The organism is Pusillimonas sp. T2 (assembly GCF_002236805.1).
In the GTDB taxonomy this organism is placed as follows: Bacteria; Pseudomonadota; Gammaproteobacteria; order Burkholderiales; family Burkholderiaceae_B; genus Neopusillimonas.
On the sequence record NZ_NIQA01000006.1, the window covers coordinates 1 to 56238 of the forward strand.

Annotated in this window: 60 protein-coding genes; 12 read left to right on the forward strand and 48 right to left on the reverse strand. The window is 55.6% G+C overall.

The genetic code is table 11. The annotated features are described in order from the left end of the window. Positions 1-5: 5 nt before the first annotated feature. The 12 genes from PuT2_RS10560 to PuT2_RS10615 all read right to left on the reverse strand — a co-directional run bounded on the left by PuT2_RS10560 (position 6) and on the right by PuT2_RS10615 (position 11918). Positions 6-773: an AglZ/HisF2 family acetamidino modification protein gene (locus PuT2_RS10560; protein ID WP_093971022.1), complete on the reverse strand. Its 768-nt coding sequence runs from the start codon at positions 771-773 to the stop codon at positions 6-8. Then, a complete protein-coding gene (gene hisH, locus PuT2_RS10565) occupies positions 760-1395 on the reverse strand; it encodes an imidazole glycerol phosphate synthase subunit HisH (RefSeq protein ID WP_216820814.1) in 636 nt (211 codons plus the stop codon). The genes PuT2_RS10560 and hisH overlap by 14 nt, the downstream gene beginning before the upstream one ends. Before the next feature lie 16 nt (positions 1396-1411). Next, positions 1412-2674: an oligosaccharide flippase family protein gene (locus PuT2_RS10570; protein ID WP_093971023.1), complete on the reverse strand. Its 1263-nt coding sequence runs from the start codon at positions 2672-2674 to the stop codon at positions 1412-1414. Then, entirely contained in the window at positions 2664-4526 is a 1863-nt protein-coding gene (locus PuT2_RS10575) for an acyltransferase family protein (protein ID WP_093971024.1), read from the reverse strand. Before PuT2_RS10575 ends, PuT2_RS10570 begins: the two co-directional genes overlap by 11 nt. Positions 4527-4535: 9 nt before the next feature. After that, positions 4536-5120 (reverse strand): acyltransferase, encoded by a 585-nt coding sequence (locus PuT2_RS10580; RefSeq protein WP_093971025.1) that lies wholly within the window; start codon positions 5118-5120, stop codon positions 4536-4538. Further along, complete coding sequence (locus tag PuT2_RS10585; RefSeq protein WP_093971158.1) at positions 5117-6061, reverse strand: Gfo/Idh/MocA family protein; 945 nt, start codon at positions 6059-6061, stop codon at positions 5117-5119. The genes PuT2_RS10580 and PuT2_RS10585 overlap by 4 nt, the downstream gene beginning before the upstream one ends. Before the next feature lie 35 nt (positions 6062-6096). Further along, positions 6097-6444: a MarR family EPS-associated transcriptional regulator gene (locus PuT2_RS10590; RefSeq protein ID WP_093971026.1), complete on the reverse strand. Its 348-nt coding sequence runs from the start codon at positions 6442-6444 to the stop codon at positions 6097-6099. A 243-nt stretch (positions 6445-6687) separates the two neighbouring features. Beyond that, positions 6688-7953: an O-antigen ligase gene (locus tag PuT2_RS10595; RefSeq protein WP_093971027.1), complete on the reverse strand. Its 1266-nt coding sequence runs from the start codon at positions 7951-7953 to the stop codon at positions 6688-6690. Between the two features lie 140 nt (positions 7954-8093). After that, positions 8094-9134: a TRAP transporter substrate-binding protein gene (locus PuT2_RS10600; RefSeq protein ID WP_093971028.1), complete on the reverse strand. Its 1041-nt coding sequence runs from the start codon at positions 9132-9134 to the stop codon at positions 8094-8096. Between the two features lie 39 nt (positions 9135-9173). Beyond that, positions 9174-10454, reverse strand: coding sequence for a TRAP transporter large permease (locus tag PuT2_RS10605; protein WP_093971029.1), 1281 nt, complete (start codon positions 10452-10454; stop codon positions 9174-9176). Beyond that, positions 10451-10975 (reverse strand): TRAP transporter small permease, encoded by a 525-nt coding sequence (locus PuT2_RS10610; protein WP_093971030.1) that lies wholly within the window; start codon positions 10973-10975, stop codon positions 10451-10453. Before PuT2_RS10610 ends, PuT2_RS10605 begins: the two co-directional genes overlap by 4 nt. Continuing rightward, on the reverse strand, positions 10968-11918 hold the full coding sequence (locus PuT2_RS10615; RefSeq protein WP_254046993.1) for a carbon-nitrogen hydrolase family protein: 951 nt from the start codon (positions 11916-11918) through the stop codon (positions 10968-10970). Before PuT2_RS10615 ends, PuT2_RS10610 begins: the two co-directional genes overlap by 8 nt. A gap of 142 nt (positions 11919-12060) precedes the next feature. Here PuT2_RS10615 and PuT2_RS10620 point away from each other — a divergent pair, with 142 nt between their 5' ends. Next, positions 12061-12870: a TrmB family transcriptional regulator gene (locus PuT2_RS10620; protein ID WP_254046994.1), complete on the forward strand. Its 810-nt coding sequence runs from the start codon at positions 12061-12063 to the stop codon at positions 12868-12870. A gap of 4 nt (positions 12871-12874) precedes the next feature. Here the strand turns inward: PuT2_RS10620 and PuT2_RS10625 are convergent, their stop codons facing one another. Genes PuT2_RS10625 through PuT2_RS10635 form a run of 3 tightly spaced genes read right to left on the reverse strand, consistent with a single transcriptional unit; the run spans position 12875 to position 14810 of the window. Continuing rightward, positions 12875-13630 carry a glycosyltransferase family 25 protein gene (locus PuT2_RS10625; RefSeq protein WP_093971033.1) on the reverse strand — a complete coding sequence of 252 codons (756 nt, stop codon included), beginning with the start codon at positions 13628-13630 and terminating at the stop codon, positions 12875-12877. 54 nt (positions 13631-13684) lie between these two features. Then, positions 13685-14530 carry a HipA domain-containing protein gene (locus tag PuT2_RS10630; protein WP_093971034.1) on the reverse strand — a complete coding sequence of 282 codons (846 nt, stop codon included), beginning with the start codon at positions 14528-14530 and terminating at the stop codon, positions 13685-13687. A 37-nt stretch (positions 14531-14567) separates the two neighbouring features. Beyond that, on the reverse strand, positions 14568-14810 hold the full coding sequence (locus tag PuT2_RS10635) for a helix-turn-helix domain-containing protein (protein ID WP_093971035.1): 243 nt from the start codon (positions 14808-14810) through the stop codon (positions 14568-14570). A gap of 409 nt (positions 14811-15219) precedes the next feature. Here PuT2_RS10635 and PuT2_RS10640 point away from each other — a divergent pair, with 409 nt between their 5' ends. Then, positions 15220-15684 (forward strand): DUF2442 domain-containing protein, encoded by a 465-nt coding sequence (locus PuT2_RS10640; RefSeq protein WP_093971036.1) that lies wholly within the window; start codon positions 15220-15222, stop codon positions 15682-15684. Positions 15685-15717: 33 nt separating this feature from the next. Here PuT2_RS10640 and PuT2_RS10645 read toward each other — a convergent pair whose 3' ends face one another. Genes PuT2_RS10645 through PuT2_RS10675 form a run of 7 tightly spaced genes read right to left on the reverse strand, consistent with a single transcriptional unit; the run spans position 15718 to position 21588 of the window. After that, positions 15718-16173, reverse strand: a complete 456-nt coding sequence (locus tag PuT2_RS10645; RefSeq protein ID WP_093971037.1) for a MarR family winged helix-turn-helix transcriptional regulator — start codon at positions 16171-16173, stop codon at positions 15718-15720. Positions 16174-16188: 15 nt separating this feature from the next. Then, positions 16189-16941, reverse strand: coding sequence for an ABC transporter permease (locus tag PuT2_RS10650; RefSeq protein ID WP_233575022.1), 753 nt, complete (start codon positions 16939-16941; stop codon positions 16189-16191). Next, positions 16938-17729: an ABC transporter permease gene (locus tag PuT2_RS10655; protein WP_093971038.1), complete on the reverse strand. Its 792-nt coding sequence runs from the start codon at positions 17727-17729 to the stop codon at positions 16938-16940. Before PuT2_RS10655 ends, PuT2_RS10650 begins: the two co-directional genes overlap by 4 nt. Then, positions 17726-18487: an ABC transporter ATP-binding protein gene (locus tag PuT2_RS10660; protein WP_093971039.1), complete on the reverse strand. Its 762-nt coding sequence runs from the start codon at positions 18485-18487 to the stop codon at positions 17726-17728. The genes PuT2_RS10655 and PuT2_RS10660 overlap by 4 nt, the downstream gene beginning before the upstream one ends. Beyond that, on the reverse strand, positions 18488-19483 hold the full coding sequence (locus PuT2_RS10665; protein WP_093971040.1) for an ABC transporter substrate-binding protein: 996 nt from the start codon (positions 19481-19483) through the stop codon (positions 18488-18490). After that, positions 19473-20495, reverse strand: a complete 1023-nt coding sequence (locus PuT2_RS10670) for a 3-hydroxybutyryl-CoA dehydrogenase (RefSeq protein WP_093971160.1) — start codon at positions 20493-20495, stop codon at positions 19473-19475. Before PuT2_RS10670 ends, PuT2_RS10665 begins: the two co-directional genes overlap by 11 nt. Before the next feature lie 16 nt (positions 20496-20511). Next, the gene (locus tag PuT2_RS10675; protein WP_093971041.1) at positions 20512-21588 is read right to left on the reverse strand and encodes an NAD/NADP-dependent octopine/nopaline dehydrogenase family protein; all 1077 of its coding nucleotides are present in this window, start codon (positions 21586-21588) and stop codon (positions 20512-20514) included. A gap of 280 nt (positions 21589-21868) precedes the next feature. On the opposite strand from PuT2_RS10675, the gene PuT2_RS10680 reads away from it, so the two are divergent. Then, complete coding sequence (locus tag PuT2_RS10680; RefSeq protein ID WP_093971042.1) at positions 21869-22147, forward strand: type II toxin-antitoxin system RelE/ParE family toxin; 279 nt, start codon at positions 21869-21871, stop codon at positions 22145-22147. Positions 22148-22157: 10 nt separating this feature from the next. After that, positions 22158-22490: a HigA family addiction module antitoxin gene (locus tag PuT2_RS10685; RefSeq protein WP_093971043.1), complete on the forward strand. Its 333-nt coding sequence runs from the start codon at positions 22158-22160 to the stop codon at positions 22488-22490. Here the strand turns inward: PuT2_RS10685 and PuT2_RS10690 are convergent. Together PuT2_RS10690 and PuT2_RS10695 are read right to left on the reverse strand one after the other, a co-directional pair. Further along, a complete protein-coding gene (locus tag PuT2_RS10690; RefSeq protein WP_093971044.1) occupies positions 22444-23496 on the reverse strand; it encodes a TIM barrel protein in 1053 nt (350 codons plus the stop codon). The two genes, PuT2_RS10685 and PuT2_RS10690, sit on opposite strands and share 47 nt — an antisense overlap. 137 nt (positions 23497-23633) lie before the next feature. Then, positions 23634-24680 (reverse strand): aromatic ring-hydroxylating dioxygenase subunit alpha, encoded by a 1047-nt coding sequence (locus tag PuT2_RS10695; RefSeq protein ID WP_093971045.1) that lies wholly within the window; start codon positions 24678-24680, stop codon positions 23634-23636. Positions 24681-24840: 160 nt separating this feature from the next. On the opposite strand from PuT2_RS10695, the gene PuT2_RS10700 reads away from it, so the two are divergent. The 3 genes from PuT2_RS10700 (at position 24841) to PuT2_RS10710 (ending at position 26279) form a co-directional block, all read left to right on the forward strand. After that, positions 24841-25548: a TetR/AcrR family transcriptional regulator gene (locus PuT2_RS10700; RefSeq protein ID WP_093971046.1), complete on the forward strand. Its 708-nt coding sequence runs from the start codon at positions 24841-24843 to the stop codon at positions 25546-25548. Between the two features lie 105 nt (positions 25549-25653). Beyond that, entirely contained in the window at positions 25654-26001 is a 348-nt protein-coding gene (locus PuT2_RS10705) for a type II toxin-antitoxin system RelE/ParE family toxin (protein WP_093971047.1), read from the forward strand. Further along, complete coding sequence (locus PuT2_RS10710) at positions 25998-26279, forward strand: XRE family transcriptional regulator (protein WP_093971048.1); 282 nt, start codon at positions 25998-26000, stop codon at positions 26277-26279. The genes PuT2_RS10705 and PuT2_RS10710 overlap by 4 nt, the downstream gene beginning before the upstream one ends. 23 nt (positions 26280-26302) lie before the next feature. Here the strand turns inward: PuT2_RS10710 and PuT2_RS10715 are convergent, their stop codons facing one another. From PuT2_RS10715 to PuT2_RS10740, 6 genes are read right to left on the reverse strand one after another with little or no spacing between them, the layout of a single operon-like run. Next, on the reverse strand, positions 26303-27013 hold the full coding sequence (locus tag PuT2_RS10715) for an ABC transporter ATP-binding protein (RefSeq protein WP_093971049.1): 711 nt from the start codon (positions 27011-27013) through the stop codon (positions 26303-26305). After that, the gene (locus PuT2_RS10720; RefSeq protein WP_093971050.1) at positions 27006-27791 is read right to left on the reverse strand and encodes an ABC transporter ATP-binding protein; all 786 of its coding nucleotides are present in this window, start codon (positions 27789-27791) and stop codon (positions 27006-27008) included. The genes PuT2_RS10715 and PuT2_RS10720 overlap by 8 nt, the downstream gene beginning before the upstream one ends. Next, entirely contained in the window at positions 27788-29047 is a 1260-nt protein-coding gene (locus PuT2_RS10725) for an ABC transporter substrate-binding protein (RefSeq protein WP_093971051.1), read from the reverse strand. Before PuT2_RS10725 ends, PuT2_RS10720 begins: the two co-directional genes overlap by 4 nt. Positions 29048-29093: 46 nt before the next feature. Beyond that, positions 29094-30041, reverse strand: coding sequence for a branched-chain amino acid ABC transporter permease (locus PuT2_RS10730; RefSeq protein ID WP_093971052.1), 948 nt, complete (start codon positions 30039-30041; stop codon positions 29094-29096). Positions 30042-30043: 2 nt separating this feature from the next. Then, positions 30044-30898 carry a branched-chain amino acid ABC transporter permease gene (locus PuT2_RS10735; RefSeq protein ID WP_093971053.1) on the reverse strand — a complete coding sequence of 285 codons (855 nt, stop codon included), beginning with the start codon at positions 30896-30898 and terminating at the stop codon, positions 30044-30046. Further along, positions 30895-31791, reverse strand: a complete 897-nt coding sequence (locus PuT2_RS10740) for a polysaccharide deacetylase family protein (protein WP_093971054.1) — start codon at positions 31789-31791, stop codon at positions 30895-30897. Before PuT2_RS10740 ends, PuT2_RS10735 begins: the two co-directional genes overlap by 4 nt. Positions 31792-31914: 123 nt before the next feature. Here PuT2_RS10740 and PuT2_RS10745 point away from each other — a divergent pair, with 123 nt between their 5' ends. Continuing rightward, positions 31915-32682 (forward strand): IclR family transcriptional regulator, encoded by a 768-nt coding sequence (locus tag PuT2_RS10745; RefSeq protein ID WP_093971055.1) that lies wholly within the window; start codon positions 31915-31917, stop codon positions 32680-32682. A gap of 17 nt (positions 32683-32699) precedes the next feature. Here the strand turns inward: PuT2_RS10745 and PuT2_RS10750 are convergent, their stop codons facing one another. The 14 genes from PuT2_RS10750 to PuT2_RS10815 all read right to left on the reverse strand — a co-directional run bounded on the left by PuT2_RS10750 (position 32700) and on the right by PuT2_RS10815 (position 46044). Further along, positions 32700-33917, reverse strand: coding sequence for a CaiB/BaiF CoA-transferase family protein (locus tag PuT2_RS10750; RefSeq protein ID WP_093971056.1), 1218 nt, complete (start codon positions 33915-33917; stop codon positions 32700-32702). Positions 33918-33926: 9 nt separating this feature from the next. Then, complete coding sequence (locus tag PuT2_RS10755; protein WP_093971057.1) at positions 33927-35117, reverse strand: amidohydrolase family protein; 1191 nt, start codon at positions 35115-35117, stop codon at positions 33927-33929. Positions 35118-35226: 109 nt separating this feature from the next. After that, entirely contained in the window at positions 35227-35811 is a 585-nt protein-coding gene (locus tag PuT2_RS10760) for an amino acid synthesis family protein (RefSeq protein WP_093971058.1), read from the reverse strand. A gap of 81 nt (positions 35812-35892) precedes the next feature. Further along, the gene (locus PuT2_RS10765; RefSeq protein ID WP_370318069.1) at positions 35893-36546 is read right to left on the reverse strand and encodes an amino acid synthesis family protein; all 654 of its coding nucleotides are present in this window, start codon (positions 36544-36546) and stop codon (positions 35893-35895) included. Positions 36547-36598: 52 nt separating this feature from the next. Further along, a complete protein-coding gene (locus PuT2_RS10770; protein WP_093971059.1) occupies positions 36599-37501 on the reverse strand; it encodes a UPF0280 family protein in 903 nt (300 codons plus the stop codon). A gap of 12 nt (positions 37502-37513) precedes the next feature. After that, positions 37514-39118, reverse strand: coding sequence for a 6-hydroxynicotinate reductase (locus PuT2_RS10775; protein WP_093971060.1), 1605 nt, complete (start codon positions 39116-39118; stop codon positions 37514-37516). A 183-nt stretch (positions 39119-39301) separates the two neighbouring features. Next, positions 39302-39982 (reverse strand): cysteine hydrolase family protein, encoded by a 681-nt coding sequence (locus PuT2_RS10780; RefSeq protein ID WP_093971061.1) that lies wholly within the window; start codon positions 39980-39982, stop codon positions 39302-39304. Next, a complete protein-coding gene (locus PuT2_RS10785) occupies positions 39975-41045 on the reverse strand; it encodes a branched-chain amino acid ABC transporter permease (RefSeq protein ID WP_093971062.1) in 1071 nt (356 codons plus the stop codon). The genes PuT2_RS10780 and PuT2_RS10785 overlap by 8 nt, the downstream gene beginning before the upstream one ends. Position 41046: 1 nt before the next feature. Further along, positions 41047-41901 carry a branched-chain amino acid ABC transporter permease gene (locus tag PuT2_RS10790; protein WP_093971063.1) on the reverse strand — a complete coding sequence of 285 codons (855 nt, stop codon included), beginning with the start codon at positions 41899-41901 and terminating at the stop codon, positions 41047-41049. A gap of 18 nt (positions 41902-41919) precedes the next feature. Continuing rightward, positions 41920-42627 (reverse strand): ABC transporter ATP-binding protein, encoded by a 708-nt coding sequence (locus PuT2_RS10795; RefSeq protein WP_093971064.1) that lies wholly within the window; start codon positions 42625-42627, stop codon positions 41920-41922. Next, positions 42627-43379, reverse strand: a complete 753-nt coding sequence (locus tag PuT2_RS10800; RefSeq protein ID WP_093971065.1) for an ATP-binding cassette domain-containing protein — start codon at positions 43377-43379, stop codon at positions 42627-42629. Before PuT2_RS10800 ends, PuT2_RS10795 begins: the two co-directional genes overlap by 1 nt. Before the next feature lie 30 nt (positions 43380-43409). Then, entirely contained in the window at positions 43410-44606 is a 1197-nt protein-coding gene (locus PuT2_RS10805) for a substrate-binding protein (protein ID WP_093971066.1), read from the reverse strand. 32 nt (positions 44607-44638) lie between these two features. Continuing rightward, positions 44639-45280, reverse strand: a complete 642-nt coding sequence (locus PuT2_RS10810) for a cysteine hydrolase family protein (protein ID WP_093971067.1) — start codon at positions 45278-45280, stop codon at positions 44639-44641. Positions 45281-45324: 44 nt separating this feature from the next. Continuing rightward, positions 45325-46044: a TetR family transcriptional regulator gene (locus PuT2_RS10815; protein WP_093971068.1), complete on the reverse strand. Its 720-nt coding sequence runs from the start codon at positions 46042-46044 to the stop codon at positions 45325-45327. Positions 46045-46190: 146 nt separating this feature from the next. Between PuT2_RS10815 and fdxA the strand changes: the two genes are divergently transcribed. Next, the gene (gene fdxA / locus PuT2_RS10820) at positions 46191-46514 is read left to right on the forward strand and encodes a ferredoxin FdxA (protein WP_093971069.1); all 324 of its coding nucleotides are present in this window, start codon (positions 46191-46193) and stop codon (positions 46512-46514) included. A 71-nt stretch (positions 46515-46585) separates the two neighbouring features. Then, positions 46586-48016 (forward strand): aldehyde dehydrogenase family protein, encoded by a 1431-nt coding sequence (locus tag PuT2_RS10825; RefSeq protein WP_093971070.1) that lies wholly within the window; start codon positions 46586-46588, stop codon positions 48014-48016. Between the two features lie 68 nt (positions 48017-48084). On the opposite strand, the gene PuT2_RS10830 is transcribed toward PuT2_RS10825, so the two are convergent. The 4 genes from PuT2_RS10830 to PuT2_RS10845 form a co-directional block, all read right to left on the reverse strand. After that, positions 48085-49158, reverse strand: coding sequence for a nucleotidyl transferase AbiEii/AbiGii toxin family protein (locus tag PuT2_RS10830; protein ID WP_093971071.1), 1074 nt, complete (start codon positions 49156-49158; stop codon positions 48085-48087). Further along, entirely contained in the window at positions 49155-49874 is a 720-nt protein-coding gene (locus PuT2_RS10835; protein ID WP_233575021.1) for a DUF6088 family protein, read from the reverse strand. The genes PuT2_RS10830 and PuT2_RS10835 overlap by 4 nt, the downstream gene beginning before the upstream one ends. Positions 49875-50003: 129 nt before the next feature. Next, on the reverse strand, positions 50004-50942 hold the full coding sequence (locus PuT2_RS10840) for a YgcG family protein (protein ID WP_254046995.1): 939 nt from the start codon (positions 50940-50942) through the stop codon (positions 50004-50006). A gap of 8 nt (positions 50943-50950) precedes the next feature. After that, positions 50951-51571 (reverse strand): LemA family protein, encoded by a 621-nt coding sequence (locus tag PuT2_RS10845; protein ID WP_093971072.1) that lies wholly within the window; start codon positions 51569-51571, stop codon positions 50951-50953. Between the two features lie 271 nt (positions 51572-51842). Here PuT2_RS10845 and PuT2_RS10850 point away from each other — a divergent pair, with 271 nt between their 5' ends. Both PuT2_RS10850 and PuT2_RS10855 read left to right on the forward strand, forming a co-directional pair. Continuing rightward, positions 51843-53201 (forward strand): DEAD/DEAH box helicase, encoded by a 1359-nt coding sequence (locus PuT2_RS10850; RefSeq protein ID WP_371596777.1) that lies wholly within the window; start codon positions 51843-51845, stop codon positions 53199-53201. A 235-nt stretch (positions 53202-53436) separates the two neighbouring features. Then, complete coding sequence (locus tag PuT2_RS10855) at positions 53437-56172, forward strand: PAS domain S-box protein (protein WP_093971074.1); 2736 nt, start codon at positions 53437-53439, stop codon at positions 56170-56172. Positions 56173-56238: the final 66 nt, after the last annotated feature.

Sequence of the window (56238 nt, forward strand, 5' to 3'; positions counted from 1 at the left end):
GCCACTCATTTTGAAATGTCCAGCATACGCTCCATGTCCTGATAGCGTGGGTAGGTAATCAATACGGCCCGATGCGGGCCATGAAACACGAACATTGACCCAGCAGCAACGGCTGAAGCCCCCGCTACGACAGCCTCGCGCATGTGGTCCAAATTACCCGCGCCGCCTAAGGCAATTATTGGCACTTGTACAGAGCCCGCCAAACTTCGGACCAACTCGACATCATAGCCCGACATCATACCGTCCCGATCCACTACGTTCAGCAATATCTCCCCGGCTCCTGCTTGCGTCATCTTGTTCGCATGGCCCAACCAGTCTAGTGTGAGAAGCTTTTTTGAATAACTTCCGTACAGCCACGGTCGCTTACGCCAATCGCGTTTGATGTCGATAGAGACGATTACGCTTTGGCTGCCATAACGCTCAGCAATACGCGTGACCAACGAGACATCTGATAATGCAGCCGTCTGCAGGCAAATCTTCTCCACACCCAAATCAAAAATCCGGGCAGCCTGATCCAGAGTCTGAATGCCACCGCCATAGGCCAAGGGCATAAAGCACTCTCCGGCGAACAGTTCAATGGCACCAAAGTCAGGCCCCGCTCCAGATCGCGTTGCCTCGATGTCTAACACCATCAGTTCATCAACTTCCTTGTCATTGAAAATCCGTATGGCATTGGTTGGATCGCCCACATACACCGGATCTTTAAAGCGACGGGTTTTTACCAGTCCACCCTTGCGTAGCAGCAGTGCCGGTATGACTCTATGCCTGAGCATATACCCACTCCGTAAAACGACGCATCATACCCAAACCGAAGCGATGACTTTTCTCAGGATGAAACTGCACACCAAACATATTATTTTTTTGGAAAGCCGCTACAAAATTGCCACCATAATTACAGGTAGCAGCGACGTCCGATGAGTCGTTACAGTGAATTCTGTATGAATGCACGAAATAAAAACGCTGTTCCTGCTCATGCCTCGGCAACAATGGATTATCTTTGACTGCACTCAAGAGATTCCAACCCATGTGGGGCACCGGCAGGCTCGTCTCACGGGCATCGGGAAAGCGCGTCGCCCATGCGTCAAACCAGCCCAAACCTGGCGCGCGCCCCTCCTCGCTCCCTTTGCACATAAGCTGCATCCCCAGGCAGATGCCCAACACCGGGACCTGCTCCTGGAGCACAACTTTGCTCAACGCTTTATCCAGCCCTCGTTGAACGAGCTCCCCCATACCGTGATCAAAGGCTCCCACACCCGGAAGTATCAGTGCTGTTGCATCACGAACCTCCTCAGGCGTACAGATTATTCGAGCCGATGCTCCCGCTTTTTCCACCATCCTGATGACGGACTGGCTATTTCCACAGCCATAGTCAAGCACAGAAATTACATTCACCATTATTGTCGCTATATAGTCAGGAGGTCAGAATCGATGAAAGTCGGCTGTAACGCCGAGACAAAACAAGATAGACAATATACATACTGGCATAGCCACAACCATATGCGACAAGCGTCATCTGATATGTGTCGAAACCATACAGCGCGCTGACTACCATGACGAGTAAGGCACATTGCCATATCAAATCAATGTTTTGCTTCTGGACAAGAAAAAAGGTATAGCTCAAAGGACTCGCAATAAAGCGCAACGCAAACAGGGGTACCAGCCATACAGCGATAGTCCCTGCCAAATGCCATGACTCACCGAACAACAACACAAAAGCGGGCTCAGCCAATCCTACGGTAACCAGCACCAAACCCACGGAGAGAATGGCCAACACTTTGAATGTCCTCTGGTATACCTGCTTGCAGTTTCCATGCGCACGCATTTCTACCCCAGCATCGCGGATAAACACGTCACGCACGGCTCCGCCCAGCACCGCTAACGGCGCGCCCATCGTCCGGACAGCCAGCGCAAAACACCCCGCCACATCGCCGCCGTAGCGCATACCCAAAATTATGACCGGAAGCTGGGATGCACTCGTATTGATTATGTCGCTAGGCATAGCAAACAAAGGAAAACGCCAATATTTTTTCCAAGTCTCAGAGAGCAAGGCTCGCGCCGCCAAAAAACTCTTAGGCCAAAAGTTCCAGACCGGCAGCAGCCAAGCCGCCACTGCAACAGCCACCATCGTACCGATGATCTGAGCAATGGCAAGAGAAAGGGCTGATGAAGAAACCCAGGCAGCGATGATTTGCAGAACGGTAACCATACCAGCCTGAACCAACCGCACAACGTTCAACACACGGACTTGCCCATTATTAGCAGCCCAAGCCTGCCATATCACCGATAACGCGGCGCAAATACTCATCGGCACCAGCCAGTAACACATAAACCTCGGCAAGCCAAATATTTCATCAGCCAGTACAGGCATCAGCAACCCAACCGTCAGGCCCAAAGGTATACCCATGCTAAGCACAATCAAGACTGTAACTGCAACCAACCGCCCCCGCTCCTCCCCATCTCGGGCTAGGCCAAACGCCGCCTCAAGACGAGCCGAAAGCAAAAGATTCACTACTAAAGAAATCCCATACCAAGCAGCAAAAGTCCCAAACTCTGCGGGTACATATAAACGGGCAATCCACAGGGAGCCAAGAACGGGTATAGCTTGCGCTATAGCAGCGCCGGAAAACACTACAGCGACCCGCTGCCAGTAGGTAGACAGGCGGCTAGCGCTCATTAGCAATTACCAACTCGCGAATGCGCGCTCTAGCGTCATTGACGTAAGCATCAACCCCAACCTGATTCAAATGGCTCTCATCCATATAAATCAACTGCCCATCAAGGTATGGGGCACTACGGAATACCTGTAAGCGATCCAACTCAATAAAGCTCGCACCTGCCCGCTTTGCCGTACCGGCAATAATTAAATTGGCCTGCTGATATGCCCCATTAAATGAGACCTGATGAGGCAACCCCAAACCAGCAAAGCGATACATCCGCATAGGATTTCTGGATAATTCGGGCACCTGAGAAAGAACATATACCCGACGCCCGGACCCCTGGTTCTGGAGAAACCGCTCCAAACTCGGCGCGAAGAGGGGATCCTCAATCTGATAACTCCACATGCCAGCAATGAATACCATGTCGAATTTGGTAACAAGGGCTTCCACCCGACTTATTTGATCGAGGCAGGATTGACGCGCCCATTCCGGGAGTTTCGATACATTAAAACCAGAAATAGGCACACAACTACTGGCGGTTAACACGGTTGCCTTGAAACCTTCGTCACGCCCCAATCGATCGAAGAATCCATTCAACATAGCAGCGTGAGAATCGCCAATCACCAAGACCTTACGCGAACTTGCTAGGTCACCCTTCTCGCAATGCCCGTTGTCCACACCATGACAGATCAAATAGGGGTCGGCATACCTTGTATATTCGATCGGCAAACCGGAGGAGCTAAAATAAGCCTTAGCGGCAATGGCAACGCCATAGGCCCCAAATGATCCGACACCGGTAATTACCAGCACAGCCGCAAGACGACGCCACGTCATAAAAGACAACCGCAGCTTTCTGGCCGGCTCTTCAACAAAGTAAAACGATACACATGCTAATAGTAAGGTCGCTATTATAAATACCAACGTCTCTTGCAAACCAAGCGAAACAGCGCCTGTGTAGTATCGAATGAGGGCGAGAACCGGCCAATGCCAAAGGTACAACGAATAAGATAAAAACCCTGTCCAAACCATCAAGGGGCTACAGAGAAAAGCGGAGAATGAAGAGCGACTTGCTGAGATAATCAGGCCCGCGCCAACAACTGCAGGCAAAGACAATAACCCCGGAAATAGCGAAGCACCATCCAACACAATTAAGCTACCAACGATTAGAGACGCTCCCGCCCAGAAAGCAATGTTGGCAACGGTAGTCGACCAGCGCAGCCCAATCGAGGATATCGCTAAATATGCCCCCGCCAAGAACTCTGGCACCCTGGAATAAAGCGCGTAATAAGTCACTTGCCGATGATCCATGACACGCAATTGCCACTCCGCCACCAAAATCAGCACCATCGAAATAAACAAGATACTCTGCTTGATATACCGATCTGGGATGAGCAACAACGCTATAGGCAGCAGCATGTAAAACTGCATCTCCACAGCAAGTGACCATGTATGCAGCAAAGGTTGCTCGGCAGTAGTTGGCGCAAAATAATCGCCAAAATTTGCGAAATAACTATTACTGAAGAAGAGCACCGCCGACTTTAAACTGGCCACGAAATACGTAAAGTCGCTATTGGTGAACAACAACTTGGCTAAAATAGTCACGGTTGCCAGCATAAAGAAATATGCCGGGACAATACGCCTGATACGGCCTAAATAGAAACGCCCCAAAAAAGAGGTCAGCGTCCCTTGAATAGCACCCTTCCTAAACTGAATTTGTTGCGTAATCAGGTAACCCGAAATCACAAGGAATACATCGACCCCAACAAATCCGCCAGGTAGCAATGTTCCACCGTAGTGAAACAAAATGACTGCCAACACAGCAAGGGCTCGAAGCCCTTGAATATCTGGGCGATATGCCAGCCTATTCATCTATGTCCACTAAGCTGCGCCGACAACAGTCACGCTGCCATCTGCCAAGCGATAACGCATGCCGGTCGCTGCGCATACCGCCTCACCTTCCCCACATAGCGGCAAATCCAACTGCTCCCCGTGCTCACTCATCCAACCAATTTGTTTTGCAGGCACACCAACCATCAGCGCATAAGGAGGCACGTCTTTATTCACCACAGCTCCTGCGCCTATAAATGCAAACTGACCAATCGTCACCCCGCAAACGATCGTAGAGTTGGCACCTAAGGTTGCGCCCTTCCTGACGATCGTATTACGGTACTCGTTCTTTCGTTCGATTAGCGAGCGAGGGTTATAAACATTGGTAAAGACCATGCTAGGACCGCAAAAAACACCGTCTTCAAGGGTTACATTGTCATAGACTGAAACGTTGTTCTGAATCTTGCAGTAATCACCAATTACAACCTTATTACCTACGAATACGTTTTGCCCTAGCGAAACCCCTAAGCCAATGCGCGCGCCTCCGCATACGTGTACGAAATGCCAAATGCGTGAGCCTTCGCCAATTTGCGCCCCTTCGTCGACTATTGCCGTGTCATGTTTTGTATAGCTCATTTCTTCAGGAAGGGATGATAATCAGCTTGCAAAGTAGCGAGCGCCGCATTGCGTATTGATGAGACTGTTGCAATAGCGACTCGATTTTCCTCTAAACCGAACCCACGCCCCGCAAGTATTTCCTCGTAACTACGCGTGTGCAAATCCGTAAAACCACCCGAAAACTCAATCTCGTCGCCATCCACTGTAATAGACCGATAAGTGCGCTGCCCTTGCTCACGCTGAGCCGCTGGCACATCCATATAGTCCACAGACAAGAACCACCGCACGCGTGCATGCTCATATTCCAGATAACCGGCAGCATGGGTTTCCGCATTGGCGTGCACCACACTCTCTTGCAACTCTCCAAAAATGTAGTGCAACATGTCAAAGAAGTGCACGCCAATGTTTGTCGCAATGCCCCCCGATTTCTTTGCATCACCCTTCCAGGACTGCAAATACCAACGACCACGCGACGTAATGTAGGTCAGATCCACATCCCGCTTAGTATCTTTCGGCTGGCTACGCACCTTTTCGCGCAGGGCGACAATGGAGGGATGTACCCTAAGCTGGAGTATGGTGCTTACTTTCCGGCCAGTATCCTGCTCTATTTCTTGCAGGCCATCTATATTCCACGGGTTCAGCACCAGCGGCTTCTCACAAATGGCATCAGCACCAGCTCTTAGTGCAAAGCGCATATGCGAGTCATGCAGGTAGTTGGGTGAGCAAATAGATACGTAGTCGACCTGCCTTCCGTCGTTTGCCCTGCGTAGCTTATCTATATGGCGATCAAAGCGCTCGAACTCCGTAAAAAAGTCTGCTGAAGGAAAGTGACTATCTATAATTCCGACCGAATCATTGGGGTCTAATGCAGCAACAAGATTGTTCCCCGTAGCTTTAATAGCCTGCATATGGCGAGGAGCGATATAGCCTGCGGCACCAATAAGAGCAAAGTTTTTCATGAAATTACCGTTGAGAACGGACTGTGGGTTGTTAGTCATTCGCCTTGTAACTCCCCTGCCTCGCGCCGTAACTGCACAATTTCGCGTTTCAGGGCCTCATACTCGGTCATTTTGATTTTTAAATACTGCGCTGTCAGCTCGGCTTTTACTGTCAAACCTACTGGGGTCAGTAAATACACATAGGCCAATTTGTTTTGGCTATTACGAAAATTTTGCATTTTGATCATGCCCTTGTCTAACAAGGCCCTGATGCAATAATTCGCTTTCCCCAAGCTTATGCCCAACCTGTCAGCCAAATCACGCTGGCTAATAGCAGGGTGCGAAGCCAACAGGCGAAGAACCTTTAAGTGGTTCTCATCATGTAATCTAGCATCAAGGGGCATTATTAATGGTTATTGCACACTCAGCCGCGCTACCGCCATGCTGTCACACGATCAGCAAGCGCGAGAAAAATTGAAAACCACACCAAAACAGAAAAAAGCGGCGTTCAAATATTGAACAAACTATAGCACGCGCTTGTACGAAAAACACCCAAAAAAACAGTAGCGCGGTGAAGACTTGCCCACTACGTCACGTTTGCTTGAAAGCGCCCTAAAAGTGATGTCCCCGCCCTGCACGTATGGCGACTAGTCCAATGCTTTCGACTCCGATTTAGCATCACTGCCGGGGCACGCAAGCACCACAAATAAAGCCAGATACGCCGCATAGAAACCCATAGTATTCATGCGGCGAAACATGGTCTCAGTTAACCCAAAGAGCGCAAAACCCAGGCAAAGGACCAACCCCATGGCCGCAGCGGCTTTGACATCGGCGCGGGCATGCTGACTTAGCAATCGAGGCAGTAAATAGATGCAAGGTGCGAAGTAAATTAGCAACAAGCCCAACGCACCAGGAAACCCAAAGGCAGCGAAGACAAGCAATACATCGTTGTGCGGCTCTCCGAAACCAGAATCAACCGTGACTTGTGACACCAACCCTTTAGGCATAGCCACACTCTCTAGGTATTGCCCGTAATACCCGCCGTCACCAAGACCAAACCAAACGTTACTCAATCCCGCGTCAATCGCTGACTGCCAAAGTTGAATACGCACACACATGCTGTTGAACTGCAAGTTATCAGCAGTATTGCAATTTCGTATCTCTTCGACTCCCTCAAAAATACGGCCAAGCAGAGCATCATTGCTAGCTACAATAACAGCCAAAAGGACTAAAATACCCGCAAGCGCAACGCTAGCCCTAAGCGGTTTTCTTACCCCCAAAAAAAGAAGGAGCCCGACCAAAACAAACACCGGCACACCCAATAAGCCGGTGCGTGTTTGAGCAATAACAAACGCCGAGAAAGTCGCTGTGGCCACTAGGATTTTGAACCCACTTTCAAATTTGGGCCAAAGCGTCAACCTCCACCTAAGCGCATAAACTGAAATAGCACCCAACAACAGCATGATGCTTGAATAGGTAGTTAGAATTAACCCGGGCGTAATGGGCCGAGGGCTACCTCCGGCGATTAAGCTCAGCAAAATGGCCGTTGACACCAACCCCGCTATCAACACGCCCCATAAAGCATGTTGCAGCTTTTGGGGGTTAATGTGTGGCAAAGCCAATAGCAAAACCCACAACCCTAAAAAGAACCTGAGCGCACCCTCACTATTGGCCCCTGCCCAGTCACCATAATAAATAGACGAAGCCGCCACAGACAAAAACAACACGCTATAGCTGGCAATAAGCCAACGGTAACGGTAGGTTTGCTCGGCAGCGCCAGCAAAGCGTTTCTGTACCAACAGCGCCAAACAGGCTGCGATAAGGGCATAGAACACACCGCTAGGCAGCGAGGCGCTGGTCAGCAGAGCGACAGGCAGTAATGCATAAAGCACTACGATAAGATTGGGTAGCATGGAAATAATATCTGTGAAGGCCGGAATGCCTTCGGATTGTAGCGCTATGCCTTGCTGGTTTAGCTGGTAGGGCTACATAATACAAAAATCCGGCAGGCCCAAGTAGCAGGCAACTGCCGGATTTAATTTGCAGCTAACCGTTATTTAACCCGGTCAGCCACCTTAAGCGTCATGTTCATGGCTTCGGCGGTGGCCTTGTTTTCGTTCATCAGCTCAACTGTCGCGGCTTTCATTTTACCCAGCAGCTCGGTACGCTCTTGCTCGGGCAATTTATGCACGGTACCGCCCTGCTCTGCCCAAAGCTTGTAAGCATTGGCCTGGTCTTGCAGTACGAAGTCGTACAGTTCGGGCTCAAGGGCAACGGCTTCTTCTTTCAGGATTTTTTGCAGGTCTTTAGGCAGGGTGTCCCACCATACTTTGCTGACCAGCATGACTTCGCCCATAACACCGTCTTCTGTGGCGGTTACGTTGTCGACAATGTTGTACAGCTTAAGCGACGTGAAAGCCGGGGGTGAGCTTTTAATGCCGTCAATGGTGCCTTGCTGCAGCGCGGTCACAATTTCGCTAAAGTCGACGGGGACGGCAGTGGCGCCCATCAGCTCGGCGCCTTTGCGCTCAATGCGCGAGGCCAATACTCGAACCTTTTTGCCGTTGAAGTCGGCCAGTGTTTTACCGGCAAACTTGGTGGCAAAAGCAGTATTGCCATAAATGTACATACCCAAACCGACCAGGCCTTTGCTTTCGCCGATTTTCATGAAGTATTCACGGAACTCTGGGTCGCTGAAGGTGCGTTGGGCGTGGCGGGCGTCGGTAAATACGCCGGGTACGTCCATAACCTGGTAACGGGCGTCAACACCCACCAGGTAAGCAGCAGGCCCGGTATAGAACTCAATAGTGCCAAACTGCAGGCCTTCAATCATACGTGCGTTAGAGCCCAGCTGCGCGGCGGGGTAAAGCTCGGTTTTAATCTGGCCCTGGCTACGCTCTTCAATCCGCTTGGCAAACCGCTTGATGGCTTCTGTTTGCACGTCGTTAACAGTCGCGGTGGCTAGCTTCATTTTGTATTCGGCTGCCAGCGCCGACTGGCTGAAAGCGCCTGCCACGCACAGTACGGCAACGCTTAGGGCGCCGGCAAGCTTAGACAATGACCTACGTTTTTCTTGTTGGGTACGAATCAGCATATCTATTCCTTTTTTAAATTGGAAAACCACGACTAACTTTTATTTAACGAACCCGGCGCCAAACAGCGACAAGACGGGGACATAGGTAATCAACATCAAAACCAAAATTTGAACAATGATGAACGGCACCAGGCCCGCGCATATGGTGGACATACGGGCACCAAACAAGGCATGGGACGTGAAGATATTCAGACCAAAGGGCGGCGTGAACATACCAATGCTAAGGTTGACCGCCATAATGACGCCAAAGTGGATCAGGTCGATGCCCAGATACTGAACAATGGGTATAAGGATGGGCGTGAACAGCACGATGGCTGAAATCGGGTCGACCAGGCAGCCAATAATCAGCAAGAAAATATTGATAATTAGCAGGGTTGACCAATAGGTTTCACCCGTTGCCGATACGTACTGAACCAGCGCTTGCGGCACGCCACTGGTGGTCAGCACCCACGAGAACACCCCTGACGCGGCCACAACGATCAAAATTTGCGCTGTCAGACGGCTCGAGCTGTGGACCACGTCCCACAGTTCTTTCCAGGTCAGTTCGCGGTAAATGAACTTGGTGACCAAAATACCGTAGATACCGGCAACGCCGGCGGACTCGGTTGGCGAGAACACGCCGCTGTAGATACCCCCAAGGATGACAACCGGGGTGCCCAAAGCAGGCAATGCGTTTACCACCAGCTTGACCACTTGCGAGAACGAGCGCTTTTCTTCGGGTGGCGAATTAACACGCCTTGAATACCAAAGAATGTACAAAAGCGTGCCAAAGCCCAGCAATAAAGCGGGTATGACGCCAGCGGCGAACAGCTCGGCCACCGACTGCTCGGCCGAGGCACCATACAAAATCATCAAAATGCTGGGCGGCATAACGCTGGCAATACCACCGGCCGAGGTGATCAGACCTAAGGAAAACTTCTCGCTGTACCCACCTTCGCGAAGGCTGGGGTACATTAGCTTGCCCATGGCGGCAACGGTTGCTGGGCTTGAGCCCGACACCGCACCAAAGAACTCGCTGGCAGCAATGGTGGTAATGGGGCGTGCTGCACGTGCCCGACCAAACAACGCCAAAATACAATCAACAATACGGCGCGACACACCGCCCCGCGCCATGATGTCGCCGGCAAAAATAAAGAACGGCACGGCAAGCAATGCAAACTTGTCCAGACCACCAAACATAATCTGCGGGATAAGCATTGACGGCACATTCATGTACCACAAGACAGCAACCGCCGACGTCGCTAACAACACCAGGTAAATAGGAAAGCCAACAATTAGTGTTAGCGCAGGCACAACGACTAGTGCAACAGATAGACTCATAACGACCTCGGATTAACTGACGCGCCGCGCAACAGCGCAAGCAGCCTAAGCACAGACGCCAGCACCACGAATGCAAAGCAAACCAAAATAGATGAATAGGCCCACGACTTGGGCATTTCGGCAACGATGGTGACCTGCCCCAGGCGGTCGACAAATTCAACAACCTTGTAAGCGTAGAACACGATGAACCCGCTTAAGACGGCGCCTAACGCCGTGGTTGCAAAAAGCAATGCCGCCTGCGCACGCGGGGCAAGGTAGGGGCGAAGAATATCGGTGACCAGGTGCTCGCCAAACAGCGTTAAACGAAACGACATCAAGCAAACCGACCAGATGATCAGAATGATGGTGACTTCTTCTGCCCAGAAAATGGGCAAATGAAAAACGTACCGGCCAACGACATTGGCAAAGTTCAGTAAAAGCGCCAGTGCAAAGCAAACCGCCGCGCCCTGGTCAAGCACCCACAACGCCCCGTTAAGCACACGACCAGGTATGCCTGAGGGCGCAATTTGAATGTCACTCATGGCTGCCCCCTGTTACCGAGGCGCTGTCTTTGAAGACCACCGGGGCGTTGGCTTTTTGATTTACTGTCAGTTGGAATACGTCGGGCCGCGCGTAGCTGCCGGCCACGTCAAAATCGAGTTTGCCTCGCGCAATTTGTACGGGGTCGATGATGGCTGTCAGCAGTGCGTCTTCGTCAAAAACCGGACCGGCAATCACGGTGCCCAAAGGGTCGACAATCACACTGCCGCCGCGCATCAAAATAGCGTCGTTATCGTTACTGATGGTGCAGTCGTAGTCTGCGGGGAAGTCGCCGCGTCGGATGAACTGACAACTGGACAGCACATAGCAACGCCCCTCGCGGGCAATATGCTGCATAGACGGTACCCACGTGGGGCGGTCGTCGGCTGTTGGGGTGCAATACACAGCAATGTCTTGGGCGTACATGGCCATGCGCAGCATAGGCATGTAGTTTTCCCAGCAAAGTACGGCGCCCATTTTCCCGGCGGGGGTGTCAAATACAGGTAAGGTCGACCCATCACCATAACCCCACACCACGCGTTCGCCGGCGGTAGGCATTAACTTGCGATGCTTGCCCAGCAGTTCGCCGGTTGGCGAAAAAAACAGAACAGTGCAATACAGGGTGCCAAGTTCGCGTTCGATAACGCCCATAACCACAAAGGCGCCGGCTTTAGCGGCGGCTTTGCTCAAGCGATCTGTCTCGGGGCCGGGGACGACAATTGAGGCCTGAAAATACGACGCGAATTCGTCACGCCCGGCTTCGGTGCGCACGCCAACAACTACACCAAAGCCACCGCCTTTGGGGTATCCGCCCACAAAAGCTTCTGGGAACACGACAAGCTCACACGCTTGGTCGGCCGCTTTTGCGATCCATTGTTCAGCTTTGTCGATTGTTGCTGCAGTGTCGCCATACACCGACCCGGTTTGAACTACGCCGACTTTCATATTCCGCTCCATTGACGTGAATGCTGTCGGAATTATCAGACAGTTCAAATTTTATTAACACTGGGGTTAACACGGACGCAACTTGCCGTTAATCCCCTGTCTAATAGGGGAATACGTAAATAAAAAATAATGACGAAGAGACATGGCTGACGCCGAAGATGGCCGAATCCGGCTTTCTGTCTACGATTTTCGACAGGAATTAACGATGGATATTGCGTACAAACTGGCGCAGATTGGAATTAATGGCACGCTATACAAGCTGTACACGGCGGCCATCGAATTGGGCGAGGCGCCTATTGCAGAGGTTGCAGCGCGCGCTGGCATGGTGCGCACGACCGCGTACGATGCGTTGTCGCGCCTGGAGCAAGAAGGGCTGATCACACTGCAAGAAAAACGCGGCAAGCGCTACGTTATTGCGCTCGACCCAAATACGCTGATGGAAAAGCTTGAGGGGCGACGACAAATGTTAAGCGAACTTTTGCCCCAGCTTCGGTCTATGTATAACCGTGCCAAAGGCAAACCGCAAATACGGTTTTACGAGGGGATTGAAGGCATTCGAACCGCACTACGCGATACCTTGACCATTACCGATACCCCGAAGGTTGTGCGTGGGATCCTGTCGATGGAGGAACTGATGCAAACCCCTGGGCGAGCGGAAATGGACAAATTCATTAACGACCGCGTCGATGCCGGTATTTGGCTTAAGGTATTGCGATCAGAACAAAAAGATGTAGAACCCATTTGGCCATCGAGCAACGAAACACTTAGGGAATTACGCTACTGCCCGCCCGATATGGTGCTGTCAATGACCACGTTTATTTACGACCAGCGGGTATGCCTGATTTCGTCGAAACAAGAAAACTACGGCCTGATTATCGACAGCGTAGAGTTTGCGGCTATGCAAAGAACGTTGTTTGACGCCATATGGGCGCTCAGCGCGCCAGGGCATTGAGCCCCTACCGCCACAACTGATAAATATACTTGCGCCGGAATTTCTCCCAGCCGTGCAAGAACGCTTGTATTGGCGAGGGCCAGCGGCCTTCCAGGGTGCTGTCGAACAGGCCACGTTTGGTGCCTTGTTCGACCACGGTGGGCTCTAGCCACAGCAACTGTATGCCCAGGTCTTTGTCCATTTGGTCAAAGGCGTTGTCAATGGCGTTGCTCATTTTGTGTTGGGCGATCCAGTCAAGGCGCATTTGGGCCGCTTGTTTGCCAATAATGTACGAGTCGGTAAAGCGGCCTTTTTTGGCGGGGTACAGATGTTGGCCTTTTTTGCGCTGGCTGCGCGGGGTGTACCAGTTGCCGCCGCTGCCTATAAAGGTAACGCTGGGGGTGTTGGCGTAGTTTTGCTTAAGCTCGCGCAGGGCGTTGTCTATGCCTTTACGAAAGTCTTTATGCAAAATGGCGTCGTCTTCCAGTACCAGGCAGTAGTCCCACCCGCGGGCTACCACGCGCTGCATGATGGCAATGTGCTTTAGCCCGCAAGACTTGTGGCCGTTGGTCAGGTTGGGGTTGGGCAGGTAGTACTGTTCGTTCAGCTCGGGGGTGATTTCGTCGGCGTCGTGCTCGAAAACAAATTCGCCCGTCAGGCCAAAGCGGCGTAATTCGCGCTCGATGTGGGCGCGGCGTTCGGTAAACGTTTTAACGTTCACCACACAAATGCCGTCCAGGCCCCAGGCTGCGGTCGGTACGGGCGGGTTCGAATAATCCATGGTCACTTTGGGTGAGGGTTTGACTTGCGGGATTATAGGGGGAAGCTGGCGGGATCACGCCGCCGGCATCCTGGCAAGTTTCCGCACAGCGTCGGTCATGCCTTCGGCAACGGCACTGAACACGTCCTGGGGGAAGTCGTCTGGCAGTTTGACTTGAACGGCCTTCAGAACGCCGGGTAACGGGTCTATAACGCTTTCGATCAAGGTTTCCATATCGGCACCCCACCCACATAGCCGGGCCATGTGGTTAAAGTGTCGCCGCTGAATGTCTTTTATTCGATAGTGGGTATTTTTGCCCTTGACGGCCATTGCCAGCTTCAGCCGGTTTGCGTCTAGCTGACTCGGGCCCCGGCCTGTAACCGGCCATGCCGACAATACGTCGTAAAGCGGCGTCATTTGGTAACGACCGCCGGGCAACAAGAACACAGAAAAATTCTTGGCATGGCCATCGGTTGCCGCCATTGCCCAGAACAGCAATTGCGCTTTAAGCAGGGTCGCAAGGTCAAGTTCTCGGGCTTCCGACTGCTGCAAGACAGAGGCAATATCAACGATGCCCGGCCCGCCATCTGCTTCGTACTTGGCGCTAGGCGGGGTGCCTGTGACCTGGCAAAAATCTTCTTGAGGTAGGCGCAGCCAGTAACCTCGATCAGACAATCGACGATCGAAACGTTCGACCACAAGCACTTTTTGGTCTTCGAACTGCGCAATTTCACATGCAGCTACTGGCAGCCCGAACGCTTTCAGTATTTGGGCGCACAGCCATTCGTTTTCCACCGACGAGCGCATGTCTGCCTGACGGTTTCCGACCAAGCCAAGCGGCAACTTGAAAATGTGTGTGGTTGGCGTTGCGCCAAGGGGCCGGCAACATGCCACTGCCCTACCCTTATGCCGTTTGCCCATAAATTAAGGCAGCGGGCTTTTAAGCGGCGCGCCATGCTTACCACTCGCTTTCGGTGGGTGCTACGTTTTCGCGCGCCTGAATGGTGAGCTCGAGCCCAAGAATTCCCGCCAGGGCCAATAGCCGATCAAGCGTTAGATGGCCGGGCTGATTTTCTATTTCAGACAGGCGATTTTGACTGATACCTAGTTGCGCCGCGACATGCGCCTGGGTTAGGCCAACAGCTTTGCGCCGGGCAGTCAAAATACGCCCCATTTGCTGACTGGTTGAGAGTTTTTGCATGGCTGCACGTTGGGTTATTGTGGTGAGACTACTGTATCGGTTTAGTCGATATCTGACAAGTATCGGTCATATCGATATTTTGAAATAATCGGTTTTATCGATACTCGAAAGAAATCGGCGTCATCGATACCTTGAAACCGCACTTCGACACGACTTAAGTAACAACTGCGTACTATCCGTGCTGGATATTACTGCCATTTCCCACCTAATCCGAACTACTACCGTCATACGATGATCAAGGTTTCCACGCTTTTTGCACCCTTGAAATAGAGCAACTATTGCTCTAAACTACGTATGCCGACAATTCAATTTTTTTATAAATCAAGAGTGGTTATGTATGCTGGCGACCATCCCCCGCCGCATACGCATATCCTGATGCGAGATGGACGCGAAGGCGAAGGCTTAATCCATGAGTGAATTTTTTTATCCCAGGTTGGAAGCCGTCGAAGCGTTGTCGCCTTATGTGTTGCGCACTCGATGGAGCACGAACGAGGTCCTTGATGTCAATATTGAACCCGTGCTTCGTAAAACACCCGACTTCACGGCACTGCTAGAGCCTGAGACTTTTGCCAAGGCACATGTCGCGCAATGGGGGCACGGTGTTGAGTGGTTTGATACCGAACTGGGCGCCGACAATGTCTACGCGTGGGGAAAAGAACAGGCCGGCGAAGTCAGCCACCAAATGCTCGACGCATGGATGCGCCGCAATAGCCTTTCGTTAACCCTGGCGGCCCAAGCCTTGGGTATCAGCCGGCGCATGGTGAGTTACTACCGTACAGCACACAAGCCTATTCCAAAAACCATCTGGCTGGCTTGTTTGGGCTGGGAGTCGCTAAGTCGCGAGCAAGCCCGTAAGCTGCATACGGCGGTTTAGTTTGCCTGCATTAGGCGAAGTTGCCGCCCCCCATTAAGCGAAGTTGCCCCATACTTTTTTTAGCAGCCGCTGCAGTTCTTGCTGTTCTTTGTCGGTCAGGCCGTTAACGGCGCGCTCGAAAATGGCCCAGGCGGGGGGCAATACTTTGTTGAATTGTTTTTTACCGGCGGGCAGCAGGTGGATTTCCAGCACGCGCTGATCAGTGGCGCTAGGTTGGCGGCTGATGTAGCCAGCGGTTTCCATCACGGTTAATGCGCGCGACAAGGTGGCCTGGTCGACCCCGGCGGCGTTAGCCAGGGCACTGATGCCCAGGCCGTCGGTTTCGCGCAAAAAGGCCAGCACGCGCCAGTGCAGCAGGGTCATGCCGTGGTTACGCAGCACGACCTGAAAGTCGGCATTGACGGCGCCGGTGGTGCGGTTAAGTACATAGGGCATGAAGGTTTCGTGCCCTTGGTAATTCACTACTGCCTTGCTCTTTTTCAAACCCATCTCGCCTTGCCCTGCTTAACCGCTGCGGTCGACTTTGCGTTGCAGCGTACCAATCAACCAGTTTAACCCCAGGCCCAGCAGGCATATCCATACCAGGGGTACAAACATGTCTAGCGTGCGGTAGGCGCGGGCGGCTACTGTCAGCATGTGGCCCAAACCATCGGTCGAGGCGATCATTTCGGCCAAGAACACCACCACGCAGGCAATCACACCGGCCACGCGCACACCGGCCAATACGGTGGGCACAATAGCGGGCAACGTCACCTTCCATAGGCAGGCGGCGCGCGAGGTGCCGGCGGCACGGGCGGACCAGATCAACTTTTGATCAACCGCGCGGGCGGCAGACCAAGTGGCCATCAGTACCGGGAACAGGGCATCTGCCACAACGAGGGCTATTTTCGAGCTGTTTTCGAACCCGAAAATAAGAATCAGGGCCGGGTACAGTGCAATTTTTGGAATGGGCGCCAGCAAGCGCACCAGGGCGTCTAACAAGGCTGCCCCCAGGCGCGACAGTTGCGCGACCAGCCCCAACCCAATCCCCAGGACAATGGCCAGGCTTAACCCCACCACCAGCCGGTAAACGGTAATGCCAAAGTTGGCCCAAAAATCGGCTTGGCCGGCCAGGGTAAACAAGCGGGCAATAATGTCGGTAGGCGCCGGCAACAATTGCGGCTCGATCATGCCGGCGCGGCAGACCGCTTCCCACACAATTAATACAAACAAGGGCGAAATGCACAGGCGCCCCCACCCCATGACGGCGGCGTTCATGATACCCCCCGGTTATTGTCGGCCCAGCGCGTTAAGTAGCGGCGCACGCGTTCGAACAAGGCATCAAGCACAAAGCCCAGCACCGCCAGCACCAGAATGACGGCGTAAACCGTTTCGTACTGGGCCATATCCATGGATGTAAACAACAGGTTGCCCACGCCCTCTTGGCGGGCGATCATTTCGGACGAGACCATCACGATTAAGGCCATGACGACGCCCACCCGGCAACCGATCATGATTTCGGGCAAGGCGGCGGGCAGCACAACCTTGAACAGGCGGCCTACGGGGCCCATGCCCATGGCTTGCGCTGTCCAGACCAGTTTCTTTTCGACCCGAAGCGCGCCTTGGTAGCTGTGATACAACACGGGCAGACTAACGCCCATGGCGATGACCAGAATTTTGGAAAAGCTGCCCAGGCCAAACCACAGCATAAGTATGGGCATAAGGGCGGCCTTGGGCATGGGGTAGGCCAGTGACACCAGGGGGTAAAACGCCTGGTACATGGCGCGGCTGCGGCCCATGGCCAGCCCTAGCGGGATGGCAAACAACAAGGCCCAGAAGTAGCCGGTAAACATGCGGCCCACCGACTGGGCGATGGCCCACAGCGCGCCGGGGTCAACGACGATAAAGCGCAGCTCTTTAACCGCAGCAATAGGGCCGGGAAACGAGCTGAACCCCAGCACACGGGCGGCGGCCGACCAAATCAAGCCCACCAGCAGCACGGCCATAATCACCCCGACAAAGGGGTTTTCGTACCAGCGCGAGGGGCGTTGGGCGACCTGGCTCATGCGTGCTCTCCGGTCAGCAAGCTTTCTAAATGGACGATGTAATCTTGATACTTGCGGTTAACCAGCAACTCGGCCCGCACGCGCGGGCGCGGCAAGTCAATGTCGATAATTTCGCGCACGGTGCCGGGGCTGCCGGTCAGCACAATGACGCGATCCGACAAATACACGGCTTCGTCAACGGCGTGGGTCACGAACAGCACGGTATTGCGCAGTTGTTCCCACAAGGTTAGCAATTCGGCCTGCAGGGTCAGGCGGGTATGGGCGTCGAGCGCGCCAAAGGGCTCGTCCATGAGCAATATGCCGGGCTCGTAGGCCAGGGTGCGGGCAATGGCGGCGCGCTGGCGCATGCCGCCCGACAATTCGCGCGGGTAAAAGTGCGCGTATTTGTCGAGCTTGACCTTCTCCAGCCATATCATGGCGCGGGCCTCGGCCTGGGCCTTGGGTATGCCCTGCTCGCGCAGGCCATACGCTACGTTGCCCAGCACCGTCTTCCAGGGGAACAAGGCGTATTCCTGGAAAACGGGCCCGCGATCGGGGCCGGGCTGGGTGACCAGACGCCCATCGACCTTGATGCTGCCACGCGAAGGCTGCTCGAAGCCGCCCACCATGTACAACAGGGTACTTTTGCCGCAACCGCTAGGGCCCAGAATAGAGACAAACTGCCCGTCGGGAATGTGCAGGTCGATGTCGAGCAGGGCCGCGTGTTCGGTGCCCCGCGCGGTTTTGAACGTTTTACCCAGGTGGTCGATGGTGATCATTTACTTTACCGGTGCGATGATGTCTTCACGAACAAAGTCTTTGATGTCGAGCTTCTGTTTAAGGAAGCCGGCGTCGTGATACAGGTTGAAGGTTTCCTGGATGGCCGCGATATTGGGCTTCATGTTGGGCTCGCGGTGGAAATCTTTGGGCGTGAGCAGGTACTTTGACAGCACTGCGGCCGGGGCGCGGGTGATTTCAGAGGTGACTTCGGCGGCCAGGGCGGGGTTTTCTTTCAGCTTGGCCATGGCGCGTTCCAGGTCTTGAACATAGGCCTTGACCACTTCGGGGTTGGCGTTGGTGTAGTCCTGGTTGCAGCCTTCAAAAATCTGCACGTTGGGGTTTTGCACGTCCAACAATTTGAACAAGGGGCGCAGGCCGCCTTTTTCTTCGTTCAAGACGGTGAACGGGGGCACCATGGGGCCCGCATCGACACGGCCAGAACGGATGGCGTCGGCCGAGGGCGGGAAGCCGGTTTCAACGATTTTGACGTCTTTTTCGGGGTCAAGGCCGTTTTTCTTGAGCCACAACAGCATGTGGTAGTACACGCCCGAGCCGTACGCGTTGGTACCAATGACCTTACCTTTCAGGTCTTGTGCGGTTTTGATGGGGCTGTCTTCTTTAACGGCCCAATACACAGAAAAGCTGCCGGGTTCTTCAGCCGCATGCTGCGCCACAATGTAGGGCTTCAGGCCGCTTTCGATATAACCTTGGGCCATCGACATGGGTGCCATCGTGGAGCAGTCGAGCACGTTGGCGCGCATGGCTTGCACCATGGGCGATGTACCCTGGAACTGGGTCCATTTGATGGTGTATTTTTTGCCCAAGTCGGGAAATAGCTCGGGGCGTTTCATCATCAGGTATTTCGCTTCTTCGGCCGGAATCGTCCAGCCCACGCGCAGCTCGGGTACATCGGCCGCGATGGCTGGGGCGGTGGCGGCCGCGGCCAGGGTAGCGGCGGCGGTCGATGCAAGTAATGCTTTGACTTTAGTTTTCATTGCCTGTTTCCTTTACTGTTGTGGAAGGAATGCTTTGGTCTAAACCAAAATGCCGCAGCATGCCCAGGGTACGTGCCAGCACGTCGCGCCGGTACGCGTTTAAATCAACCCCTTCGTACGACAAAAACCCGCTTGCCGACCGTAACCCGATTTTGCCTTCGTGCATATAGCGCTGGACGATGTCCGGAGCGGTGTATCGGGTGGGGTCCAGGTTGTCGGCAAGGTAACGGCTGGCGTGATACAGGATGTCGTTGCCGCCGTAATCAATAAATTCAAGGACGCCGATGCTGGCAAACCGAAAACCCAGGCCGTAACGGGTGGCCAGGTCGATTTCCTCTGCGGTGGCAACGCCCTCTTCAACCATACGGGCCGCTTCGTTCATGATGAGGGTTTGCAAGCGCGGCACGATAAAGCCGGGGCTGCAGCCACACTGAACGGGGACTTTGCCGATGGCTTTGAGGCTGTTTTTCAGGGCATCCAGGGCTTCGGCGCTGGTGGCGTCGTGGGCGCTGATTTCTACCAACGGAATGATGTAGGCAGGGTTTAGCCAGTGAGCGTTCATAAAACGCTCGGGGTGGGTGACCATAGCGGCCAGATCGGACGCCAGCATGGTCGACGTGGTTGACGCGATGATGGCGTCGGCCGGGGCAGCCTGGCAAATGCGACCCAATGCGTCGCGTTTGGCGTCGAGCGTTTCGGGCACGCCTTCGTAAATAATGCGTGCGCCGGCCAGGGCCTGAGCGGCCTGATCCAGACTGACGACACTGATACGGGCACGATGTTGCGCGGCTTGGTCGGCACTAAACATGCCCAGGTCGGCCAATTGTTGCAACGTGGTGTTCAGTTCTTGGTCAATGTCGTTTTGCAGGGCCTGAAACTGTTCGGCGCTGCGGGGCTTGAAGTCGACAATAACCACGCTTTGGCCCCGGACGGCATAGGCCACTGCAATGCCCCGCCCCATGCGGCCGGCACCAATGGCCACAATGGCCGGGGGTTTCGTTTGTGCTGTCATGTTGTAGGACGCCATGCTAGGCCTTACCTTGGTAAAGCAGTTCGCGCATGTCGGCTTTGTTCAGGCCAGCCAGGCCCATGGTGGGCAAAGCGCGGGGGCCTTTGCGCAGGTCTTGGCCGACAATACCGCCGGCAATGGCCAGCAAGCCTTTGCTGATGGGCGCGTCGGTGTTTGTCCAATCGGCTACAGAAGCCTGGAAAGACAAGCCCAGCATGGTGTCTTCGGTCATGTAACGGTGGCTGTGCAGGTCGATGTGTTCGCGCCAGTCGCCGCTTTTCACCAGTTTTTTGTGTACGTCGCCGTACATCCAGTTGTCGCTGTTGTAGTGGTCGGCCAGCGGGAAATGCGGGGCGGCATAGCCCATGGCTTCGCGAATGGCAATGCGTTCCAGGTCGAGCTTGTCGGTGACCGAGCGCACGGCGGGCTGGGTACCTTCGTTGTGAATGTCCCAGGCTTCGAAGTGCTGCAGGGGCGCGGCGTTCATGATGATGAGCGGCGGGTGGATGATGGGGCCGGCATTCATGAGCGCGCCCGACATGGCGTCTTCGCAGGGCTCGACAACTGGAAAAGCCTGACGGATGACGTCGAGTGCGTGGGCAGAGCGCTTGGCGGGGTAGGCGCCGGTAGGCAAGCGGGTGGCGCGGGTGGTAATGGCCACGGTGTTGGGGCCATGCTTGCGCACCAGCCAGGGCAAGGTACCGGTTTCGGCCCAGGTCACTTCGGCCTTGTTGCCGGCGGCTTTTACCGCTTCGGCCATTAAATAGCTGCCAAAGGTGCCGGGCGGCAGGTAAACGACCTGCCCATCGGTTAAATGGGGTGCCATGGCACGGGCAATGTCCATTTGCGCAATAGCCGGCGACGGAATAACAATTAACTGGGCACCCTTAATGGCCTCGCCAATGTCGGCGGTGGCATGCGCAATGCGGATATCGCGCTGGCCTTCGTCGTCTTTGATGGTGATGCAGCCGCTGTCAATAACGGGCTGCAAAGCAGCCGCGTCGCGCCGCCATAAACTCACCTCGTGCCCGGCCTCGCTTAAGTCGGCCGCTGCCGCGTAACACCCATGCCCACCGCCTAAAACTGCAATTTTCATACCCGACTCCATGCTGGTTAATTGTATGCACTTGCATATACTTTTTTCTAAGGTACGGTATTTGCAAGGCAATCAGCAATAAGGGTAAATGCGGATTAGCGGGGTTTTGGTAGAGGGGGATTACCCGGACAAACATGCCCAGCCGAGGCTGGTTTTGGGCGGAGGCTTCGGGCACTGTGTGGGCTGGGCCGGGTGCTGCCACTTAAATGCTACAGCGCACTTCACTATTAACGCAGCCCAATACTATCGATTTACAATACTATTGTGATACGTTACTATTTTGATCAAGTCATTCGCATGCAAATACACAGCGGCATTGTTTGAAGGCACTCGTGTCGCCAAATTCTCAAACATCGAAACAGTGGCAATACGAAAGTTGGCACTTATACACGGCGCGTGCAGCCTTGACGACTTACGCGCCCCACCCGGCAACCGGCTCGAAGCACTTGCCGGCGATAGGCAAGGTCGGTTCAGTATTCGTGTTAACGACCAATGGCGCATTTGTTTTATTTGGAATAGCGGCCATGCCGAAATGGTCGAAATTGTTGATTACCACTAGCAGGCTATTTATGCGCGACGTCCCCTACCCAAAACCCGGCGAAATTCTGATGGAGGAATTTCTAAAGCCGTTAGGTATTACGCAATACCGTCTGGCCAAAGAAATCGGCGTGCCGCAGCGGCGAATAGGCGAAATTGTCGTTGGGAAACGATCTATCACTGCAGACACAGGCCTTCGGCTGTCAAAATTTTTTGGCACTTCCGATGAGTTCTGGACCAGTCTTCAACTTCGTTACGACGAAGCGTGCGTAAAGGAAGCATTGGCCGAAGTGCTGGCAGGCATTCGGCCTCTAAACGCTATACCGCCGGCCAGGTCACCAGCCCGGCGGCGTGCAGGGCCTTGATTTCTTTCCAGGCTTGGCGAATGAATTTTGCGCATGCCACGTTCTGTTCGAACAGGTTGTACTTGGCCGCCAACCCGTAGTCGGGCAGGTTGATCATTTCGGTCGTGATATACCGCAACGGGCTGTTGGGGTGGGTGATGTGATAGCGCATGGCCATACGAATGGCTTCTTTCGAAGGCTCTAGCAAGTAGGCATGCCACTGCGAGTGCCATTCGCCCGGCGCGGGGCGGGTCATAGGGTATTGGATGCCGCGTGCGTAGCTGCCGTCTTCATTTTTATACCAAAGGTTTTTGGGCTGACTGGGGCCCACCGTACGCAGTTGCGTCCAGGTCACCATGTTCAGGCTCAGCCACTCTTCCAGCAACGACCCGGGCTCGAACGGGTCGAGCTTCATGTGCCCTGACTCAACCGCTTCGCGACACTCAGAAATTTCCAGCTCTTCGGGGTTGCCGATTTTGAAGGCAACGTGACTGTAGTCCACATTAAAGTTAAACGGAATACCGCGGCTTTGAATGGCTTTGGCAATGGGCGTGACACGCGCGTAAGATTCGTTCCACATATTGACATGAAGCTCGAATACCGGCGCCACGCCCTGCTTCATGCCTTCGTCGTATACCTGCAGGTAATGGTCGATGATTTCCTGATCTGACAGTACATGACCTTGCGCGTGGTGCGTAAAGGTCATGATGTTGTGCGCTTTGGCACCAATTTCTGCGCAAATTTTCAGGTTGTCTGAAAGCAAAGCGTCGTCACGGCCCAGCATATAGAACCAGCTGGCAGTATGTACCGGCAAGTCGTACTTTTCAATCGCCTTGCGGTAGTCGTCGATATTGCTGCGCAAGGGGATGCGGTCGAAATAGTCAAAGACACCCGATTCTTTAACCAGCCGGAACTGTTCGTCGATGCTGTGCTCTTCAAGCGACACGGGCCGCGACATGGACGAGGCCTGCGCACCACGGCCGTTACAGCCCAGCAAGAAGGGGAAATCGGGGTCTATGGGTTTCATTCTGTGGGTCCTTTATTTGAGCTTATCTTTGTGGCTTGTATGCAAACGCCCGACACGGGTGCCGGGCACGCTATAGCCTTTTGCTTGCAAGCAACGCGCACAGCCCTGCAAAGCGGGTGCGCGTGCTACTGGCTTTATTACGCTGCTTTTACAGACTGGCGCTCGGCCTTTTCGGCGTCGATCATCGAGTCGACCAGGCGGCGCATGCGCACGGCAGAGGCATCCAGGTTCAGCAATACCGGCTTGAAGTCTGGGTAGGCTTTTTCATTTTTATGAATAGCCTCGAGGATGACCTTGTCTTCGGAAAACGCTTCGCGGAAGGACGCCGACATGGCCTTGTTGGTGTCGTCGTCGGCCTTGAAGTTTTTAACGTGCAGCCAGTGGTCAATAACCGTGTTTTCGTCAACCGGCGTCATGAAGTGACAGGCGTAAATTTGAATGCAGTCGTCGCGGTTGCCTTCGGGCGCCCCAGTACCGGTTTTGGCGGTACCAAAGTCAATAACGGCAATGCTGGGCGCGGTGTAGTGGTAGTAATGCCAGCGGTCGACATTGGTGGTGAAGCCGCCGAATTTCTGAAAAAGCGGAATCGCTGGAGAGTCGAGCACCCAGCGCCAGGTCAGCACGCCGTTTTCGGTGCGCTCTGACTGCACAGGGACATCTTCGCTGGCGGCATTGCCCAGCGTGGTCAGGTGAACAAAGCTAACGTGCGACGGGTCGCACAGGTTGTCGCACAGGTTAAGGTAGTTGCACTCAATACGCAGGGCATCGCCTTCAACGGCCTGCCAGGCCGGGTCGTGATACTGCGGCAGGTCGTACACCTTGGCAGGGTCGGCCTTGTCGGCGTCGCCCATCCAGATCCAGACCAGGCCCATGTGTTCGTGCGTGGGGTAAGTAGTCACTTTGGCCCCTGCCGGTATTTTGTCTTGGCCGGGAATGCGCACACACTTGCCGGAACAGTCAAATTCCATACCGTGGTAGCCGCACTGGATGACATCGCCCTTGAGCTTGCCATGAGACAGCGGCAGCATGCGATGCGGGCAAATATCTAGCTGGGCCACCACCTTACCCTGGGTATTGCGGTACATGACCACGTCTTTTTCAACAATGCGGCGCTGCGCCAGGCTTTGCGTGATGTCGCGCGACCAAGCAATGGGGTACCACGTGTTTAATACGTATTCAGCCATGATGTCCTCCGGTCCACCTTGCCAGGTGAAATTAATTTATTGAGTATTCACTACATTAATTCAATCATAATCATAAATTCAATACTGTGCAAAATATTTTTTGTTAAGGTGCTGGGCACAGTAAACTTGCGGCTGAACGTTTCAACATTTCATATCGGCAATGACACGAAAAGACCCCGACGCAGCAGCTTCAACCATAGACCTTGCAGCCAGCGCACGCGAGGTAGACGAGCCGCCAAAGCGCGGACGTTCACGTTCAGCACAAACCACGCGGGCCAATATCCTGAAAGCGGCCAAAAAGATTTTTGCCCGCGATGGCTATGGCGGCGCTCGTGTCGAAAAAATATCGAAAGCAGCCAAGTCGTACGACAGCCTGATCTACTACTACTTTGGCAGTAAAGAAAAGCTGTTTGTAGCGGTGCTTGAAGAGGCCTACAAAGATGTATTCGAGGCCGAGAAGAACCTGAAACTCGACATGACCGACCCGGTGCAAGCCCTACGCACCATCATTCAGTTCCCGTTTCGCTACTACATCGACAACCCCGAACTGATCGTGCTGCTCAATTCCGAAAACCTGAACAAGGGCAAGCACATTGCCAAATCAAAAAGCGCCGACCAATACTCCGGGCCGGCGATTTCGATTTTGCGCAATGTCATCGAGGAAGGTCAGCGCCAGGATATTTTCCGTGAAGACGTAGACAGCAAGCACCTGTACATGGCCATGACGGCGCTGGGGTACTTTTACATCTCCAACCGCTACACGTTCTCGTTCTTCCTGAACGCCGACCTGATGGATCCTGCCGAAATCGAGCGATGGGGCAACTACATCAGCGAATTATTACTGAATTCGGTGCTGAAGAAGCCCTGACGGTCATTCGTATCTACGCGTAGATGCGCGCATTGCGTCGCGTTAAAGCGGATGCAAGACTGAACACCCTCCCCTATTCGGGATGTACTAAAAAAGGTACAATCGGTGTTCACACCTTGTCTGTCTGTCCGTTTCTATGTAACCCAGAACGGCACTGAGCCCGTCAAAGTTTGGCTGCAAACATTCGATGCCCAAGATCGCCGAGCCATCGGCGTCGACATTAAAACAATCCAGTTGGGCTGGCCCCTTGGCATGCCTTTAGTCAGAAAAATAGCGGATGGCTTATGGGAAATGCGCACTCACCTGCACGGACGCATCGCACGCATATTTTTTACGATCGTCAACCAAACCATTGTGCTACTACATGGGTTTATTAAAAAATCCCAAAGTACGCCAATCAAAGAACTTGCTATTGCGACACGTCGTTTAAAACAAATCAGGAATACATTATGAACAAGCACATTGGCGGCGATTTTGACAGTTTCCTGGCCACTGAAGGCACGCTTGAGGAAACCACTGCCATTGCCGCAAAACGCGTGATTGCATGGCAAATTAGCCAGGAAATGAAAGCGCAGCGGCTTACAAAAACCGAAATGGCCGAACGCATGAAGACCAGCCGTGCCGCCCTTAACCGCCTGCTTGATGCCAACGACACAGGCCTGACACTGGCAACACTGACCAGCGCTGCGCACGCGTTGGGCAAACGCCTGACGATCACATTGACTGCGTAGTTTTCTGCGGTGCTGAAGAAGCCTTAAACGCCCAGGTGGCGTTGCAGGATGTCGGGACTATTTTTGAGGTCTTGGGCGGTACCCGAATACACAAGGACACCGGTTTCAAGGATGTTTGCGCTGTCTATCAGTGACAGCGCGCTTCTTAGGTTTTGCTCTACCAATAGTACCGTCAGGCCTTCGTCACGCAAGATTCGAACCGCGTTTTCGACGTGCTGCACCATGACCGGCGCCAAGCCTTCGGTGGGTTCGTCCATCAGCAATAAATCGGGGTTGCTCATCAGGGCACGCACAATCGCGAGCATCTGGCGCTCGCCCCCCGAAAGCTGATTACCCCGATGCTTGCGCCGCTCGCCCAAACGCGGGAAAAGCTCGAAGGCCCTGTCTATTGTCCAGGCGCTGCGCCCCGCCGGTGCGTCGCGGCGCGGACAGATTTCGAGGTGTTCGACCACGGTTAACGAGGGGAAAAGCCGGCGCCCTTGCGGCACAAGGCCAATACCCAAACCAGCGACCTGATCGGGCTCGCGTCCGACAAGTTCGGTTGTACCGAATTTAACTGACCCTTTAACGACCGTAGGCGGCGTCAAGCCCATGATGGAGCGAATAAGCGTCGTTTTGCCCATGCCATTACGCCCCAACAAACCCGTTACCCGCCCCGCAGGAACAGACAGATTAACGCCTCGCAGCACAATGGCCTCGCCATAGTTACTGTGTAAATTAACAATTTCAAGCATGATGCTCTGCGGCTCCGAAGTAAACGTCTTGCACCTGCGGATTGGCGCGAATTTCTGCGGGTGTCCCTTCGGCCAGTACCTCACCGAAATGCAGGCAGGTCACCCTGTCGGCAAGCCCCAAGGCAAGCTCCATATCGTGCTCGATCAGCAACACCGTCAGGTCGTCGGGTAGTTGCCGAACGATATCGGCCATTGGCCCGCGCTCGGCCGGCGACAAACCCGCCGCTGGCTCGTCTAGCAACAACACCATGGGGTCGCAAGCCAGGGCAATAGCCAGCTCGAGCTGACGCTGCTGGCCGTAAGACATGGCCGATGCTTTGGTATGACGAAACGCACTAATGCTGCAACGTGTCAGCAACTCGTCGATGCGCTCGTTTTCACGCTGCGATGGCTTCGCGCTGCCAAACAACGAATACTTGATGGGGTGCTTGCCGCGTAACGCCAATAAAATATTTTGCTCGACCGTTAAGCCGCCCAAGACATTGGTAATTTGGTAGGTTCGCCCAATACCAGACAATGCCCGGCGTGTTGCCGACCACTTCGACACATTGGCGCCGAAAAGGCTGATACTGCCGGACGACAACGCAAGCTCGCCGGAAATTAGCGCAAACAACGTTGTTTTACCGGCCCCGTTGGGGCCGATAACAACGTGCGTAGTGCCGGCGGCTACCGTCAGATTGACTTCGTTGACGGCCCGTAGCCCCCCGAAGCTTCGACCCACGCCTTCAAGCACAAGAGCCGGCGTACCCGCTGGCCTGGACGACACACCATTTGTCATTTTGTAACGCCCTGGAAGTTACGGCTGAATGGCGGCTGCTTCATGTAGGTTTCGGGGTCAAGATTGCCAAACTGCGACACATTGGCATATGAATCAATCACCGAATTCACCATTTTTCCGTCAGGCCGCTGGACCACCTTGCGAATGTAGATGTTGTAAATAGGGTTGCCGTACTCATCCATGGACAGGTTCTTGCCGAGCGGGCTCTCGGGGATTTTTACCTGCTTGACAGCAGTCAGGAAGCCATCAGTTTGCTCGACATTGCCCTGCACTTGTTTAACCGCATCGGCAATCCAGAGTGCGGCCGTAAAGCCTTCGGCGGCGAAAATTGCCGGCAAGATTTTGTAGGCCTTTTCGTAAGCCTCTACAAACTGCTGAACCGCCGGGTCGTCAGCACCCTCGGCGTAGTGAGCCGATGACACAATACCCAAGGCTTCGGCCGGCCGCAGGTTGCGAATGATAGATTGGTCTGTTGTGTTTTGCGACGTAACCAGCGGGAACTGGTCTTTCATGGCGAAGTTGGTCCATTGCTGCAGCAGGCGCGCGGCATCGGCGCCGGTTTCAATGGCCAGCACGACATCTGGCGAGAACGACGGAATTTGCCCAAGGTAGGGGCTGAAATCGGCCGTATTCAGGGGGTGCCATAATTGTCCGACCAAGGTCCCGCCGCCTTGGGTAAAGTTTTGGATAAACCCGCCGGCCTGCTCGTGGCCAAACGTGTAGTCTTGGCCGATAGTCACGACCTTTTTGTAGCCCTGCTTAAGACACCAGTCGGCCAGCGGGCGCGTCATTTGGCTGGCCGCAAAGCCCGCTACACGCAAAACATTGGGAATACGTGTACGTTGGGTCAGGTCGTCGGCGGCAACCACAGGCATGAAGTAGGGGGTACCGGTAGTTTTTGCGTATTCGGCTACTGCCAGGCCGGTGTTGGCCAACACATTACCCACCAGCATGTGTACATTCTGCTGCTGCACAAGGCGGCGCGCCTTTTGCAATGCGGTATCGGGGCTTGAGGCATCATCTTCAACAATGACCTCGACTTTGCGCCCGGCCAGGTCAAGGCCGGCTTGCTGCCAGTATAGGTTCCAACCATCCACCAACTCTCGGCCTGCAGAAGCGGCCGTCCCGGTTAATGGCGCCAGCAGCCCAATACGAATCGGCCCGTTGGATTGAGCCAATGCAACACGTAAGTTACCTGACACTAAAGCCAGCGTACCGGCTGCGCCGGCTGTTTGTAAAAAACGACGACGATTCATGATGGACCTCCTGGGGTTCAATTGATGTGATGCCGCTACTGAGAAATCAAGACTCCGATGAACGCTTGAACCAACGCGCTGACAGCACCCGACCTTTACCCAGCAGACCTTCGGGTGCGAACAGCATGGTTAATACAAATAGCAAACCCAAAATCGTCATCCAGCGTTCGGTGTAAAAGCTGACCACGTTTTGAAGCAAAATGATGACTGCGGCCCCGACGAAGCCGCCCCAAAGTGTGCCGATCCCTCCCAAGATGGCCATGAGCAAACCTTGGGTAGACAATGCCAAAGACACACTGTTTGGGCTGACGAAATTATTGAGATAAACGATAAGGATGCCAGCAACGCCCGCAAAGAAGCCCGACATGACAAAGCCGATGGCCAAAATAAGCGGCACGTTGTAGCCCAGGGTGCGCATGCGAGTATCGCTTTCTTTGATGCCGCGCAAGGCCTGCCCCATAGGCGAATAGACGAATCGGCGAATAATGAACACCATGACGGCCACCACGGCCAGAACGAAGTAGTAGTAGGTGTCCAAGCTAGTTAGCGCTTCAGGGCGCGTAACCCCAAGCAGGCCGTTTTCGGCACCGGTGACCGATGTCCAGCGATACGCCACACCCCAAACCACCATACCCATGGCCAGGGTAAGCAGCAAAAAGTACACCCCGGTGGTGCGTACGGCCAGCGCGCCAAATATGGCTGACACCACAACAGCGGCAATTAAGCCCAGCACCATGGCAAACCAGGGGTCGCCGTTAACCGTCGCCACGTAGTACGCCACAACATACCCAGCTGTGCCAAAAATGGCCCCGTGCCCTAACGACGTGCGGCCGGCATACCCCGCAAGAATATCGATGGACATGGCAAACAGACCGTAAATGAGAATTTCGGTGACCAGTGTTTTAGGGTATTCGCCAAAGATGTGGGGTACCGAAAGCAGGAATACGGCCAACAAAGTAATGAGCGAATAACGCAGAACCGGACTCACAGTCATGACTATGCCCTTCCGAAAAGGCCGAGCGGACGAAACGCCAGCAACACAGCCATTGGCCCGAAAATAATGAAGTACGAGAACTCGGGAAACCAGATTTGCCCGAAATTGGCCAGGAAGCCGACCAGCAGGCTGCCCACGGCCGCACCAGCCAAGCTGCCACGGCCACCAATAATGACAATAGCCAGGGCGAACACCAGGATTTCGGCATCGGCGCCCGGGTACAGCGTTAAAAAGGCACCGCCTAGCGTACCGGCCAACCCGGCCAGCGCAGACCCGAGCATGAAGGTAAGCACAAACAAACGACGGATATTGATACCCATGGCCTGGACCATTTCGCGGTCGTCGACCCCAGCGCGAATGAGCGCTCCGAGCTTGGTGCGGTTATAGATGAACCACAGCGCCACAAAAATAACGATGCCGGCCACGATGACCATCATTCGATACTTAGGGTAAAAGAACGGCCCCATGCGCACCGCGCCTAGCAACATGTCGGGCAGCGGAATGGTGCGGGTATCACCGCCCCAAAGTACCAGAGCCAGGTCGTTCAGCACCATAGCAAAGCCCAACGTCAGCAGTACCTGTTTAAGTTCAGTATCTTTGACGCGTTCGAGCAACCAGCGGTCAAGCCCATAGCCTACGACCGCAATGGCGAAGGCTGCGACGACAAAAGCCAAAAAGAATGAGCCGGTGGCGACAGCGACAACCATGCCGACATAACCGCCAATAAGATACAAAGAGCCATGCGCCAAATTAACCACACGCAAGAGGCCAAAAATAAGCGTGAACCCACTGGCAACAATGAACAGCAACGCCGAGAACGACAAAGCATTGGCGACCTGGATAAAATTACCAATCATGGTTGGCCCCCAACTGCCAACTGCGCCTCAAACCACTCAAGCAGTTGCTCCCCGGTCCAGAACAAAACTCCGGGACGATTGACATACTGCAGGGCCTCTTCGAAGTAGCGTATGCGATGCGGCACACCGGACAAAAACGGATGTACCGCCATGCACATGACCCGGGGCTGATCGGCCCCCTCTTGATACAAGCGATCAAATGTATCTGTTACGCGCTTCAGGAAGACATCAGACTGATGATGCTGAACCGCCATCATGGGGATATCGTTTAGCTCGACCGTGTAAGGCATAGCCACCATGGATCCGGCGTCAGTGTCGAAACGCATGGGCTGGTCGTCGATAGCCCAGTCACCTATATAGCGTATGCCCGCACGCGCCAGGTGGTCGACGGTATCAAAAGTTTGTGTCAGACCAGGTCCGAGCCAACCTACAGGCGCTTTACCTGTAAATTTTTTAATTGTGTCGACTGTGCGCTGAATCATGGCAGGCTGATCGTCGACTTGATGAGTTGGCATTTGGATGTAGCCGTGCGCCATGAACTCCCAGCCCGCATCGCGGGCAGCTCCCGCCACCACGGGGTAGGTTTCACAAACCCGGCCATTAACAGACAGTGTTGCTTTGGCACCGATGCTGTCGAGCGCGGCTTTAATTCGCCAAAAGCCGACACGCATGCCGTATTCGTGCCAGCTCCAGTTGGCAATATCGGGCAATACCGGCGCGGCGGTTGGGGCTGGCAATACCTGACGCGCCATGGGCCGGGAGATTTCCCAGTCTTCAACATTAACCACAGGCCAGACAACCACCCTGGCATGGTCAGGCAACTTCAACTGGGGACGATCGAGAATCGATTGGTACGGAAGGCGCTGTGCCGGGCTACGGGCGTCTTGGCTCATAAATTTCACATATCAGAATAATATTGAACCGCGGGTCTAAAAAATTCTATGGATCTACTTATTAAGCGTCAACGCATTACAATTTAATTTCATTAAATGGACTTAATTAGGGTTTCGTCTAAGATGACAAGCACGCCAGACAGGACTAGCGCACAAACCGTTCGACGTGCGATGCAGGCGCTAAAACTCATTGCATCCGGTACGTCAGACGGCATGCGGCTGGCCGATGTTGCCAAAGCCCTGAATTTTGAGCGCCCTACCGCACATCGCTTGTTGAAGGCACTGGTAGCAGAAGGCATGTTGACCCAACATCCCGGAAGCCGGAGGTACGCACTGGGTTCGTTGGTCTTCGAGCTGGGGCTAAACGCCACGCACCAATTCAATCTTGTTGATATTTGTCGCCCCACCTTGAATGCACTTGCCGAGCAAACGGGAGACACCACCTTTCTATTTGTTCGTAGCGGTAATGACGCCGTTTGCCTGGCGAGGGTACAAGGCCCCTACCCCATTCAAACTCCGGCAGTTCCGGTTGGCGCACGGCAACCACTAGGCGTTAATGCGGGTGGCTTGGCGTTGTTAAGCGCGCTGTCTGAGCGTGAGGCACTAGAAATTACACAAGCTGTTGCGCCCAGGCTGACGATCTACGGCAACCTGAGCCCGGAACACATTATGGAGCACTGGACCAAGGCGCAGGCATCAGGCTATGCGTTGATCGGGAACCGTGCGGTACCCGGCGTAACGGCAATGGGGCTCCCTGTCATCAATGAAAAAGGCAAACCCATCGCCGCAATTACTGTAGCCGCAACCAATTCACGCATGACACAAGAGCGCATTGACGAAATTCTGCCTTTGCTTCGTCTGGCTACGGAAGCACTGAGCAGAAAACTTTAGGCCCGAGCCTACATGCGCTACACCACCCCCGACTGCCTTAGGCCTTCGATGGCGGCGGCGTCGAGACCCAGTTCGCCCAGCACCTGTTGCGTGTGCTGGCCCAATGTGGGCGGGGGAGTGTCGTATTGAATGGGCGTGCCCGAAAACTTCATGGGGCTGGCGACCAGGGCCAGCGAGCCATAAGTGTCAGACGGCACATCGACACGCATGTGACGGGCCTGCACCTGCGGGTCGTCGAAAACGCGGTCAATGGTATTGATGGGCCCGCATGGGAAGCCTTGTTCGGTACCCAACGCGCACCATTGATCGATAGTTTTTAATTTGATGCGCTCTTCGAGCATGGGCACCAATACGCTGCGGTTGGCGACACGCTGGGCATTGGTGGCAAAGCGCGCGTCTTGAGCCAGGGCCGGGCTGCCCGCTGCATTGCAAAATGCGGCGAACTGGGTGTCGTTACCTATGGCCAACATAACGTAGCCATCGGCGCAGGCAAACGGCTGATAAGGCACGATAGAGGGGTGGGCGCTGCCCAAACGGGCCGGCACCTTGCCGCCTAGCAAGAAATTACCCGCTTGGTTGGCAAGCGCAGCTACCTGGACGTCTAGCAAAGCGACGTCGATATGTTGGCCTTTGCCGGTTTTGCCGCGCGCAAACAAGGCCGCCAGAATGGCCGACGTGGCGTACAACCCGGTCAAAATATCGACCACGGCTACGCCCACTTTTTGGGGGCCACCGCCCGGTGTGCCGTCGGGCTCGCCGGTAATGCTCATTAAACCGCCCATGGCCTGCACCAGCGCGTCGTAGCCCGGGCGCTCGGCATAAGGGCCGTCTTGCCCAAATCCGGTAATCGAACAATAAATCAGGCCTGGATTGACCTTGGCCAAGCTATCGTAGTCCAGGCCATACTTCTTCAGGCCACCCACCTTGTAGTTTTCGACCAGAATGTCTGCTTTTGCGGCCAGGTCAAGAATGATTTTGCGCCCGGCCTCTTTGGTGAAGTCCAGCGTAATAGACCGCTTGCCGCGATTGGCGCAAAAGTAATACGCCGCATCTTGCGGTTGCCCGTCGGCCGTGTTGACGAACGGAGGCCCCCACGAGCGGGTGTCGTCGCCCTGACCGGGGCGTTCGACTTTAATGACATCGGCCCCTAGGTCGGCCAGGTTCTGGGTTGACCATGGGCCAGCCAGAATCCTGGACAAATCTAGAACAACCACCCCTTCCAATGCTGCAGACATGCTGTTTCCTTACTTCTCGATGACGGGCACTTCGACGGCCGGGGGGGTGTTGCGGCTACGCTGGCAACGCACAATGCCGTCGATCATGACCATGCCGATCCCGGGAATGTCGCCCAACTGAATGCTTTCGAGCAAGGTTTCGCCGGCGGTGTGCTGGGCGCGATCCATCATGACGAAATCGGCGACGCGGCCGACTTCAATCAGGCCGCAGTCCAAGTCACGCATGCGGGCGGTGTTACCGGTAGCAAAGCACACGGCAATTTCGGCGGGGATATCGGCCAGGCTGGACAATTGGGCGATCATGCGGATGATGCCCAGCGGCTGTACACCGGAACCCGCGGGGCCGTCGGTACCCAGAATAACGCGGTGCAGGCAGCCCAGTTCGTGGGCGTGACGCGCCGTCAGAATGGCAATGCGTTCGTTGCCGTTGTGTACGATCTCGATCCCTCGGGTCGAGCGTTCGCACAGTTCACAGACCTGTTTGTAAGGCAGCGAGGTATGGCCGCCGTTGATGTGGCCAATGATGTCGGCATCGGCTTCTAGCACGACGTCTTTATCGATCAGCCCCGAACCAGGGATAGACGGACCACCGGTATGGATAGTGCTTTGAATACCGTATTTACGCGCCCACTTGACCATTTGCGCGGCTTCGTCGCCAGCCTTGACGCTGCCCAGGCCGATTTCGCCCAGCAGTTTTACACCCGCATCGGCCAGGTCTTTGAAGTCGGACTCGACCATGCCCTTTTCGATGACCGGTGCGCCGGCCAGCACCTTGACGCCGCCGGGGCGGGCGTTTTCGAACGAGCGCTGGGCGGTGATGGCCAAAGCTTTCAGGCCCAAAATGTCTTTAGGACGACCGGGGTAGTGCACCTCACCGGCCGAAATCATGGTGGTCACGCCGCCGTTCAGGGTGGAGTCGATCCAGCCCAGCTGGCTCTGGCGCGGCGTCCAGTCGCCAGCCACGGGGTGCACGTGCGAGTCAATGAGCCCAGGCGCCAGTGTGGTGCCTCGGCAATCGATGATGCGATCGGCCCCTTCGGTGTCGCAGTCTTTGTACTTGCCAACGGCCGCAATGCGCCCGTCATCGACAATGATGGTGTCGGCATCAAGAATGGGGTTTTCAAGGTCGCCCGACAACAGCAACCCGATGTTTTTGATAACAACCTTGCCAGACTTGGCTTCAACGGCGGCTACGGCCATGTTGTGTCTCCTGAACTGTTTGACTTAGGGCTGGGAAGGCGCGTGCACCACACTCGCTTCCCGCCGCGCGCAGCGCACAAATGCTACGCGCATTGGGGATACGACCAGATTAACGCAGACCGTCTTCGCCTTTGATCTCGTCTTTGGTCATACCACCTACACGTGGCAATGGACGACCGGAATCGGTGACAGCAACAGCCACAACGATTTCGTTGGCGCGCGGGGCATCGGACACACGCGCCTCGATGGCGTCAAAGTGAGAACGGACGTAAGCGGCATCTTTATGGCCCAGGGGGACGTCGATCGCGCTGCCTACGGTGCCCATTTTTTTGGACGACGGCACCAAGGCTGCGCCTTTTTCAACAGCTTTACGCAAGGGAGCACCCAATTTGGGGTGCAAGATGGCCGCGGCGTGCTCAAGCTCGCCAGACTCGCCAACAATGGCGGCCTTGCCGTAGCTTTCGGCCTGGTTGGGGGTAATACCCAAGGCCTGTACGCATTTCTCGCCCAGCAGTCCGCCCAGCTCTTCACCAATGGTCATCAGCTCCGACAGGTCTTCCTGATATTTACCGGCAAAGGGGTTTTCAATAACGGCCATAGCCACGGCGCGACGCGTAGCTGGCTGAACGGCCTTGCCCATCTCGATGCGGGTTTCGTCAACAAAGACGACCAGTTTGCGAATTTTTGCTGTCATGTGTGTTCTCCGTTTATCGCCTCAGGGGATGATGATTGGCCTGACGCGCTGTCTGTTTTAGTGGGTAGGTTGCACCAATAATTAGCGCAGGCCGTCGTATTTGCTGATTTGTTCTGGCGTCATGCCGCCTACGCGCTGATGAATGCGTCCGCCAGTGGCCATGACCAAGATGAACACCAGTTCATCGCTGGCCGGCGCGCCGGGCACGTAGACTTCCATGGCGTCGAAGTGGCCACGCACATAACTGGCGGTGACGTGGGTAAGGGGGACGTCAAGGCGTGTACCAGGGCCGCCGACTTTTTTGGTGGACGGCACAATCGACAATGCGCGCCCGCCTTCAAGGCCTTTGGGGCCCGAACTTTTACCCTGTTTGTAAGCCGAGCGGTCGCCCTTCCAACCCAGCAATTCACGCATGGCGTAGCCACCGGGCACATGCCACAGGGCACCGTGCTCCAGCTCGCCGCCGCCGCCCACAATCGACCCTTTGCCATAGCTTTCGATGTCGTCGGGTGTCACGCCCATGGCTTTGACCAAACGTTCTGCCATTTCGAGACCGACGGGGTTGAGCTCGTCCATCATGGGCAAGATATCGGGTTCGTAGCGACCGGCGTACGGGTTTTTAAGCACAGCGGCTACCGCGCCACGAATCAGTGGCTTGTCGGCTGCCGGACCGCCTTCGTGATAGATGGTTTCTACCTGCGTAAGTATTTGGCGTACTTCAATCAAATCTGACATATGAACATCCTTTCGTTATTCAATTCGGTCGTATGAGTGTTTATTGATGAGGCTATGCAACATAGCGGCACGGCTCAGCGAGTGCGGGAAAAACGGCTTCAACGTGGCCTTGCAACACCAGCACCGCCCCCAGAATCAGACCGTCGGCCTGCCATTGTCGCGCCACTTGCGCGCCGTGTGTCAGGGCCTGGCGAATGATGGTTTCGGGTAACGGGCCTACGTCGACGGTTACGCGACGGTCACCCAGGTCGGTATCGTCTTTCAGGGTGTTGGCCGGCGCCCGCGTAATGCCCGGGTGGTCGGCATTGACCTGGTTGGCAATTAAGGTGGCGGCCACATCGGCCTGCGCGGCGGTGACCGCTAGTACAGTGACGCTGTCGGCAATACCCATGCTAAAGCTGCGCCCGCGCCAGCCGCTGGTGGCAATACCCCCAATGCCTTGTGAGGCGTGCACGGTTAATGTGCCGTCGGGGGCAATGGTGGGCACCGCCAATGCTGTCACTCTGACCTGGTCGATATTGCTGACCAGACCAACGGTGTAGGTTTCTTCGGGCGAAAGATACAGCGCGATGTCGCCGCCGTTGTTGACGAATACGCGGCGCAAACCAGGAGCCGCCTGCAAAATGACCTGCAAAATTTCGTCGGCCACCGACCCCGCCACCGCAGCCATGGCGGTTACGAACCCGCGCCGATAAGGCCAGCAGGCATCGCCCATGCGCTGTGCCACCGGGGTTTGGAAGGTGGTTTTGTCGCCCACCGGCCGGCGCAACTGCGACAGCTCGGTGACCAGCTCGGGCAAAATACTGCCAAAGCGCTGCCAGGCAGCTTCAACGCCAGTCTGCACGCACGCAGGCTCGCCATCGACACCGATAATCAGGTCGATAGGACCGTGCTGGAAATGGTGTAAACCGTTATCCAGCAATGCCCGAACGGCGCCGTAGCCTGCCTGCGTCATAACCGGCCGCGCTTAGGCCAGCATAGGTTTGTGGCCCAGCGCCCAGGGGCTCGTGGGGTCAAACCAATCAATAATGCGATGACGATCGTGCTGTACCACATCTTCGATTTTGCGTACCGCGTCGGCATGGCCGCCCAAACGGATGTAGTCGTCGAGTTTCATTGAAAACTCGATGGGTGCGACGATAGCGGGTGTAGGTACGTAGCCAAACGAGTTGTCGGGCATGCGCAAAACATCGACCATCACGGTAATACCGCCGCCCGACCAAACATAGGCCGGCGCGCCACCGCAAGTCACATTAACCAGCGCCGTCTTGATAGAGTTCGTCAGCCAGATGGGGTTTTCTGTCACGCCGGCACGCAATGAGCCGCCTGCCCCCCCCAGGAACATGACACTGCACATCGAGGGCTCACAGTTTTCGCCGATACGATCGACGGTTTTTTGCAAGGCTTCGGGCATGGGCTTGCGCTGCGGCGTCAGTTGGTCGTCGAGTTCGTAGTATTCGGCGTGCTCGCCTGTTGTCGAAGTGATCAGCAGACGCAGGCCTGGCCAGGCCACATCGGCGTCCCAACCTTCAATAATGGTCAGGGCGTCGGTGATGTCGGTGCCGCCCCAGCCATTGCCGGGATTGGCTACCTGGAAGTAACGGCCCGGCGTTGATTTGCGACCTTTCAGTTTGATGCCCGACGGCGGGATATCGAGACACTTGCCGGCCTGGTGCTCGGACAGCACCCCGGTGATGTGGTCATCGACCACAATGACCTCGTCGACATGGCTCCACCACTGCTTGGCAAAAATACCAATCGTGGCCGAGCCGCAGCCCACGCGCATACGTTTTTCTTCAACGCCATCGACAATGGGGGCTTTACCCGCCTGCACAACCAGTTGCGCGCCGCCATCAATAGACAATTCGACCGCCTGCTTGTTGCCCAGCGCCATCATCATGTCGCAGGTTAAACGGCCTTCTTTTTTACTGCCGCCTGTTAAGTGGTGTACGCCACCCAGCGAAAGCATTTGCGAACCGTATTCTGCCGTGGTGACGTGGCCGACGATTTCGCCTTTAAAGCGCACGTTTGATTGCTCGGGCCCCAGGTAGCGGTCGGTGTCGATTTTGACCTTGAAACTGCAGTAACTGAAAATGCCTTCGGTGACGACGGTAACCATATCGACGCCTTGCTGACGCGACGACACAATGAACGGTGCAGGTTTGTAGTCGGGGTAGGTCGTACCCGACCCAACGCCGGTAACGAACAGGCTGTTTGCATCTTCGACATCAGCTTCGGCAATGTCGTGCATTTCCAGCGTCGTGAGCGAATCGGGGGCCTCGCAGGCGACCGGTTCTGCACGCACCGCCTGGCCAGAGTCATCGAGACGACGCATGAGCACGACCGGATCGATACGCACCAATTGGCCATCATGGTTGCCCCAGCGGTCGCACGCACCCGTGCGACCCTCGGTAATTTGGCACAAGACCGGACAGGCATTGCACTCGACCTTGTTGGTGGCCATTTTTTCGCTGCGGGGCTTGGATTTTTCGAGCACGGTGGGGCCTGAAGTACTGGACGTAGTGTCGTCCAGGTTGTCCATGCTGTGGTCGATTTTGGTGTGTTCGGTCATGTCTGGCAACTCCGTTGGCGTGGCGTATAGGCCTGGTTGCAATGCCGGGGCACGCCATTTTTTGCCCCCGCTTATTTATAGTGTGTTACTTGCTTTAAGCTATAACAGCATAAACGCAAGCACCATGTTTGATAATAAACAAAAAGATTTTTAACAGCAATAATTATAGTGTGTACGTTGTAATTATCGGCACCACAACCCGGCAACGTCCTCTGCCAGAATCACATCGCCAAATAGGGTCTGGATATTGTTCAGGGTGGCGTTATGCTCTTCATCGGTCAGCGTGGCATTGGCATCGGCCAAAAATGCCACGCGGTAATTCAGTTGGGCCGCGTCGCGCGCAGTACTTTCCGAACAGCAGTTGGTCATGGTGCCCGAAATAATGACGTTTTCGATACCCCGGGCTTTCAATTGCTTGTCCAGATCGCACGTGCCAGGGGTAAAACCACTGAAACGTGTTTTGTTGACGATCATGTCGGTTTCTTGCACCTCTAACCCGGCCCACAACTGATGCCCGTGCGCGCCCACCCGAAACGCCCCAGCCGAACCGGCCTTGGCCTGCGGTGACGAAATCATGTCGTACCAGAACGTCCAGGGTGTGGACTCGGTGTCATCGTAAGTAAAGCGCAAGAACACATTCAGGCCACCCGCCGCACGTACTTCACGGCTGACTTTATTGATATTGGGAACGATGTCGCGCGCCAACGGAATCTCAACCGGCGCACCGGGCTCGAGAAAGCCATTTTGCATATCCACAATCAAGTGCGCGGTACGCTTCGGGTCAAGCCCTTCCAGTACTCGCACCCGGCCACGGTGGCCGCGACTGCGCTCAACCAGTTCTGGCGACAGATGAATCTTATGCATTGGCTTTCCTTATTTCGCTGTTAGCAACTGCTGGCGCGTTTGCAGATGGGCGCGCAGCATCTTCTGCCCCCGTCTGCGCAGATGAAAAACGACGCCAGGCGCGCGGCAGCGGCAACTTGAACAAGCGGCCAAAAATGCCATCGGGCATAGCGATAACTGTCAAGATGAACAAGCCACCCAGCGTCAGCAACCAATACGGCCCCAGTGTGCTGGACAGCACGCTTTCTACCCAGCGCACCAAAATAACGCCCAGGAATGCGGCCAACAGCACCGCACGACCACCGACGGCTACCCAGATCAGAACTTCGGTAGATAGCGCCGTGCCGATAATGGCTGGCGAAACAAAACCGAACTGTGCCGTAAATAGCGCCCCGGCATAGCCGGCCATAGCACCCGAGAACGTAAACGCCATCACTTTGTAGTCGGTCGTGCGATAACCGAATGACGCCGTCCGGACTTCGTTGTTGCGAATACCGGCCAACACGGCCCCCAGCGGCGAGCGCTGCACGAACAAGGCCAGCAAATAAATCGCCAATGCAGACAGCAGTACGACATAGAACATTTCGTTGGTCGTCATCATGTCGCCGCCGCGCCACCCGGCGAACAAGGGCGGCACCCCCAACAAGCCGTCGAAACCACCGATGAAATCAATACGCTGAGCGATGATCTCGACTACCACTGCGGCACACAGCGTAACGATGGCAAAGAACGCCCCCGACAGACCACGTCCAACAAACAACAACTTACCCAAAATGTAGGCAGCAATGGCCGGGCCCGCCGTAGCCAACAGCAAACCCATGACTTGCGACCCGCCAAACCATGTAAATTTTTCCAGCGTTGTCAGCGCCATTAAATAAGCACCCAACCCAAAGAAGATGGCTTGGCCAAAACACAAAATGCCCACCTGCCCCCAAATAAACGACAGGCTCATAGCCAAAATGCCGTAAGTCAGATACTGACCGAACTGGCTGACCGTCCACTCGTCAAGGGCCAGCGGCGCCATAAACAGTAGCGCCCATACGACGACGGTAAGAGTAATGCTCAAAGACCATTGCTTGTTCATATCAACGCTTCCGGGTGATCAGGCCTTCGGGGAAAAGGCGAATCAGGACAATTGCAAGAATGAAGACTGCGACCTGTGCAGCTACCTGAGTATCGATAGAGGCAACCACAGTATTGGTGGAGCCGATCAAGCCAACCCCCAACACCACACCCATCAGATGCGCAACGCCGCCCACCATAATGGCCAGGAAGGCTGGGATCAGGAAGCCGCCACCCATTTGCGGGTCGACGCTCATGATGGGCGCCATGACCGCCCCGGCAAAACCCGCCAACGCCGCACCAAAGGCAAAGGTCCATCGGTCCATGCTGCGGGTATTCAGCCCAAGCGACGCGGCCATGCTGCGATTGGCGATAACCCCTCGCACAGCCAGGCCCAGATGGGTGCGGTAAAACACCAGGAACACCGCCAGCGTGACCAGCAGGGCCATACCCATAATGAACAGGCGCATCGATGGATAGACTACGCCCAGAATATTGACGGGGTCAGGGATGGGGTTGACGATGCTTTGCGATGTTGGCCCGAAGCCAATCACAATGGCTTGCTTAATGACAATTGAAATGCCCCAGGTGGCCAGAATGGTGTCGATAAACCGGTGATAGACATGCCGGATCACAAACTGCTCGATAAGGATGCCGACAAAGGCCAGAAACAGGGGTGCCAGAATCAATGACAACCAGTAAGGCAGTTGCAGCGCCTGCGTCATGACGACGGTGTACGCTCCCAGCAAGAAGAACTCGCCGTGCGCCATGTTGATGACGTTCATCAGGCCGAAGATCACCACCAGCCCCAGGGCAACCAGCAACAGGCTGAGCGAATAGCTCAGTGTGTCCAGGCCCAGCTCAATTACGAAATTCATGCTTCGCTCCGTTGAGTTCTACACCGACAGGTATTTATGGATGGGCGTGGGGTCGTCACGCAGGGCCTGCACCTGATCGGTTTCGTAGACGATGTGACCGTTTTCCATGAACAGACAGCGCTGGGCCATGCCCAGCACCAGCTCCATGTTTTGCTCGACCAACAAAATGGTCAACCCCTGCTCCTTGGCAATTCGACTGAGCACACGACCTATTTCCTGCACGATGGAGGGCTGGATACCTTCAGAGGGCTCATCAAGCAGCAGCAACTTGGGCTTACCGATCAGCGCGCGAACAATAGCCAGTTGCTGCTGTTGCCCGCCCGACATGCTGCCGCCACGCTGGGAACGTCGTTCGCGCAAAATGGGGAACAGATCAAATGCCCAGTCGGGGATGTCTTTCGACATGCCGGGATGACCCAGCAGCCCCATGCGCAGATTCTCTTCAACGGTGAAGTCACCGAAAATATCGCGCCCTTGCGGCACGTACCCCATGCCCATCCGGGCAATTTCATAAGGCCGCTTACCGACGATTTCCTGACCGTCAAATTGCATGCTGCCTTGCGTAACCGCCACATGCCCCATCAGCGCCTTCAAGAACGTGGTCTTGCCCATGCCATTACGGCCCAATAAGGCGACCACTTCGCCTTTTTTGATGCTCATTGAAAAACCGTCGAGCACTCGGCTGCCGGCCAGGTAACCGGCCACTACATCTTTGACGTCCAACATTACGCGCTTCCCCCAAGATAGGCCGCGACCACTTCGGGGTCGTTCTGAATTTCATCCAAGGTGCCTTCGCGCACTACGCGACCGCGCAGCATCACCACCAGCCTGCAATCGAGTGCTCGCACAAAGCTCATGTCGTGCTCGATGACCAGCACTGTCTTGCCGTACTCGGTCTGCAAGCGCCGGACCAGTTCGGCAGTTTTTTGGGTTTCGGGTACGGACATGCCGGCGGTGGGCTCGTCAAGCATGATGAGATCGCCGTCGTAGGCCAAGAGCATCGCAATTTCGAGCCATTGCTTTTCGCCGTGCGCCAGGGTTTCGACCTTGTCGGTAGCCTTTTCGGTCAGCCCGCATAAGTTCAGCAACTCGCCAAGACGGCCGGTGGGCCTTGCAAAGAGTGTTTGCAAAATACCGGACTTGCTCGACTTGTCTGCCTGCCCCACCTGCCCCGCCAACGGAATCATGAGGTTCTCGACGACAGTCAGTTCGGGATACACCCCAGGGATCTGGAATTTGCGCGAAATGCCCATCCGTGCCACCTGATAGGCAGGCATTTTCGTGATGTCGGTGTCTTTGAAAATGACTTCGCCTTCATCGGCCCGCAGGTTTCCTGTGAGGATATTGAATAAGGTAGTCTTCCCGCAGCCGTTGGGCCCAATAATGCAATTGACAGTCCCACGCTGCACGGTCAAAGAAAGACCGTGCAACACCGTAATGCCGCCAAACCGTTTAACAATTGATCGTGCTTCCAGCATATTTGTCCCCCAAGGCCGGTTCAGCAACGATTAGGCCGCGCACTGCTGCGAAGCTTTCACTAGGCCAATGTCCTTCAAGACAACCATCTTGCCCCCTTGCGCTTGCGCAATCAGGATATTCAGGTCGGCATGGCGGTCACTGGCACGCAACGACACTTCGCCATTGCCCGACATCAGGGTCTGACCCACAATCGCGTCAGTAATCGCTTCTTTGTCGTCAGAGTTGGCGCGCTTGATGGCCTCGATATAGAAGCGTGTCATGGTGTAGTGGGCATCTACCGTGTTGCTGACAATTGCGTTCGGGCCGAACTTGTCGCGTACTTTCTTGACCAGGGCCTTGGCTTCGGGCTTGTCGAGCGCTTCGGTAAAGTTGCAGACGGTGATGATGCCTTCGGATTCGCCCGGCGTCAGACCAGCCAGATAGTTTTCACTAAAACCGAAGAATGCAACCTTGATCTTGTCTTTCAAGCCAGCTGCGGCAAATTGCTTGATAAAGGTCACGGCATCGGCGCCCACAATCGACATCACGACCACATCAGCGCCCGACGACTCGATTTTTCGCAAGGTGCTGGTGTAGTCTTTAACGCCCCATGGGGTGTATTCGGTGGCGACGACTTTGGCCCCTTTTTCAGCGGCCACCTTATCAATAGCCTCGTTCATTTTGCGCGGCCAGACGTAATCACTGCCGATCAGAAAGAGATTTTTTCCGACATTTTCAGCAACGTACGGAATGAATGAATTGACCCACTGGTCGGGCACGGAGCTATAGAGCGTCACATAGCGGCTGCAGGTACCGCCTTCATAATCGGTGGCGTACAGCAGCGGCACTTTATAACGTTCAACCAAAGGTCGAATCGCGTCGCGCTCGGCGCTGGTGACGGGGCCAATAATGGCGTTGACGCGATAGCGCCGAATCAACTCGTTGGTGCGCTCAACGGCTGTTTTAGGGTCGGTTTTGGTATCGGCCCGGATCATTTCAAACATGCGGCCGTCTAACACGCCGCCCGATGCGTTCGCCTCTTCAAGCGCCAGGCGAATCGCTTGTCCGCCCTGCTCGCCAAGGGCCTCGAGCCCGCCCGAAAAGGGCTGCAAAACACCAACTTTGATGGTTTCTTTGGCAAACGCCAACTGCGGCATACCTGCCATTCCAGCGCCCAGCATGCCTGCCGAGGCCAACAACAAAGAACGACGACGCGGGTTGAAGACTGCATTGTTTTTGGTAGACATGTGGAGCTCCTGTGATGGAAGATTTTGAATCGCTATTCGCAAGCAACGATCGTTAACGGACTGCCCTGCTGCAGGCTGGCAACCACCGAATCCGACCGAGACACCACGCCAAAGTGCGTGGCAATGTCGTATAACGAGGACGCCTGTTCGCGCGGGCCGGTCGCCGCCACGCCGTCTTCAACGACGACCACCCGGTAGCCCAAAAAGAAGGCATCGTGAACTGTCGAGCGCACGCAGATGTTGGTGACCACCCCCATGCAAACCAGCGTGTCAACGCCCAGGTCTTTGAGGGTCAGGTCAAGGTCAGTATTGAAAAAGCCCGAAAACCGGCGTTTGGTTACGTAGTGATCTTCGGGGGCCTGTTCGAGGGCATCGACCACCGCAGAACCCCACTCGCCTTCCATACAGTGCGGTGTACGTTTAAGGAACTCACGATCACACTTCATGCCATGCCGGTGCTTATCTTGAATATGAACGACCGGCGCACCCGCCACGCGAGCCGCCCGCATAACCGCATTCTGGGGCGGGTAAAGCACCTCGGCGCCCGGCAGCACCATGGCACCGCCCTCGGTGCAGAAGTCGTTGATCATGTCGATAACCAAAACTGCGGTGCGGCTCGGATCCAGAACGAAATTCTGGTCAGATTGACGATGTTCAGAAAAAGTGGAAACCATGCGTAGCAACCCCTAATCAATGGGACTAAAAATATCGATAAGCATTACCGCGCCTCAGCCAGCGCGCGCTGTGCTGCGTCAGACTGCACAGCGGCGTTTACAGGCCACTTGCGCACCGATCGCAGCGTAATGTCGGTAATAAACGCCTTCCAGTGCGCCAGGTTGTCGGCTGCATGCAGGTCGACACTTAAAAACGCACTTAAGGTGTAGCGGTTTGACAGGTAGAAGTAGCCCAGCGCGGCGATTTCTATGTAGAGGTCGCGTGCGCTGATGTCATCACGAAACAGGCCTTTTTCAACGCCTGCGCGCAGCACCTGGTCCAGCACCTGCACGGCCGGCGACGACAGCCGCGCCACCTGACCCGATTTTTTTATGTGCTTGCCCTGCTGCAGGTTTTCGCTGTTCAGCAAGGTCATCATCTCGGGGTGGGCCTGGTAGTAATGCCACACAAAATGCACGACCGTGGTCAGTGCCTGTTCGGGGTGGGCCAAGTCAAACTCAAGCTCGGCTTCGGCCTCGTTCATGCGGGCGTAGGCGGTTTCCAGCACTTCGACAAACAGTTTCTCTTTACTGCCGAAGTAGTAATAAATCATGCGATCGTGCGTGCGCGACAACCGTGAAATCTGTTCGATTTTGCCGCCGGCAAAGCCATAACGGGAAAACACGCGCGTAGCGGCGCGTAAAATAGCGTCGCGGGTTTTCTGGGCACGAGCCTGGGTAGCCACTTCCACAGAAGGTTTTGTTTTGCGTCTGAGAGTTGCCATGACCCCGCCTGGTTGACTGATTGAAGACCATTCTGGGCGGGCAAACAAATGTAGTCAACACCGAATAATTTGGTATTTACTACATTAAATTTATGACGTACCATGTGGAAAATTTTTGTGTACTTTATTCCCGGATAGGCCCTGCCATGACCCACGTTGTAACTGAAGCCTGTATTAAATGCCGCTATACCGACTGCGTTGACGTCTGCCCAGTCGACTGCTTTCACATTGGTCCGAACTTTTTGGTCATTGACCCCGAAGAGTGCATTGACTGCGCCGTCTGTGTAGCCGAGTGCCCGGCCGAAGCCATTTATGCCGAAGAAGACCTGCCGCAAGATCAAATGGACTTCATTCGCATCAATGCCGAACTGGCAGCCGAATGGGAAGTCATCTCGAAAAGCATGGGTGCGCTGCCCGACGCCGACGAATGGAAAGACAAACCTAACAAACGTGAGCTGCTTGAGCGCTAAGAAGCGTCAGACCGCATTCGCGGGACGGCTCAACACACAGGCCATCCAAGCGCCTGTCACAGGACTAGACAATGCATAAAAATTGGATTGCCGGCGAGTGGATCGGCGCCTCGAACGTACAGCAAAACATCAACCCGTCCGACCTGAACGATGTCGTAGGCGAGTATGTACGCGCTTCGGCCGACGAAGTCGAAACGGCCGTTTCTGCGGCCTATCAGGCATGGCCCAACTGGTCGTTAAGCACACCGCAGCAACGGTTTGACGCCCTTGATTTTGTGGGCACCGAACTGCTGGCCCGTAAGGCAGAACTGGGTGAACTGCTGGCGCGCGAAGAAGGCAAGACATTGCCCGAAGCTGTTGCCGAGGTTGCCCGCGCAGGCCAGATTTTTAAATTTTTTGCCGGTGAAGCCTTGCGCATTACAGGCGATGCCGTCGCCTCGGTACGCCCAGGCATCCAGGTCGAGGTCACCCGCGAACCGCTAGGGGTTGTGGGCATTATCACTCCCTGGAACTTCCCCATTGCCATCCCCGCCTGGAAAATCGCGCCGGCGCTGGCCTACGGCAACTGCGTCGTGTTCAAACCTGCCGACCTGGTCCCTGGTTCGGCCTGGGCGCTGGCCGAAATCATCAGCCGAAGCGGGCTGCCGGGTGGCGTATTCAACCTGGTCATGGGCCGCGGTTCGGTAGTAGGCGCGGCATTTATCGACGACCCGCGCGTTACCGCCATCACCTTTACGGGTTCGGTGGGTACCGGCCATGGCATTTTGCAGCAAGCCGCGCAAAAGCAGAAAAAAGTCCAACTGGAACTCGGCGGCAAGAACCCGCTGGTTATTCTGGATGACGCCGACCTCGAAACCGCGCTCGATTGCGCGATTCAGGGGGCCTTTTATTCGACAGGCCAACGCTGCACCGCCAGCAGCCGCATCATTGTCGAGAAAGGCATTTACGACCAATTTACCGACACGCTGGCCAAACGCACGGCAGCATTGCGCGTGGGCCACGCTTTAGATGCCAACACCCAAATCGGGCCCGTAGCCGATGCATCGCAACTTCAACAAGACTTGGATTACGTCAAAATCGGACAAGACGAAGGTGCGCAGTTGCTTTGCGGCGGGCAAACACTCGAAGGCAAAACACCTGGCTACTACTTCAGCCCGGCCGTGCTGGCTAATGCCACCAACGACATGCGCGTTTCGCGCGAAGAAATTTTTGGCCCTGTGGCCACGGTTATTAAAGCCGACGACTACGATCATGCATTAGCGCTGGCCAACGACACCGAATTCGGCTTGAGTTCGGGCATTTGCACGCAGTCGCTGAAACGGGCTACGCATTTCAAACGCGCTATTCAGGCGGGCATGACGATGGTCAACGTCCCCACCGCCGGGGTCGACTACCATGTGCCGTTTGGTGGCCGCAAAGGCTCAAGCTATGGCCCGCGCGAGCAAGGTCGCTATGCGCAAGAGTTTTTCACGATTGTAAAAACAGCCTATACCAAGGCGTAATCGCAAGCGCTAAAAAAACCGGCTGCCATTTGGCTAGCCGGTTTTTTTATTTCAGGATGACTCTAGCGCTAGCGCCGCATTTCTGCGGAGAGTGCGGCGATTGAGGCACCATTGACGATCTGCTCGAATTGTTCCGCGCTGTGCAGCACCGCATCGAAAGGAGGAATATCTCCGAAAATCATGCCTGCCATCGCTTCATAATCTTTTCTGAGCGCCTCTCGCATCGCCGTATTCGGTGTAAGGGTAAATGTGCCCGCTACTGCACTGCCGAGCCCCAAATCAGCACTGCCGAAGAACAGCCTCGCATGGTTGGCGCAGTCGGTCGCCAGAACGTGATCTTCCTGCCAGGCAGCCGCTAACGGTGCCTGCATCAGCTGATGCACGTCATAGTAGTGACGCGAAACACGTTGCCCACCGTACCGTAGCTCACCGCGACGGTCATGCCACTGGCGTAGCCCGTGCAAGATCATGACCTTGTCCCAGAAGGTGCGTTCGGGTTTCACGGTGATTACGTTCGTCACGGTCAAGTCCAGGTCGGGCAGGTCCGTCATGACGTACGGAGTGACGGAAGCCGCGACATGCGGATCAAGTGCCGATTTGGCACCGGCCTCAATCTTGACCGCTGAGCGTATGTAGCTGCTGGTGGTGGCTGTGACAGAGGGATACCAGAACAGTAAACTCTGACCATCCTTGTCGTCGGGATCGAGTTCCAGCCGAAAGCGACTCTCGGGAATGAGCGATGCCGCGAGATGAGTGAACTGCGCGATCAATGACTCTGCGATATAGGCCTGACACGCCTTGCGGATCGCTTCGAGACGCGCACGGCGCTTCTTGCCGCTCAGCGCATCCAGATCAGCAACCTCGGCACCTTGCCCCAAGTCATCACGAAACACTGTGATGTCGATGTCTTCGGAAAAGCGGGAGATCAGACCGAAGGCCTTGGAGAGCGAAGTGCCGCCCTTGAACAGCAGGCGGGGGCCACCCGTTCCCAGGCCATTGAACAGTGCATCTAGTGTCCAAGAGACCCAGAAATCCTTTTCAATGTTCTGAACCGCCGTACCGAGGCGGACTGAGGCGCCAAGAAACAAGTCTCGCCGCTCGGCGTCGCTAGCTGTGATGATGGTACTGAATGCTGGGTTCACGAGGCCTCCCCGTGTTTGGCCCCGCGGCGGCGTGCAGGCTGAGATTTTTTGGTGTCGAGAGTTTCTGGTGTTGCGGCCCTTGTTTCCTGCGGGTCACACCCAGGTAGCTCTCGGATCAGGCTTTGCATCCACGCCGGCAATACATTGAAACCATCGAGCAGGTCCTGGCGGATCGCCGGACCATGGACGGGATCGGCGAGCACGTTAGTCAGCTTTCCCTGAATGAAAGAACGCTCAGAAGTCAGAGTGTCCTTTAACCAGTAAAGCGCCTGCACGATGCGCATGGCCGGGCGTCCCGCCCAGTAGAGACGACTGGGCGCTGTCTGTTTGAACTCGATGGTGAGCTTGTCGAGTTGAACCGCACGTCGGCGGGTGTCGGTATGGATGGTTACGCGAGCGGGTACCGCGTCGGTCAAACCGAGATCATTGGCGGCAGTCATACCATCTACCAGCAATCGCAGGTGATCGCGGCGGGCGATGGCTTCCGCCACGGCGCGGTAGTCTGGGGTCGTGGGACGTTTGGTCAGGCTATTGATCTTGGGCTTGTCATATAGGCCTCTGTCGATGCGACGCAACTCGCCCGCCTGCACCATGCGCTGCAGAGCCTTGTCGATAGCATCACGGCTGCCCAACTGTGCAAAGTCGGTTGGTACCCAAACCCGCCCGGGCTTAGCCGCTTCAATCAGAGCGGAAATGTGAGATTTGAGTGCGGACATTGCCCCTCCTGTCCGATATTTATATATCTTTTTCGGACATTTAACAATGCATCGTCCGAAATTTGTAGTTTTATTTCGGACTGATCCAGCCATCAAGAAATACCTGACAGCGGACATTTTTTATGCGGCTTACCAGCGACCCGAGGCGCCGCCACCGCCACTGCTGCCACCGCCCCCGCCAAAACCACCGCCACCAAAGCCGCCGCCGAACCCGCCAGCGCCAAAGCCCCCGGCTGCGCCGATACGACCGGCACGGCGGCGCATGCCGCCCCCACCGGGCCCGCCCTTGCCGCCGCCCTTTTTATCTATCCAGGCACGCAACGCACGACTGACAAAGAAGGCTACGACCGCACCGCCCAGGGCAATAAAGATATTGCCCCACGCGACATAAAGCACAATGCCGGTGAAAGGCGCAGCCACCCATGGCAGTGCAGCAAAAAAGAAAAACAGCAAAAGCAACGCGCTCCACAGTTCTGCCGATTCGTCATCGGCCGATACCGCACCTGTTTCCGGCGGCGGAAGGTCTTCCCCGTCGACCAATAGAATCAGGCTGTCGACACCCGCCGAAACCCCACCGGCAAAATCACCGGCCTGAAAACGCGGTACGACCTGCTCTCGGATAATGCGGCCGGCCAACAAGTCGGGCACGGCGCCTTCCAGCCCGTAACCGACTTCGATCCGCATAGCCCTGTCGTCTTTGGCCACGACAAACAAAATGCCATCGTCAACCGACTTACGCCCCAACTGCCATTGTTCGAATGCACGCAACGCGTATTGCTCGATGCTGTCAGTCCCCGTGGTGGGCACCATCAAGACGGCAATCTGCGCCCCCTTGCGCTGCTCTAGTGCCGCCAGGCGTGCTTCGATGTCTTGCACTGAAGCGGCGTCGAGCGTACCGGTGGTGTCGGTGACGCGCGCCTGCAGCGGCGGCACGGCGGCGTCTTGCGCCAATGCCGGGGAAGCCAGGAAGCCAAGCACGACCGCCAAGATAAATGCCCCAAACCATATCAGCCAACGACTGAGGCCAAACCCACCACTGCCGCCCGGGCGATTAACCTGCGCCATCATGGGAGTGCTTAGTTACCTGCCGGCGCTGCCGCGCTAGGCACGTCGAACTTGACCTCGGGGTTGCGCATGATGTCGGCCTGGCGGTCGACCCCGTAGTTTTCTTTAACACCGTAGCCAAATAACTTGGCTGTCAGCAACGTTGGGAATTGGCGGATGTAGACGTTGTAGTCTTGCACGGCACGCACGTAGCGGCCGCGCTCGGCGGCAATGCGGTTCTCGGTGCCCTCAAGCTGAGTCATCAGGTCGCGGAACAAGCCGTCGCTTTTTAGCTGGGGGTAGTTTTCTGACACTGCAATCAGGCGCGACAGGGCCGACGACAATTGCGCCTGAGCCTGCTCGAACTGTTGCATGACGGCGGGGTTCGACAGGTCGTTGACTGTGACTTGAACCTTGCCGACTTGTGCACGCGCTTCGGTAACGTCGGTTAGCACCGTACGCTCGTTCACCATATAAGCATTGACCGAACTAACCAGCTTGGGCACCAACTCAGCCCTGCGCTCGTATTGGTTAAGCGTTTGCGACCAGGCTGCCTTGACCTGCTCGTCGAGGCGCTGGATTTCGTTGTAACCGCAGCCAGACAGCAGCAGCGTAATAAAGGGCATGAATAACCAAAGCAGTGCGCGTTTCATCGGTGACGTCCTAAAATACTGCAAAAATAAAAGCTTAACCCATATATGGGCTACAATACTGGCCTGCACGACGAGCCAGTCACCGTGCAGGTTGCGAGGCAAAACATGCCCGCCGCACCCGGCCAGCCGGTCTGGTGCTCATTTATCGGCCGCCTTTGCAGGCCGTTTTCTCGTCCGCCCAGACTGGTGTCGTTCACGACAGGCTGTCGCCGGAGCCCTTCTTTTGTCTACCACTGTAAATTTCGCCGACCTTGGGTTGGCTGAACCCCTTTTGCGTGCCGTTAACGGTACTGGTTATACCGCACCTACCCCTATTCAAGCTCAAGCCATACCGCAAGTGATTAAAGGCGGTGACTTGCTGGCTGCCGCGCAAACCGGTACCGGCAAAACCGCCGGCTTTACCCTGCCCATATTGCACCGTCTGTTAAACAAGCCCTTGGCCAACATGAAGGCCGGGCGCCCCCGTTGCCTGATTCTTACCCCAACCCGCGAGCTTACCGCCCAGGTTGAAGAGTCGGTACAGGTCTACGGCAAACACACCGCGCTGCGCTCTATGGTGATGTTCGGCGGTGTGAACATCAACCCGCAAATTTCAGCATTGCGCAAGCCGGTTGATATTCTGGTGGCCACACCCGGCCGCCTGCTGGACCACGCTCAGCAAAAAACCATCGATCTTTCCGGTGTTGAAATTCTGGTCCTGGACGAAGCCGACCGCATGCTCGACATGGGCTTCATTCGCGACATTCGCCGTGTTCTGGCATTGCTGCCTAAAACACGCCAGAACCTGCTGTTCTCGGCCACGTTCTCTGACGAAATCCGCGAATTGGCTAAAGGCGTACTGAACGACCCCCAGGAAATTTCCGTCGCGCGCCGTAATACCGCGTCTGAATTGGTGGATCAAAGCGTCGTCATTACCGAGCAATCACACAAGCGCGACCTGCTTAGCCACATCATCCGCGAAAGCGGCTGGCACCAGGTGCTGGTATTTACGCGCACCAAACACGGCGCCAACCGCTTGGCCGAAAAACTGGTCAAAGACGGGCTATCGGCTGCCGCTATTCATGGCAACAAAAGTCAGGCCGCACGCACCCGCGCGCTGGCTGGTTTCAAAGACGGTAAAGTCGCCGTGCTGGTAGCCACCGATATCGCCGCGCGCGGTATCGATATCGACAACCTGCCGCATGTAGTCAACTTTGAGCTCCCCAATGTGCCCGAAGACTACGTTCACCGCATTGGCCGAACCGGCCGGGCAGGCAGCGAAGGCTCCGCACTGTCACTGGTCGACAAGACCGAAATCAAATTACTGACAGCCATTGAAAAACTGATCCGCCGCCCCATTGAACGCACGACCATTGAGGGCTGGACACCCAGCATGGTCAAGCCCGACACCACCCCAGAACGCCCACCTCGCCCGGCACAAGGCCGGCGACACACCGGTGGCCGCGCTGAAGGCAGCGGTCGGCCTGGCGGCGATCGCTCGGGCAACGGGCGACCTGGCAGTGGGCGCCCCGGCGCCAACGCCCGCAGCGGCGCGGGCAGGCCGGCCGGCAATGGCGGGAACCGATCCAACACTGGCCGTTCGCAACGTTCCGGCGACGCTGGGTTCAACACCGCCCGCTCGGGCAGCTAACACTCGGTCACGATGCACGCTTAGCCGCCATCGTCTGCGGTCAACAGAAGCATCAATAGCGTCCAAACCCTGAAGGGCGCATTAGGCAAGCCATACGCACTGCCTAATGCGCCCTTTTTGCATGACACCAAAAATCTAGGGAAACACCCAATCTATAAGCGCTTTACGGCGCAAGAGCCGGTGATAGAATCGGTAACACCTGTTTTCATATTCTGTCCTTCACCGGGGCCGCAGCATGCCTGAAGAAATCGGTTTCTTTTTCGAGAACCACCCCGACCCCATGCTCGTTTACGAGCCCAATAGCCTGCGCATCCTCGCAGCCAATCGCGCTGCCTCCGAGGTCTATGGCTACACGAACGAAGAATTCCTGAACATGACCATTGCGGCCATGAGGCCGCCTGAAGACGTGCCCCGCCTGCTGGCCATCGTCAAACAAGTCGCAGGGCAACGGGGCGCAGGCAATATGTGGCGCCACCGCACCAAGGCAGGCAAAATCATATACGCCGACGTCTTGTCGCAGCCTCTGGCCTACCATGGCGCGCACGCGCGACTGGTCGTCATTCGCAACGTCACAGCCAGCACGCATCTTCAAACCTTTGTCGAAGCCCTGCCCGGCAAGTTCATGGTTCTCGACGCCAACGACCTGACGATAGTATCGGCCAGCGACGAGTATCTTGCGGCCACCATGTGCAAGCGCGAAGACATCAAAGGCCGACACTTGTTCGACGCCTTCCCGGCCGACCCGAACGACGCCGACCAAGACGGCGTGACCACCCTTCAACGCTCTTTGACCCGCGTCATAGAAAGCCGTCAGGCCGACAGCATGGCGGTGCAGCGTTACCCCATCCCACGCCCACCCGAACAGGGCGGCGACTTTGAAGAACGGTTCTGGAGTGTCGTCAACAGCCCCATTTTCGGTTACGAAGGCAATGTGGCCTACATCATTCACCGGGTTGAAGACGTCACCGATTTTGTGCGGCTGGCCGAAAGTCCTAACGATGAAGACGCCGAATCCGCAAACGTTCATTTAATCGAAAGTCACAGTAAGCAGCTGGCCACCGACATTCTGGTGCGATCCCGCGAACTTAAAGAAACCAACGCACGCCTTTCAGAGTACGAAGCCAATTTGCGTATGGCTCAGCGCCTGCTGGGGCTAGGCATTTGGCGATTGAATATCGATACAAATGAGATCGTCTGGTCCGACGACATCTACACGATGTTCGGGCAAACGCCCACCGAGTTTGGTCACTCAATCGAGACATACATTGCGCTCGTTCACCCTGACGACCGCGCCGCCTTCGACGCCTATGTCGCAGAATATCTCGATAATCCGGCTCCCACGTTCGAACTCAACCATCGCATCGTGCGGCCCGACGGCAAAATCATTTACATACGCGGCATTGCCGAACTGACCACAACGCCCGATGGTCGACTGCTCAACGGTGTGGTGCAAGACATCACGGCCGACATCCAGGCGCGCCAGCAATCACTTATGCTGGCCCAGCGCCTGGCCCAAACCCTCGACAGCATGAGCGATGCGTTTTACTTGCTCGACAAGCAATGGTGTTTTTCTTATATCAACGCCGAGGGCGAACGCCTGCTGCATCGCAAGTACGATGACCTGATCGGGCGCAATGTCTGGGAAGCCTTCCCCGAGGCGGCCGAGTCCATTATCAGAACTGAATACGAAAGAGCTATTGCCGACAATACGGCCGTCGAATTTTCGCTGTATTTTGCCCCCCTGAAAACCTGGTTCGAAATCAACGCCTACCCTAGTTCCGAGGGGCTGGCGGTGTACTTTCGCGACATCACCGAACGACGCGAACTGGCCGAACGCCTGAACCAGTCGCAAAAAATGGAGGCTATTGGGCAACTGACCGGTGGCGTTGCTCACGACTTCAACAATTTGCTGACCGTTATTCTGGGTAACGCCGAGCTACTTAAAGAGTCGCTCGACGACCAGCCATCGTTGCGGCTGTTTGCCGAAATGTCGGCCAGTGCGGCCGAACGCGGCGCCGAGCTGACGAACCGGCTACTGGCCTTTGCGCGGCGCCAGGCGCTAGAGCCCAAGGTCATCGACACCAACAAGCTGGTCTGCGGCATCGAAGGGCTGCTTCGACGCGCCCTGAACGAAGACATAGATATTGAGCTCGTGCGAGGTGGCGGCGTATGGCCGGCCGAAGTTGACCCCAGCCAGCTCGAGTCAGCGCTATTAAACATGGCTATCAATGCACGCGATGCCATGCCCGATGGCGGCAAGCTGACCATCGAAACTGCCAATGCCCGCCTTGACGATGCTTACGCCGAAGCCCATCCGGACGTCAAACCCGGCCAGTATGTGATGATTTCCGTATCGGACACAGGCACGGGCATGCCAGCCGACGTTATCGCCAGGGCCTTCGAGCCGTTCTACACAACCAAGCCCGCCGGCAAAGGCAGCGGGTTGGGGCTGTCGATGGTGTATGGGTTTGTGAAGCAGTCGGGTGGGCACATCAAAATTTATTCGGAAATCGGCGAAGGCACGACGATACGGTTGTACTTCCCCCGCGCCAACCCGACGGGCATCGACGACACCTTCGAACCTGCCCGCAAGGTAGTACCCGGCCACGAACACATTTTGGTGGTCGAAGACGACGAACTGGTCCGCACCCATGTGGTCACCCAACTAAAAGGCCTAGGTTACCGGGTCACCGAAGCCGCTAGCGGACAGGCCGCCCTAGACATTATTAAACGGCATAGCGACATCGACCTGCTGTTCACCGACGTAGTCATGCCTGGCGGCATCAATGGCCGCCAATTAGCCGACCAGGCCATGGCGCTGCGTCCGGCGCTTAAGGTGCTGTATACCTCGGGTTACACCGAAAACGCCATTGTTCACCATGGCCGTTTGGACCAGGGCGTACACCTTTTGGCCAAGCCCTACAGGCGTAGCGAACTGGCCTCGAAGCTGCGCAAGGCGCTAGAACAGTAAACACACAACCCTAAAAAAACGCACCAAATTGGCGCGTTTTTTGTTGCTTATGTCATACAAATCATA

Excerpts from the sequence above, each read along its gene's own strand:
- PuT2_RS10840 (WP_254046995.1), bottom strand. The coding sequence starts at position 50,942 with ATGATGGCGCAGGTTAATCGCCCGGGCGGCAGTGGTGGGTTTGGCCTC.
- PuT2_RS10835 (WP_233575021.1), bottom strand. The coding sequence starts at position 49,874 with ATGTCCGCACTCAAATCTCACATTTCCGCTCTGATTGAAGCGGCTAAG.
- PuT2_RS10730 (WP_093971052.1), bottom strand. The coding sequence starts at position 30,041 with ATGACTGTGAGTCCGGTTCTGCGTTATTCGCTCATTACTTTGTTGGCC.
- PuT2_RS10760 (WP_093971058.1), bottom strand. The coding sequence starts at position 35,811 with ATGACAGCAAAAATTCGCAAACTGGTCGTCTTTGTTGACGAAACCCGC.
- PuT2_RS10650 (WP_233575022.1), bottom strand. The coding sequence starts at position 16,941 with ATGAACGCCGCCGTCATGGGGTGGGGGCGCCTGTGCATTTCGCCCTTG.
- PuT2_RS10755 (WP_093971057.1), bottom strand. The coding sequence starts at position 35,117 with ATGGCCGTAGCCGCCGTTGAAGCCAAGTCTGGCAAGGTTGTTATCAAA.
- PuT2_RS10685 (WP_093971043.1), top strand. The coding sequence starts at position 22,158 with ATGCGCGACGTCCCCTACCCAAAACCCGGCGAAATTCTGATGGAGGAA.
- PuT2_RS10670 (WP_093971160.1), bottom strand. The coding sequence starts at position 20,495 with ATGACAGCACAAACGAAACCCCCGGCCATTGTGGCCATTGGTGCCGGC.
- PuT2_RS10825 (WP_093971070.1), top strand. The coding sequence starts at position 46,586 with ATGCATAAAAATTGGATTGCCGGCGAGTGGATCGGCGCCTCGAACGTA.
- PuT2_RS10700 (WP_093971046.1), top strand. The coding sequence starts at position 24,841 with ATGACACGAAAAGACCCCGACGCAGCAGCTTCAACCATAGACCTTGCA.
- PuT2_RS10750 (WP_093971056.1), bottom strand. The coding sequence starts at position 33,917 with ATGTCTGCAGCATTGGAAGGGGTGGTTGTTCTAGATTTGTCCAGGATT.
- PuT2_RS10725 (WP_093971051.1), bottom strand. The coding sequence starts at position 29,047 with ATGAATCGTCGTCGTTTTTTACAAACAGCCGGCGCAGCCGGTACGCTG.
- PuT2_RS10645 (WP_093971037.1), bottom strand. The coding sequence starts at position 16,173 with ATGGGTTTGAAAAAGAGCAAGGCAGTAGTGAATTACCAAGGGCACGAA.
- hisH (WP_216820814.1), bottom strand. The coding sequence starts at position 1,395 with ATGGTGAATGTAATTTCTGTGCTTGACTATGGCTGTGGAAATAGCCAG.
- PuT2_RS10710 (WP_093971048.1), top strand. The coding sequence starts at position 25,998 with ATGAACAAGCACATTGGCGGCGATTTTGACAGTTTCCTGGCCACTGAA.
- PuT2_RS10845 (WP_093971072.1), bottom strand. The coding sequence starts at position 51,571 with ATGAAACGCGCACTGCTTTGGTTATTCATGCCCTTTATTACGCTGCTG.
- PuT2_RS10575 (WP_093971024.1), bottom strand. The coding sequence starts at position 4,526 with ATGAATAGGCTGGCATATCGCCCAGATATTCAAGGGCTTCGAGCCCTT.
- PuT2_RS10740 (WP_093971054.1), bottom strand. The coding sequence starts at position 31,791 with ATGAGCCAAGACGCCCGTAGCCCGGCACAGCGCCTTCCGTACCAATCG.
- PuT2_RS10655 (WP_093971038.1), bottom strand. The coding sequence starts at position 17,729 with ATGAGCCAGGTCGCCCAACGCCCCTCGCGCTGGTACGAAAACCCCTTT.
- PuT2_RS10570 (WP_093971023.1), bottom strand. The coding sequence starts at position 2,674 with ATGAGCGCTAGCCGCCTGTCTACCTACTGGCAGCGGGTCGCTGTAGTG.
- PuT2_RS10580 (WP_093971025.1), bottom strand. The coding sequence starts at position 5,120 with ATGAGCTATACAAAACATGACACGGCAATAGTCGACGAAGGGGCGCAA.
- PuT2_RS10795 (WP_093971064.1), bottom strand. The coding sequence starts at position 42,627 with ATGTTGGACGTCAAAGATGTAGTGGCCGGTTACCTGGCCGGCAGCCGA.
- PuT2_RS10745 (WP_093971055.1), top strand. The coding sequence starts at position 31,915 with ATGACAAGCACGCCAGACAGGACTAGCGCACAAACCGTTCGACGTGCG.
- PuT2_RS10620 (WP_254046994.1), top strand. The coding sequence starts at position 12,061 with ATGGCTGACGCCGAAGATGGCCGAATCCGGCTTTCTGTCTACGATTTT.
- PuT2_RS10605 (WP_093971029.1), bottom strand. The coding sequence starts at position 10,454 with ATGAGTCTATCTGTTGCACTAGTCGTTGTGCCTGCGCTAACACTAATT.
- PuT2_RS10715 (WP_093971049.1), bottom strand. The coding sequence starts at position 27,013 with ATGCTTGAAATTGTTAATTTACACAGTAACTATGGCGAGGCCATTGTG.
- PuT2_RS10770 (WP_093971059.1), bottom strand. The coding sequence starts at position 37,501 with ATGACGCAGGCAGGCTACGGCGCCGTTCGGGCATTGCTGGATAACGGT.
- PuT2_RS10775 (WP_093971060.1), bottom strand. The coding sequence starts at position 39,118 with ATGACCGAACACACCAAAATCGACCACAGCATGGACAACCTGGACGAC.
- PuT2_RS10590 (WP_093971026.1), bottom strand. The coding sequence starts at position 6,444 with ATGCCCCTTGATGCTAGATTACATGATGAGAACCACTTAAAGGTTCTT.
- PuT2_RS10805 (WP_093971066.1), bottom strand. The coding sequence starts at position 44,606 with ATGTCTACCAAAAACAATGCAGTCTTCAACCCGCGTCGTCGTTCTTTG.
- PuT2_RS10610 (WP_093971030.1), bottom strand. The coding sequence starts at position 10,975 with ATGAGTGACATTCAAATTGCGCCCTCAGGCATACCTGGTCGTGTGCTT.
- PuT2_RS10765 (WP_370318069.1), bottom strand. The coding sequence starts at position 36,546 with ATGTCAGATTTGATTGAAGTACGCCAAATACTTACGCAGGTAGAAACC.
- fdxA (WP_093971069.1), top strand. The coding sequence starts at position 46,191 with ATGACCCACGTTGTAACTGAAGCCTGTATTAAATGCCGCTATACCGAC.
- PuT2_RS10695 (WP_093971045.1), bottom strand. The coding sequence starts at position 24,680 with ATGGCTGAATACGTATTAAACACGTGGTACCCCATTGCTTGGTCGCGC.
- PuT2_RS10720 (WP_093971050.1), bottom strand. The coding sequence starts at position 27,791 with ATGACAAATGGTGTGTCGTCCAGGCCAGCGGGTACGCCGGCTCTTGTG.
- PuT2_RS10810 (WP_093971067.1), bottom strand. The coding sequence starts at position 45,280 with ATGGTTTCCACTTTTTCTGAACATCGTCAATCTGACCAGAATTTCGTT.
- PuT2_RS10660 (WP_093971039.1), bottom strand. The coding sequence starts at position 18,487 with ATGATCACCATCGACCACCTGGGTAAAACGTTCAAAACCGCGCGGGGC.
- PuT2_RS10785 (WP_093971062.1), bottom strand. The coding sequence starts at position 41,045 with ATGAACAAGCAATGGTCTTTGAGCATTACTCTTACCGTCGTCGTATGG.
- PuT2_RS10815 (WP_093971068.1), bottom strand. The coding sequence starts at position 46,044 with ATGGCAACTCTCAGACGCAAAACAAAACCTTCTGTGGAAGTGGCTACC.
- PuT2_RS10600 (WP_093971028.1), bottom strand. The coding sequence starts at position 9,134 with ATGCTGATTCGTACCCAACAAGAAAAACGTAGGTCATTGTCTAAGCTT.
- PuT2_RS10690 (WP_093971044.1), bottom strand. The coding sequence starts at position 23,496 with ATGAAACCCATAGACCCCGATTTCCCCTTCTTGCTGGGCTGTAACGGC.
- PuT2_RS10665 (WP_093971040.1), bottom strand. The coding sequence starts at position 19,483 with ATGAAAACTAAAGTCAAAGCATTACTTGCATCGACCGCCGCCGCTACC.
- PuT2_RS10800 (WP_093971065.1), bottom strand. The coding sequence starts at position 43,379 with ATGCTGGAAGCACGATCAATTGTTAAACGGTTTGGCGGCATTACGGTG.
- PuT2_RS10595 (WP_093971027.1), bottom strand. The coding sequence starts at position 7,953 with ATGCTACCCAATCTTATCGTAGTGCTTTATGCATTACTGCCTGTCGCT.
- PuT2_RS10675 (WP_093971041.1), bottom strand. The coding sequence starts at position 21,588 with ATGAAAATTGCAGTTTTAGGCGGTGGGCATGGGTGTTACGCGGCAGCG.
- PuT2_RS10635 (WP_093971035.1), bottom strand. The coding sequence starts at position 14,810 with ATGCAAAAACTCTCAACCAGTCAGCAAATGGGGCGTATTTTGACTGCC.
- PuT2_RS10780 (WP_093971061.1), bottom strand. The coding sequence starts at position 39,982 with ATGCATAAGATTCATCTGTCGCCAGAACTGGTTGAGCGCAGTCGCGGC.
- PuT2_RS10855 (WP_093971074.1), top strand. The coding sequence starts at position 53,437 with ATGCCTGAAGAAATCGGTTTCTTTTTCGAGAACCACCCCGACCCCATG.
- PuT2_RS10585 (WP_093971158.1), bottom strand. The coding sequence starts at position 6,061 with ATGAAAAACTTTGCTCTTATTGGTGCCGCAGGCTATATCGCTCCTCGC.
- PuT2_RS10790 (WP_093971063.1), bottom strand. The coding sequence starts at position 41,901 with ATGAATTTCGTAATTGAGCTGGGCCTGGACACACTGAGCTATTCGCTC.
- PuT2_RS10625 (WP_093971033.1), bottom strand. The coding sequence starts at position 13,630 with ATGGATTATTCGAACCCGCCCGTACCGACCGCAGCCTGGGGCCTGGAC.
- PuT2_RS10735 (WP_093971053.1), bottom strand. The coding sequence starts at position 30,898 with ATGATTGGTAATTTTATCCAGGTCGCCAATGCTTTGTCGTTCTCGGCG.
- PuT2_RS10630 (WP_093971034.1), bottom strand. The coding sequence starts at position 14,530 with ATGGGCAAACGGCATAAGGGTAGGGCAGTGGCATGTTGCCGGCCCCTT.
- PuT2_RS10640 (WP_093971036.1), top strand. The coding sequence starts at position 15,220 with ATGAGTGAATTTTTTTATCCCAGGTTGGAAGCCGTCGAAGCGTTGTCG.
- PuT2_RS10560 (WP_093971022.1), bottom strand. The coding sequence starts at position 773 with ATGCTCAGGCATAGAGTCATACCGGCACTGCTGCTACGCAAGGGTGGA.
- PuT2_RS10615 (WP_254046993.1), bottom strand. The coding sequence starts at position 11,918 with ATGAAAGTCGGCGTAGTTCAAACCGGGTCGGTGTATGGCGACACTGCA.